This is a genomic window from Verrucomicrobiota bacterium (assembly GCA_037139415.1).
GTDB lineage: Bacteria > Verrucomicrobiota > Verrucomicrobiia > Limisphaerales > Fontisphaeraceae > JBAXGN01.
This window is the reverse complement of sequence record JBAXGN010000019.1, coordinates 1-54,916: the sequence shown is the minus strand read 5'-3', so window position 1 is coordinate 54,916 and position 54,916 is coordinate 1. Positions and strand designations below refer to the sequence as shown.

43 protein-coding genes and 1 pseudogene are annotated in these 54,916 nt (G+C 58.3%); 23 read left to right on the top strand and 21 right to left on the bottom strand.

Annotated features, from left to right (window positions below; genetic code table 11):
• Positions 1-535 precede the first annotated feature (535 nt).
• The 4 genes from WCO56_05400 to WCO56_05385 are packed head-to-tail and all read left to right on the top strand — an operon-like array spanning position 536 to position 7,158.
• Positions 536-5,131, top strand: a complete 4,596-nt coding sequence (locus WCO56_05400) for a protein kinase (GenBank protein MEI7728982.1) — start codon at positions 536-538, stop codon at positions 5,129-5,131.
• Positions 5,132-5,168: 37 nt separating this feature from the next.
• A complete protein-coding gene (gene ruvC, locus WCO56_05395) occupies positions 5,169-5,813 on the top strand; it encodes a crossover junction endodeoxyribonuclease RuvC (GenBank protein ID MEI7728981.1) in 645 nt (214 codons plus the stop codon).
• A 3-nt stretch (positions 5,814-5,816) separates the two neighbouring features.
• The gene (ruvA, locus tag WCO56_05390; GenBank protein MEI7728980.1) at positions 5,817-6,422 is read left to right on the top strand and encodes a Holliday junction branch migration protein RuvA; all 606 of its coding nucleotides are present in this window, start codon (positions 5,817-5,819) and stop codon (positions 6,420-6,422) included.
• A 22-nt stretch (positions 6,423-6,444) separates the two neighbouring features.
• On the top strand, positions 6,445-7,158 hold the full coding sequence (locus WCO56_05385; protein MEI7728979.1) for a lysophospholipid acyltransferase family protein: 714 nt from the start codon (positions 6,445-6,447) through the stop codon (positions 7,156-7,158).
• A gap of 72 nt (positions 7,159-7,230) precedes the next feature.
• Here WCO56_05385 and WCO56_05380 read toward each other — a convergent pair whose 3' ends face one another.
• From WCO56_05380 to WCO56_05330, 11 genes are all read right to left on the bottom strand, one after another.
• Positions 7,231-10,005, bottom strand: a complete 2,775-nt coding sequence (locus tag WCO56_05380) for an alpha-amylase family protein (protein ID MEI7728978.1) — start codon at positions 10,003-10,005, stop codon at positions 7,231-7,233.
• 58 nt (positions 10,006-10,063) lie between these two features.
• A complete protein-coding gene (can, locus tag WCO56_05375; protein MEI7728977.1) occupies positions 10,064-10,756 on the bottom strand; it encodes a carbonate dehydratase in 693 nt (230 codons plus the stop codon).
• Positions 10,753-10,941, bottom strand: a complete 189-nt coding sequence (locus WCO56_05370; GenBank protein ID MEI7728976.1) for a hypothetical protein — start codon at positions 10,939-10,941, stop codon at positions 10,753-10,755. The genes can and WCO56_05370 overlap by 4 nt, the downstream gene beginning before the upstream one ends.
• A gap of 420 nt (positions 10,942-11,361) precedes the next feature.
• On the bottom strand, positions 11,362-11,949 hold the full coding sequence (locus WCO56_05365) for a hypothetical protein (GenBank protein MEI7728975.1): 588 nt from the start codon (positions 11,947-11,949) through the stop codon (positions 11,362-11,364).
• A 43-nt stretch (positions 11,950-11,992) separates the two neighbouring features.
• The gene (locus tag WCO56_05360; GenBank protein ID MEI7728974.1) at positions 11,993-12,787 is read right to left on the bottom strand and encodes a substrate-binding domain-containing protein; all 795 of its coding nucleotides are present in this window, start codon (positions 12,785-12,787) and stop codon (positions 11,993-11,995) included.
• A 43-nt stretch (positions 12,788-12,830) separates the two neighbouring features.
• Entirely contained in the window at positions 12,831-13,505 is a 675-nt protein-coding gene (locus WCO56_05355; protein ID MEI7728973.1) for a family 16 glycoside hydrolase, read from the bottom strand.
• A gap of 48 nt (positions 13,506-13,553) precedes the next feature.
• Positions 13,554-14,342, bottom strand: coding sequence for a cytochrome b/b6 domain-containing protein (locus tag WCO56_05350; GenBank protein MEI7728972.1), 789 nt, complete (start codon positions 14,340-14,342; stop codon positions 13,554-13,556).
• A complete protein-coding gene (locus WCO56_05345; GenBank protein MEI7728971.1) occupies positions 14,339-16,708 on the bottom strand; it encodes a heavy metal translocating P-type ATPase in 2,370 nt (789 codons plus the stop codon). Before WCO56_05345 ends, WCO56_05350 begins: the two co-directional genes overlap by 4 nt.
• Positions 16,709-16,748: 40 nt before the next feature.
• The gene (locus WCO56_05340; GenBank protein MEI7728970.1) at positions 16,749-17,663 is read right to left on the bottom strand and encodes a M48 family metallopeptidase; all 915 of its coding nucleotides are present in this window, start codon (positions 17,661-17,663) and stop codon (positions 16,749-16,751) included.
• 112 nt (positions 17,664-17,775) lie between these two features.
• Positions 17,776-18,054, bottom strand: a complete 279-nt coding sequence (locus WCO56_05335) for a zf-TFIIB domain-containing protein (protein MEI7728969.1) — start codon at positions 18,052-18,054, stop codon at positions 17,776-17,778.
• Between the two features lie 169 nt (positions 18,055-18,223).
• Positions 18,224-18,616, bottom strand: a complete 393-nt coding sequence (locus WCO56_05330) for a hypothetical protein (GenBank protein ID MEI7728968.1) — start codon at positions 18,614-18,616, stop codon at positions 18,224-18,226.
• Between the two features lie 301 nt (positions 18,617-18,917).
• Here WCO56_05330 and WCO56_05325 point away from each other — a divergent pair, with 301 nt between their 5' ends.
• Complete coding sequence (locus tag WCO56_05325) at positions 18,918-20,435, top strand: O-antigen ligase family protein (GenBank protein ID MEI7728967.1); 1,518 nt, start codon at positions 18,918-18,920, stop codon at positions 20,433-20,435.
• A 51-nt stretch (positions 20,436-20,486) separates the two neighbouring features.
• Here WCO56_05325 and WCO56_05320 read toward each other — a convergent pair whose 3' ends face one another.
• Both WCO56_05320 and WCO56_05315 read right to left on the bottom strand, forming a co-directional pair.
• Positions 20,487-21,215, bottom strand: coding sequence for a hypothetical protein (locus tag WCO56_05320; protein MEI7728966.1), 729 nt, complete (start codon positions 21,213-21,215; stop codon positions 20,487-20,489).
• Between the two features lie 25 nt (positions 21,216-21,240).
• Positions 21,241-22,290: an SGNH/GDSL hydrolase family protein gene (locus WCO56_05315; protein ID MEI7728965.1), complete on the bottom strand. Its 1,050-nt coding sequence runs from the start codon at positions 22,288-22,290 to the stop codon at positions 21,241-21,243.
• Between the two features lie 142 nt (positions 22,291-22,432).
• Between WCO56_05315 and WCO56_05310 the strand changes: the two genes are divergently transcribed.
• The gene (locus WCO56_05310) at positions 22,433-23,773 is read left to right on the top strand and encodes a Gfo/Idh/MocA family oxidoreductase (protein ID MEI7728964.1); all 1,341 of its coding nucleotides are present in this window, start codon (positions 22,433-22,435) and stop codon (positions 23,771-23,773) included.
• Between the two features lie 85 nt (positions 23,774-23,858).
• Here the strand turns inward: WCO56_05310 and WCO56_05305 are convergent, their stop codons facing one another.
• Entirely contained in the window at positions 23,859-24,740 is an 882-nt protein-coding gene (locus WCO56_05305; GenBank protein ID MEI7728963.1) for a TIM barrel protein, read from the bottom strand.
• A 160-nt stretch (positions 24,741-24,900) separates the two neighbouring features.
• Between WCO56_05305 and phoU the strand changes: the two genes are divergently transcribed.
• From phoU to WCO56_05275, 6 genes are read left to right on the top strand one after another with little or no spacing between them, the layout of a single operon-like run.
• Positions 24,901-26,067, top strand: a complete 1,167-nt coding sequence (gene phoU / locus WCO56_05300) for a phosphate signaling complex protein PhoU (protein MEI7728962.1) — start codon at positions 24,901-24,903, stop codon at positions 26,065-26,067.
• A gap of 18 nt (positions 26,068-26,085) precedes the next feature.
• Entirely contained in the window at positions 26,086-26,985 is a 900-nt protein-coding gene (locus tag WCO56_05295) for a phosphate ABC transporter substrate-binding protein (GenBank protein ID MEI7728961.1), read from the top strand.
• 23 nt (positions 26,986-27,008) lie between these two features.
• Positions 27,009-27,959: a phosphate ABC transporter permease subunit PstC gene (gene pstC / locus WCO56_05290; protein MEI7728960.1), complete on the top strand. Its 951-nt coding sequence runs from the start codon at positions 27,009-27,011 to the stop codon at positions 27,957-27,959.
• A gap of 8 nt (positions 27,960-27,967) precedes the next feature.
• Positions 27,968-28,888, top strand: coding sequence for a phosphate ABC transporter permease PstA (gene pstA / locus WCO56_05285; GenBank protein MEI7728959.1), 921 nt, complete (start codon positions 27,968-27,970; stop codon positions 28,886-28,888).
• A 5-nt stretch (positions 28,889-28,893) separates the two neighbouring features.
• Positions 28,894-29,655, top strand: coding sequence for an ATP-binding cassette domain-containing protein (locus tag WCO56_05280; GenBank protein MEI7728958.1), 762 nt, complete (start codon positions 28,894-28,896; stop codon positions 29,653-29,655).
• On the top strand, positions 29,652-30,431 hold the full coding sequence (locus WCO56_05275; protein MEI7728957.1) for a phosphate ABC transporter ATP-binding protein: 780 nt from the start codon (positions 29,652-29,654) through the stop codon (positions 30,429-30,431). The genes WCO56_05280 and WCO56_05275 overlap by 4 nt, the downstream gene beginning before the upstream one ends.
• A gap of 306 nt (positions 30,432-30,737) precedes the next feature.
• Here the strand turns inward: WCO56_05275 and WCO56_05270 are convergent, their stop codons facing one another.
• Complete coding sequence (locus WCO56_05270) at positions 30,738-31,835, bottom strand: bifunctional methionine sulfoxide reductase B/A protein (GenBank protein MEI7728956.1); 1,098 nt, start codon at positions 31,833-31,835, stop codon at positions 30,738-30,740.
• 182 nt (positions 31,836-32,017) lie between these two features.
• Between WCO56_05270 and WCO56_05265 the strand changes: the two genes are divergently transcribed.
• The 3 genes from WCO56_05265 (at position 32,018) to WCO56_05255 (ending at position 37,428) form a co-directional block, all read left to right on the top strand.
• Complete coding sequence (locus tag WCO56_05265) at positions 32,018-34,168, top strand: TonB-dependent receptor (GenBank protein MEI7728955.1); 2,151 nt, start codon at positions 32,018-32,020, stop codon at positions 34,166-34,168.
• Positions 34,169-34,250: 82 nt separating this feature from the next.
• Positions 34,251-34,802 carry a YfiR family protein gene (locus WCO56_05260; GenBank protein ID MEI7728954.1) on the top strand — a complete coding sequence of 184 codons (552 nt, stop codon included), beginning with the start codon at positions 34,251-34,253 and terminating at the stop codon, positions 34,800-34,802.
• Positions 34,803-34,809: 7 nt separating this feature from the next.
• A complete protein-coding gene (locus tag WCO56_05255; protein MEI7728953.1) occupies positions 34,810-37,428 on the top strand; it encodes a PAS domain S-box protein in 2,619 nt (872 codons plus the stop codon).
• Here the strand turns inward: WCO56_05255 and WCO56_05250 are convergent.
• Both WCO56_05250 and WCO56_05245 read right to left on the bottom strand, forming a co-directional pair.
• Positions 37,400-38,902, bottom strand: coding sequence for a cellulase family glycosylhydrolase (locus tag WCO56_05250; GenBank protein ID MEI7728952.1), 1,503 nt, complete (start codon positions 38,900-38,902; stop codon positions 37,400-37,402). The genes WCO56_05255 and WCO56_05250 overlap by 29 nt on opposite strands.
• A gap of 50 nt (positions 38,903-38,952) precedes the next feature.
• Entirely contained in the window at positions 38,953-40,647 is a 1,695-nt protein-coding gene (locus WCO56_05245; GenBank protein MEI7728951.1) for a cation:proton antiporter, read from the bottom strand.
• A gap of 155 nt (positions 40,648-40,802) precedes the next feature.
• Between WCO56_05245 and WCO56_05240 the strand changes: the two genes are divergently transcribed.
• Positions 40,803-41,330 carry a YgjV family protein gene (locus tag WCO56_05240; GenBank protein ID MEI7728950.1) on the top strand — a complete coding sequence of 176 codons (528 nt, stop codon included), beginning with the start codon at positions 40,803-40,805 and terminating at the stop codon, positions 41,328-41,330.
• A gap of 116 nt (positions 41,331-41,446) precedes the next feature.
• Here the strand turns inward: WCO56_05240 and WCO56_05235 are convergent, their stop codons facing one another.
• Positions 41,447-43,327, bottom strand: a complete 1,881-nt coding sequence (locus tag WCO56_05235) for an SGNH/GDSL hydrolase family protein (GenBank protein ID MEI7728949.1) — start codon at positions 43,325-43,327, stop codon at positions 41,447-41,449.
• Positions 43,328-43,506: 179 nt separating this feature from the next.
• On the opposite strand from WCO56_05235, the gene WCO56_05230 reads away from it, so the two are divergent.
• Both WCO56_05230 and WCO56_05225 read left to right on the top strand, forming a co-directional pair.
• Complete coding sequence (locus tag WCO56_05230) at positions 43,507-44,481, top strand: acetyl-CoA carboxylase carboxyltransferase subunit alpha (protein ID MEI7728948.1); 975 nt, start codon at positions 43,507-43,509, stop codon at positions 44,479-44,481.
• Positions 44,482-44,536: 55 nt separating this feature from the next.
• Positions 44,537-45,508, top strand: coding sequence for a type I phosphomannose isomerase catalytic subunit (locus WCO56_05225; GenBank protein ID MEI7728947.1), 972 nt, complete (start codon positions 44,537-44,539; stop codon positions 45,506-45,508).
• 35 nt (positions 45,509-45,543) lie between these two features.
• Here WCO56_05225 and WCO56_05220 read toward each other — a convergent pair whose 3' ends face one another.
• Entirely contained in the window at positions 45,544-47,043 is a 1,500-nt protein-coding gene (locus WCO56_05220) for an arylsulfatase (GenBank protein ID MEI7728946.1), read from the bottom strand.
• A 270-nt stretch (positions 47,044-47,313) separates the two neighbouring features.
• Here WCO56_05220 and WCO56_05215 point away from each other — a divergent pair, with 270 nt between their 5' ends.
• Positions 47,314-47,490 carry a hypothetical protein gene (locus WCO56_05215; protein ID MEI7728945.1) on the top strand — a complete coding sequence of 59 codons (177 nt, stop codon included), beginning with the start codon at positions 47,314-47,316 and terminating at the stop codon, positions 47,488-47,490.
• A gap of 81 nt (positions 47,491-47,571) precedes the next feature.
• On the opposite strand, the gene WCO56_05210 is transcribed toward WCO56_05215, so the two are convergent.
• Positions 47,572-48,912 carry a TAXI family TRAP transporter solute-binding subunit gene (locus tag WCO56_05210; protein MEI7728944.1) on the bottom strand — a complete coding sequence of 447 codons (1,341 nt, stop codon included), beginning with the start codon at positions 48,910-48,912 and terminating at the stop codon, positions 47,572-47,574.
• Positions 48,913-49,002: 90 nt separating this feature from the next.
• Entirely contained in the window at positions 49,003-50,340 is a 1,338-nt protein-coding gene (locus tag WCO56_05205) for a Gfo/Idh/MocA family oxidoreductase (protein MEI7728943.1), read from the bottom strand.
• 315 nt (positions 50,341-50,655) lie between these two features.
• Here WCO56_05205 and WCO56_05200 point away from each other — a divergent pair, with 315 nt between their 5' ends.
• The 4 genes and pseudogenes from WCO56_05200 (at position 50,656) to WCO56_05185 (ending at position 54,623) form a co-directional block, all read left to right on the top strand.
• Complete coding sequence (locus WCO56_05200) at positions 50,656-52,269, top strand: fused MFS/spermidine synthase (protein MEI7728942.1); 1,614 nt, start codon at positions 50,656-50,658, stop codon at positions 52,267-52,269.
• Positions 52,270-52,281: 12 nt separating this feature from the next.
• Positions 52,282-53,142 (top strand): hypothetical protein, encoded by an 861-nt coding sequence (locus WCO56_05195; protein MEI7728941.1) that lies wholly within the window; start codon positions 52,282-52,284, stop codon positions 53,140-53,142.
• A gap of 136 nt (positions 53,143-53,278) precedes the next feature.
• Positions 53,279-53,599: pseudogene (locus tag WCO56_05190) on the top strand (sulfatase-like hydrolase/transferase).
• Between the two features lie 58 nt (positions 53,600-53,657).
• Positions 53,658-54,623, top strand: a complete 966-nt coding sequence (locus tag WCO56_05185; protein ID MEI7728940.1) for a sulfatase — start codon at positions 53,658-53,660, stop codon at positions 54,621-54,623.
• Positions 54,624-54,916: the final 293 nt, after the last annotated feature.

Genomic DNA, 54,916 nt, shown 5'->3' with positions numbered 1-54,916 from the left:
GGCGGGACTTGCACCCGCTGGCCTGTCAAAGATCGAAGGCTGCACCAAAAAAATTAGGACCAGAAGATGCCAAGTCCGAGGGCCGAAGCCAACTTTTGCAAAAATATTTTCGGGCAGAAAAATATCACTGAAGAAGACAGGAGCCTGGAGTCAGGAGTTGGAACCTCACACAGCGACACAGGCTAAAAGCGCGAACGCTGAAAGCCCCGGGGGCTGCGCGGGGCTGCATCCAGCGCGTTGGTGCGTTACGAATACTACGAGGTGGGCCAGGGTCTGTGGTTCCGTACCTCCTCACCTGTTTCCTCTCCCTCGGGGAGAGGAGTTCATTATCCGGCTGAGGGAACAGGCATAATCGCTTCACTTTCTTCCGGGTGATTCCGCTGCACTGGGAACACCCGAGCCACCGCTTCCAGCCACCGCTTCCAGCGTGAACCAAACCGAGCTTGAGGCAGCCCTGGGGACAGCGAAGTCGGCGTGAATTTTGATTGAAACTCAACCCGGCTTTTTACATTCTTTGACCGTTGAATATCCTTGGATGCAGCATTGCCTAAAATGTCAGGCGGCGATTCCGGCAAACGCCAAGTTTTGCCTGGAGTGCGGCACACGTGTCCCGGCCCGCAACGCGGGGCAGGAGGACGGGACCGCGCCGGTTCCGACCCCGGCCGCCTCATTTCTTGAAAAGCCTTCACGACCGGAGACACCCGGGCAATCCTTTATCGAGAAGTCGAGTTTGATCGCCGGCGGGGCGGAGCCGGTGGCAAGTGGAGTCGCCTTTGGCGAACGGTACGAGTTACTGGAGGAGATTGGCCGGGGCGGGTTTGCCGTGGTCCACAAGGCACGGGACAAGAAGTTGGGCCGGTTCGTGGCCATTAAGCGGCTGCACATCGGCAAAAGCGAAGGCACCCACGCCAAGCAAACCTTGGAACGGTTCGCCCGGGAAGCCCAGGCCATCGCGGGCTTAAGCCATCGAAACATCGTCACGGTGTTTGACCATGAGCAGGATGCTGAAGGCGGGTACGTGGTCATGGAATACGTGGGCGGCGGCAGTCTGCGGGAACATCTGCGCGCACGGCATGGCAAGCTGCCGGTGGACGAGGCGGTGGAATTGGTGAAAGGGGTGGCGCGCGGGCTGGCGTTCGCCCACCGCAAGAATCTGGTGCATCGCGATATCAAGCCGGGAAACATTTTATTGGCCACAGAAGAGGGCCAATTGGTGCCCAAAATTGTGGATTTCGGGCTGGCCCGCGTGGGGACCGACAGTGATTTGTCGCTGACCGGTTACGGCATGGGAACGCCATGGTACATGCCGCCGGAGCAGCGGCGCAATGCCAAGACGGTAAATCACACGGCGGATATTTATGCGCTGGGCAAGACGCTGTATGAATTGGTGACCGGCGAGCCACCGGATAATGTGGACCAGGAGGCCATCCCGGAACCCTGGCTGGCACGGGTGATTCTGCGGTGCATCAAAAACAACCCGGAAGACCGATATTTCAGCGCCGAAGATCTGATCAAGGATTTGGACGAGCGGACCATAGTGAAGCCCGCCGGCAAGAGTCCCGCGGTAGCGGATAATGAAAACCGCTGCCTCTCCTGCGGCACCATTAACGCGCTGGACGCAAAATATTGCGAGGGTTGCGGGGCAGGGTTGATGATGCCCTGCCCGGAATGCGGCAAGGAAGGGCCGCGCCGGATCAAGTTTTGCACCAGTTGCGGCACGGATGTGCAGGCGTTCGAGCGGTTGCGCAGCGCCTTGGAAGGCATGCGGCGGTACTTTGGGGAAAAGAAATGGGCGCGGGTGGAGAAGGAGTGGGAACTGACCCGCGAGTTGAAATTCCAACCCCGGGGCGAGCATGGCCGGACGCTGGTGAAGGCGGCGGCCCAACTGCAACAGGAGGCGGGCGCGGCGGAGAGCCGGAAACAGGAGTTGGGCAAGGAGGTCCGCAAGCTGGCAGATAATGGGCAGTACCCGGAGGCGATGGCCAAACTGGAGGAACTGCGGGAGTTCGCCACGAACCTGGGAGAAACCGAGGAACGCCTGCGACAACAGTTGCCGGAGAGGTGGGCGCAAACCATCGAAACCAAGGTGCATAGTTTGGTGAACCAAGGAGCCTTTGAATTGGCGCAGCAAACCTGTGAGGAAATCAACCAAGTGCCGCAGATCGCGACGGAGCGCGTCCACCTGATGCGGCAGCAGGTGCTGGATGCCTGGGCGGGACGCCATGAGTTCCAAGCCCGCCAACTGCTGGCCAAAGGTCAATTTGAAGCCGCGCAACAGCAACTCGAGGAAATCCAGAAACTGGCGGGGAAGTTGGCACCCGCACATCAGCAGTTGCACGGGGAAATCCTGGAAGCGTGGGCGCGAAAGATCGAAACCGAGGCGTTCGCCTGCGTTCGGAAAAGCGATTTGCAATTGGCAGGGGCAGCCGGCGAAGAATTCCGCCAGATACTGGCCGCCTATTTCAGCCGGGCGCTGGGAATTTGTGACCAATTGAAACAGGTCCCCGGCCTGGCGGCCACGCGCCATCGCAAACTGTGCGGAGACGTCGAATCCGCCTGGGCGTTGCGCCTGGAAGAATACGCCGCCGCCGCCCTAACCGAGACGCCGCGCCCGGGACCGAGGCTAAGTCTGTACCACGCCGTGGGCGGCCATAACCCGGAGCTGGCGATCCGTTTATTAGACGAGGCAACGCGGGTAGTCGGCGGCCAATCGCTAAGCCGCCAAGCGCTGCGGCAGAAGGCCGAGGTGGCGATGGCCAGGCGCCACGCCCGCCAATTACTCGAACAAGGCCACCACCGGGCGGCGGCGGCCAAGCTCGCTGAAATCCAAGGGATGGCCGAGACGGTGACGGACCTGCAAGAGCAGGTTTTGGAACGTTGGATGGCGCAGGTCAGCCAGCGGATACAGGAACGGCTTGGGGCGCAAAACCTGGGTGGCTTGCCGGAAGAGTTTGCCCAATTGAAAATTGATTTGCGCGCTTTTGGCAATCAATGGGAACTCGCCCTGCCACCCATCTGCGAGGCCTGGACGCAGCCCATTGAAGAAATCATCCAGCGGGAGTTTGCCGCCCAGCACTGGCAGGCGACCCAGTCGCTCATCCAGCAGACCGGGGCGGACCAGTGGGATGACGCCGTCCCGGCCGAACGCCGAGAGCGGATTTCCCAGATAACCGAAGCCTGCGCCCGGCATCTCCGTAAAACCCGGCTTCGCGTCATCGGCATGACGGCCTTGGTCGTGGTGCTTGCGGTGGTGGGTTATGGGCTGGATCAATCCCTGCAAAAAGGCAAGTTCACGGCCTTGATGGCCGAGGCGCGCAACCAGTATGAGGCCAATGACTTTGAGCGGGCGCTGGGAACGCTTGGGCGCGCGCGTGTGCTGCGCTGGCGGGACACCGCCGCCGTGACCAAATTCAAAGGGGAGATCGAGGAAATGACGCGCCGACAAAGCGCTTTCGACACCAGTCTGGCCGAAGCAAACAAACAGTTCGGGCAAACTGATTATACAAAGGCCATGGTGTCCGTGCAAAAGGCGCTGCAACTTCAATGGAAAAATCCCCAGGCGGCCCTGCAATTGAGTAACGCCATCGTTTCGAGGGATAAACAAGGCCAGTATGAGCGAACCCTGGCGGATGCCAAAACGGCATTCCAACAAGGCCGGTATCAGGCGGCGATGCAGCGGGCGCGAGCCGCGCTGGTATTGGGCGGGGAAACCGGAGCCGATGCAAAAACGGTCGTGGCCAATATCACCAGCGAATGGACCGCAAAATTTGACGCCGCGCTCGCAGATTGTCGGCAGGCGCTAAAAGCCGGCCAATTCAATGAGGCGCGCCAAGCACTTCACCGGGCAGAGACATTGCAGGCACCCCCCGGACGCGACACCGGAACCCTGGCCCAGGAGATTGAATGGACCGAAAAACAAACTACGTATTCCTCCGCAGTCAAGGCGGCGGAAGCCGCCCTGGCCCAAGGCGATTACCAAGCGGTGGGTCGGCACTTGCAAAAAGCCAGTGCGTCCGGATGGACCAACCAGACGGTCGCCGAGGACTTGGGCCGCCAGACGGCGGCGGGCGTAAAACAAGCGTTGGAGAAAGCCCTGACGGCGGCGCGATTGGCCGCGCAATCCGGTCAGTGGGCCGAGGCGTTGAAACAAATTAACGTGGTGATCGAGTTGCAGCCGGATCACGCCGAGGCCAAGAACCTGAAAGCCAGTTTTGAAAAGCGGGCATTGTTTGCCAGCACGCTGGAAAAAGCGCGGCTGGCGGCAGCCCGGAAACAATGGGCGGAGGCGTATCGCCTGGCAGAGACGGCGGCGCAAATGGACGTGGCTGATCCCATGGCCAAAGCGCTAAAAGGGGAACTGGATGCCGCGAGCCCTTTCCCCAGAGCCAACCGCTCATGGACCAACACGCTGGGCATGGCGTTCGTGCCTGTGCCGGGCACCAAGGTGATTGGTTGCATCTGGGAAACGCGGGTCATGGATTATCGCGCCTACGCCGGCGCCATGCCGGGCGTGGATGATTCCTGGCGCAAGGTGGAATTTGAAGGCACGCTGGTCAGCAACGGCACCAACCATCCGGTGACGATGGTGAGTTGGGATGATGCCAAGGCCTTCTGCCGATGGCTTACGGAAAAAGAAACGCGCGAGGGCATCCTGGAGGCCGGGCAAGAATACCGGTTGCCCACGGACGCCGAGTGGAGTTATGCCATCGGCCTTGGCGAGCGCGAACGGGGTGCCACGCCCAAGGACAAGGATGGCAAATTGAAAGATGTTTATCCGTGGGGCACTGGCTGGCCACCGCCGTATGGGGCGGGAAATTACGCAGATGTTAGCGCCAAACGTAAGTTCAGCGACTGGCCCATCATCAAAGGCTATGACGATGGGTTTGCGACCACCGCCCCGGTAGGCAGTTTCAAAACCAACCAATTCGGGTTATACGACCTCAGTGGCAACGTGTGTGAATGGTGTGAGGATTTTTTTGACGGGCAAAGCGGTTTCCGGGTCTTGCGCGGGGGTGCTTGGGACAGCGTCGTCCCCAACCACCTCCTGTCCGCCGCTCGCACGCCCGGCACGCAATCGCTGCGGGGAGCGAATGCCGGATTCCGATGCGTGCTGGTGGGAAGCCGGCCCTGATGGAGCGCGGAATTCCTTCCGTAAAAATCCTTTGCTTATGGCGGCAGTTTGGCACACTGGGGGCGTGGCCATTACCCCGAAACAATTGGCAGAACTGGAGCGGCGGGTCAGCGGCAAGCGGCGCGTGGCCGAGCCCGTGCTCGCCGCCACCCCAGCCGCCCGGATGCCCGCGCGGGCGAGCAACCAAGTGATCTTGGGCGTGGACCCGTCGTTACGCGGGACCGGCTATGGAGTCGTCCGGATGAGCCAGCCGCATCCTGTGGCCTTGGCGCACGGCACCATCACCTGCCCGAGTGACTGGCCGCATTCGCGCTGCCTACTGCAGATCATGCAACGTCTGCGCGACATCATTCAACAGCATCATCCCACGGTCTGTGCGGTGGAGGGGTTGTTTTTTGCCCAGAATTTGAAGACGGCCATCGTGATGGGAGAGGCGCGGGGGGCGGGCATGGCGGTCATGGCCGAAGCCGGGCTGGAAATCTATGAGCTGGCGACGCGCAAAGTGAAGCAGGCGATGGTCGGGCATGGCGGGGCACAGAAATTAGCCGTCGCTAAAATGGTGCAGCGGCTGCTGCGCCTGGAGGCGCTCCCGGCACCCGATGCCGCCGACGCGCTGGCGCTGGCGCTCACCTACGCGCAGGAAACCGGGCGTTTCAGCCTGAACACGCCGAAACAAATTTAAACTATGATTACCTTCCTTCACGGTAAATTGGTCGAGTCCCTGCCCACACAGGTGACTGTGGACGTCCACGGCGTGGGTTATGAGGTGCTGATCCCGCTGTCGTCATTCGACCGGCTGCCCGCGCCGGGCAGCGAGGTGAAACTGCTCACGCACCTGGTTGTGCGCGAGGATGCCCATTTGCTGTATGGCTTCATGAGCACGGCGGAACGGGATTTGTTCCGGCTGCTCATCAACACCGTCAGCGGGATAGGTCCCAAGATGGCCCTCAGCGTCCTGAGCGGCATGACGGTGACCACCTTTCGCGGCGCAGTGGCCAACAGCGATATCAAAGCGCTCTCGCAAATTTCCGGCGTGGGCAAAAAGACCGCCGAACGCATCGTGGTGGAACTGCGCGACAAAGTCGGGCCGTCCGCCGCGTGGGAGGCCAGCAGCGATCAGCGAACCCTCTCCGCCACCGATAAACATCTCTCCGACGCGGTGGCTGCGCTGGTGCAACTGGGCTACAAACAGGCCGAGGCGTTTGATACGGTGCGGGGCGTGCAGGCACTGCTGGGACCGCAAGCCCCGGTGGAAGACCTGGTGCGGGCGAGTTTGAAAAAGGGGAAATAATTTCGATTCAGCATCCGCGCTCATGGAACAACCGCCCGCCACCGAAACCAAACGTCGCCCCGCCCGCATCATCGTGCCGCAGCAAGCCAAATGGCACGGGCGGCTGGCGGCGCGGCTGATCTGGCTGGTCATCAAATGCCTGAGTTTCACCATCCGGTTCCGCATCCATGACCGCAGTCAGTGTTTTACCAATCCCGACGCGCATCCGGAGCCGCTGCTCTTTTGCATCTGGCATAACCGGCTGGGGTTATGCCTGGAACTGTACCGGATTTATGTGCAACGCCGGCAACCGGAGCGCCGCATGGCCGCACTTGTCAGCGCCTCCCGGGATGGCGGTCTGCTGGCGCGGGTGCTGGAGTTGTTCCGCGTGCAACCGGTGCGCGGGTCGAGCAGCCGACGCGGGCCGCAGGCGCTGCTGGAAATGACCTCGTATGCCAAACAGGGCCTCGATCTGGCCGTCACCCCGGACGGCCCGCGCGGGCCGTGTTATCATGTGCAGGAAGGGGTGATTGCGCTGGCGCAATTGACCGGACGGCCGATTATCCCAGTGGTCTATCACTTGAACTGGAAATGGCAGGCGAAAAGTTGGGACCGCTTCCAGATTCCATGGCCTTTTGCCTGTTGCAATATCGAGGTGGGCAAACCCATTAGTGTCCCGCGTGACCTGCCGGAAACGGAGCGCGAGGTCTGGCGTCAAAAAGTGGAAGACCACCTGCGCAGCATGACGCGCGACTGATTTCAGGCGCGGAGTTCCGCCTTCAGGCGGTTGTTCCGACTATCCATACCCGCTGTGCTCATGCACTACCCGTTACCGGCTCTGGATTTTCCCTGCTTTGGCGTCATACCACAACTCGCCTTCCGCGGTCAGCGTCCTATATCGGCCATCCACCTTGCCATCCGGGCAATTGGGTAGGCAGTGTGCCACCACCCGCGCCACCAGATCGCGCTCTCCCGCGCTGCCGGAAAGCAGAATCGTTTGGCCACTGCCCACCTTGCGCGTCAAGGCCGCCAAGCCATTCAGGTCCAGCACCTGCTTGAGCTGCGCTTTCCCCGCTGGCTGAGTTTCCGCACCCGCCCGCACCCAGGAAATCTGGCGCACTGCGATGCCGAGATCGCGATTGTCCGTGCCTTGCCCAAGCGCAGAGGGTTTCCACGTGTTCAGGCTCAACTCCAAACGGGCCAATGGTTCGGTGCCCACCACGCTCGCACCCACGGCAAACGTAAACTCTTTTTGACCCTCCTTCTCAATCTGGCCGACCAGTTGCCCGTTCACGTACACCTGCACCGGTCCCTTGGCGGTCACGTATCGCGGCACCGAGGCCGCCAGCCGCAGGGTGTAGGCAGCACCGCTCACGGTGGGCAGCAGCACGCCCGGACGCGAACCCGTCCAACGCTTGCGGGCATCCGGAATTTGCTGCCATTCGCGCCCCATTTCCTGGCCCTGCCAGTCGCCGAATAACCATTGACCATCATCGTTCCGGCCCAATTCGAGTTGCCAGTGGGCTGGCGCGGTTCCTGCGAGTGCCGGTTTCAACAAGGCCGAGCGGATCGCCGGGGCGGCGACAAATAGCTGACTGCGCCACGTTTCCAAGTCATACAGGCGCGCACCCAATTCCCCATCCCCGCTGGTGATCGCCACCAGTGTTCCTCCCTGCCGTACCCAGGCGGCGATTTTCTCCGCCACATCGGGTTCCAACACGGGGCAAGGCGGCAGGATCAGCATGCGACAGCCGCGTAAAAAGCCATCGTTCACGGTACGGCGCGTCAGGAAATCCAGGTCGGTGACATCGCGCAAGAACGGCGCGAGTTCGTAAAAGCGTTGCAGTGACACACGCTCCAGCGCCCACGATTCACGCGGCACGTAAATGGCCGTGTCCAAGCGAGGTTGCCGGAGGACGATCCAGCCGACGTTGGTGCGGAAGTTCTGCATGGCCAGCGGCGTGCTCAACACGTTGTTCTCGTAGTAGTGCAACTGGCGCGCGCCGGAGGCGGTGGCGTTGTAAATGCGGGCGACCACCCCGGTCTCGCTCACGTGCGAGGCGGGCTCAAATCCACAAAAGGTCTTGTACAGGCGCGTGGCCGTGGCCACCTCGCGCGTGATGGCAAAATTGTGCGCATAATCGCTGCCCTCGTTGGTGATGCGCACCCCCGCCTCCTCGCCGGCGATGGCGGCGGTCTGCGCGGTGAAATCCGCGCCCAAGATCGGGTCCCCATTCCCGCCGGTACACAGGTAGATTTCCGTTTTCGGGAAATATTTGCGGGTGGTTTTCACCCAGAACACGGACCACTCCGTCATGGCTGCCTGGTACCATTCCACGAAATCCGCACGCGCCCGATCCGAGGGTGCTTTGTCCGGCAGGAACGTCGCCACCTGGTCAAACGCGGGGTGACTGGTTTTCCACGCCTGGTTCAAGGCCGCGATGTTCCCATACCGTTTGCGCATGGCCTCGCGAAACGCGGCGCTGGCATGGACGTCCCCGGCCCACCAACCCTGATGATTGTGGTAATCCCCGGTCAGCCGGGCGGTCCAGCCGCCCTCCGGCCCGGCGGGGTAAATGCTTTCGCCATAAATCCCCGTGATGCCCAGCAGCAACGATTCAATCACGCCGCCATCGCGGTAGCGATCCGCCAGCGCCTTGATGAACCGTTCGACGTGCGGACGCCAACGCGAGTTGAAAATACTCTGGACCTTGCTGTCCTTGCCGTGCTCCAGGCAGCGGTAATACTGCGAGTCCGGCCCCGATTGAAACCACAGCGGTGTGGCGTATGCCGGCCCGGCGAGAATAAACGGCACCCACTTGAGCCCGGCCGCTTTCAACGTGGCCACCTGCTTGTCCCACTTGCTCCAATCCCAGGTGTTCTCGCGCGGCTCTACGCCCGCCCAATCCACATAACTCTCCACGCTGGAAACCGTCAGTGCCTTGAACAGGGCCGCCTCACCCGGGGTAGCATCATTGCCAAACGTCACCTCCATACCCGCCGGACGCTTCACCGCCAGATGCCGCAACGACTCGGGATCTATCGGCGCATCCGGGTCAAACCCGGCGGGCTTATTCGGCGATACCGCGATCCGCCGCACCGCCAGCCCCCCGGAGGATAACCGAAAATCCGCGCCGTTATTCTGCCCATGCCCCAACCGCAACGCTGGCAGGAAAAAGTAGCCCGTACGCCATTGCCCCGACCCGGTGAGGATGACGGATTGCCCGGCGCCGGTGTATTTGGTGCTGGTCGTTGGTTCCGGGGCCTCCTTGTCATACTGCAACCCGATCTTGCCCAGCGTATCATCGAAAAACTCCACCGTCACATAAGCGTCCACCGGGCCCTTGGTGTATGCGGGATGTTTGATTTTGACGTAAAGGTACAATGCGCGCCCGCCCTGGATGCGCCGCGCCGGGTGCCCTTGGATTACGATGGGTACATTCGCCCCATCGCCTTCGGACGGAACCTCAAGCCCGACGCCTTGATTGTTGGTGCCGAGTTGAATGGCCAGATCGGGCAGCGGGGCCGCTCGTAATCCGGTCGCAAGCAAGCCCGTAATCAGCAAACCGGCCACGACCCAAACGCGAAATAGATAGGATGACATGCAGCGATTATGCCTGATATTCGCAGAGGGTGACAACAAGAGAAATGACCGGCAGGAGTTACCGGCGATCGGTCAGCGCCGCTGATGCCACTGATTGGGGCGGCAGAAGCCGGTGTCCGCCAATTGCTGATTGGTAGGCGGGCATAAGCTCTTGACGGCCAGTGATGCACAGGCCGAGGTCACGCAACAGGCCATCGCTTACGGCGTAAATCCACCCGATCACGGCCAGCGGTTGCCCGCGTGCCCAGGCGTCCTGAACACTGGTAGTTGCGCATACGTTAGCCACCTGCTCAATGACATTAAGTTCGCAAAGCCGGTCAAATTGCCGCCCCGCCTCCGTCAAGGCATCCAATTGCGACGCGTGCTTTTGGCGTACGTCCGCCACGTTCTGAAGCCAGTTATCCACCAACCCAAGCCGGTCGCCATTCAACACGGCTCGCACGCCCGCGCAACCGTAGTGGCCGCACACAATGACGTGCCGTACTTGGAGTACGTCCACGGCAAATTGCAAGGCCGAAAGGCAATTGAGATCAGCCGGCGGAACCACATTGGCGACGTTGCGATGAACGAACATCTCGCCGGGCAGCAACCCGGTGATTTGGTTGGCCGGCACACGGCTGTCGCTACAGCCAATCCAAAAATACTGCGGTGCCTGCTGGCGGGACAGGTTCTGAAAGAACGCTGGATCTTCGGTTCGAATCCGGTTGGCCCAGGTGCGGTTATTATCCAGCAAATGGCGAGGGAATTTCATCGTGGCTTAGCGTGCGACAAGAATGCCAACGCGCGACGCAACCCACGTTTGAGGCGCTCCAGTTCAAGGGAGAAAATGCCCAACCCGACCGGAATCACGACCAGCACCAGAACGGCGGCGGCCGCGAACAACAGAAAGGTGGCGAGGACCTTGCCACCAACGATCATGGCGAGCAGACTCTTCATGGCGTGAGGTTGGGAGAAGTGGCCCCCATTGGTTGGACCGCATAACACATTTTAATCATTGGTTTTCCCGGTTTCATAAAAAATTTGATCCGTTATTTTTATTCGTTCGTTTATTTTCTTTTAACACACGTACCCTACCGCTCCGCGGTTTCGGCGTCCAGCCCCACTTTCCTCAGAGAAATCCGGTAATCTGTATGATAATGCCGGACACAATGCTGATCGCCAGCAGCAGCCCGATAAGGCGCAGCGTGTCTTTGAAAGACGGGTTCTCCTTGAACAGGACCGCATGCCGAGTCCACCGCCCGCGCACAAACCAGACACCAGGGCGCCAAAGCTGAGCGAGCCCTTGGCGTAGAGTTCCGCCAAAAGGACCGAGGCAAAACAGTTGGGAATACATCCCATATTGAAAATGGTCCGGGATCAGCAAACCACCGCCGGGCGGGTTTTGTTTTGCGGCCAGAGGGCGGCGGCCAGCGCCACCGCGCCCGCCGCGAACGAGATGAGGGTGATGGGAATCAGGTGCCCCGGCCACGTCGAAGGTTGAAACCAACCGGCGTAGCCAAGCAGCATGGCATGCACCCCGGAGAGGAAGGCGAGGACGCCCATTTTCATGAGTAGGCCCTTGGCTTGCTTGAGTCCGCAGGCCCGGCAAACCTGGTGCAGCCACACGGCCGCCGCCACGCCCAGCATCATGGACCACGCGCCCTGCCAGGTGAGTTTGCCGACCTGGAAATATTTCGGGTAATAGGAGGGCGTCAGGATGACGAGCGAAAGCCCTGCATGGAGCAGCATGAGCAGCCAGGCCGCAGGCAGCAATCGTTCGGCGGTTGCGTCCTGGTTGCGGCGGGCTTGGAGGGCGTAAAGCATGAGGAGCAAGAGGGCGGAGAGCGCGAACACCTTGTTCAGCACGTACACCGGCCATTCACTCCAGGCGACGCCTTTGAAGATGTTATAGCGGAGGGTGGCATAGAGCGCGGTGGTGATGAGAACGGTCAGGGTGGTTTTCATGTTTATCTTTGGTTGAAAAGGTACACTGGTGATTAAGAGAGCGTTACTCCTTTTCGCGTGTATAACCGTAACGGCGAAACGTTTCCTGAACCATGGACTGCCGGCACCAAGCGAGGAAGGCGTCGCGAAGTGCGGGATTATCACTACTCGTCAACCCAATCACGGTGACGCGGGTGGCCGGATACGTGATACCGGTCGGGACGACTTCCAGTTTGCCCGGATACAAGCCGACGACAAAGTTCCACACCACCACCGCATCCAGCGGTCCAACCACCAAACCATTGGCCACCTCGGCATGACTGCGCGCTTGAAGCATGACATTGGCCAGCACTCGGTCCTGAAGCCCCCGCGCGCGGAGCGCGTTGACGAACAATTCGCCACAGGTGGAGTAGCGCGGATCGCCGAGGCCGATTTTCAGGCCCGGTTTGGCCAGATCAGCGAGACCGCGAATGCCTTTGGGATTGCCGGGGCGAACCGCCAGCACCGGTTCAAGGTAGCCCACCACCACTGTGTTGGTCCACCGCCCCGCGGCTTTCAGTTTTTCCTCGAACGGGTCATGACAGACGAAGAGGTCGGCGCGCGTTCCCGCGAGAATTTTTGGCAACAGGGTCTCCGAACCGCCCAGGTCCAACTCGGGTTGCGCCGGATGGGCGGCGGCGAATTGCTTGACGAGTTCCTGCACGGGCGCGGCCATGGAACTGCCACAGAGCACCCGCAGCTTGGTCGCCGCTGGTGGCGGAGTCGGGCGCTTGCCGCAGCCGGCCCAACCGACGCACAGGCCGAGCATGAGGGCAAAAGCCAAAAAGGGCATTGGCTTGGTCAGGATGTTTCTTTTCATGGGGAGTGTTTTTCCATAAGCATGTGTGATCGGAAGCAACCCGTTATCGGGGAGCTTCCCCATACTGGAAATCATCAAAGAGGACAACGCTGTCGGCCTTGGTCCAGAGGCCCACCAGGCCGACGTTTGGGAAAGTGGCGTCCTCAACCGCAAAGAGTTCCTTGCCATTCAAAAGGACCGTGAAGCGGTTTCCAGCGAAATGAACGCGCAGCGTGCTCCAGGTTTGCGCTGGCACCTTTGCATTCACGCCATAGCCGCCGGTTCGGCCCACGATGTCGAGGGCCTTGCGCCGCCCCTGCGCGACTTTGTACAGCACGACATTGTCTTCCAGCGCGTTGGCACGCGCCACGTAGTAATTCTCCGCGTCCTGGCAACGCCAAACCAGCCCGGCGGCCTGGTCGTTGGTGCCGCTCACAGGCTTGAACTTCACCTCTACGAAACCGTCTTGGAGCGTGGCGTTGGTGTTGACGCAGAGCGGGAAACTGGGTTTAGGCGTCCAGCCGGATTGTTTGAGCACGTTGGGGCGGCTGGGAGCGGTGTCATCCTGCTGCACCGACCATTTCGACTCACCCGCACCGGCGAGCCAAGCCATCCAGCCGGCGGGAAATTCGCCCGGCTTTGCGTGATCGAAATTGGCGGTAGCGGCGATGCCGCTGCCGGCAGCCAAACCGATGACTACCATGAGCGGGCAGAGCAATTTTAGATGCAAGAATCGCATGAGCTAATGCTAGGATGGTGGTTCCATCCTGTGAAGCAATTAATGCGGTCAATCGTGGTCCTGCTTTCGCTCGTGCCCGCCTGGATGTTTCCCTTGCTTCCCAGTGGTTCCGCTTTCGCCAAGCTGCAGGCTGGCGCCGAAGAGCGGGAGCGTGGTGGTTTTGGTGGTTGCGTCGTAGTTTTTCACCACCCCGAACGTCCATGCGCTGAGCAACCCGAGGAATACAATAGCGACAATGGGACGGGCCGCCGCGATCCCGTGCGCGGGGTCACACACCTTCCGCCCGTTGACCATGCTCAGGGTGATGTTCTCGCGGTGGCGGATCGAGTGGAAGGCCACGCCGATCACGTGAGCCACAACGACCGCAATCATGGCGAAGGACATCACTTCGTGAGCCTCTTTGAATGCCTCGTGTCCTCGGGACAACAGGATCCCGGTGATGGAGATCCCCAGCATCAGCGCGAGCATCGCGAAGATGGCATAGGCGGAACCCGGGGTATGCCCGAGGTGCCGCAAGCCGCCACCGGTGAAGGCTTCCTTCAGGTAAACCAGGACGGCGCGCGGTCCGAAGAGAAAGGCGGTGAAGCGGGCGTACCGTGTGCCCATGAGCCCCCAGATCATGCGGAGCACCACCAACAGCGTGAGCGCAAGCCCGATAACGGCGTGGTAAGGGAACAGGCGGCTTTTTTCACCGCTCAAGAACGCCAGCAGGGCGGCGGCGATGAAGCCTGCGGTGAGCAGCCAGTGAAACAGACGGGTGGGGAGATCCCAAATGAGGAACGTGCCAGAGGCAAACCCGCCGCGGGGTGTGGATTCTTTATGGAAGGTTGTGTTCATACTTCATTTTCCGCTGGTTTGCTGGTTGTCAGCGGGGTTGTTTCCACCTTCATAAACAGCAACCGGAGACTGTTCAGGACGACGATCACCGTGCTCCCTTCATGGCCCAGCACGCCAACGGTGAGCGGGATTTTCCCAAAGATGGCGAAGCCGACGAGCACAGCCACCGTTCCGAGCGAGACGAACAGGTTTTGGCGGATGACCCGCCGGGCGTTCTGGCTCAGCCGAAACGCGGCCACGAAGTTTTCCAACCGGTCGTGCATCAGCACGATTTTCGCCTGCTCCAGGGCGGCATCCGCGCCGCGCGCCCCCATCGCCACGCCCACATGGGCAACCGCCAGACTGGGTGCGTCATTTACCCCATCGCCCACCATGGCCACCCGTTTGCCCTCGGCCATGAAACCGCGAATCGCTTCCACCTTCTGTTCCGGTTTCAGTTCGGCGCGGACATCGGACAAACCAAGCTTGCGCTGCAAGGCCTGGGCCGAGGCGGGCCGGTCGCCGGTCAAGACGACGCAATGCACGCCCAACTTTCGCAACGTTTCGAGCACCGGGCCGGACTGCGGACGGATGTCGTCACGCAGCAGCAGCCGGCCGAGCAAATCGCCATCGCCCACCCACACTTCGGAGAGGCCCGGTTGGGCGGTGGTGACGCTCTCGGTCAACACGGCCCAACGGGAATCCTGTTTCAAAACCTCCGCCAGCCACTCACGGCGCCCCAGGAAGATTTTCCGTGGGCCAAGATCGGCTTGGATGCCCAGGCCCGTCACCGACTCGAAGTGATCGAATTCAACCGGAACCAAACGCTGCTGTTTGCCATGCCGGGTAATGGCCCGGGCCAGCGGATGCGTGGAGAGGCGTTCGATGGAAAAAGCCAGCCGGGCGATTTCGGCCTCGCGTCCCGGCGGGAAACTTTCCACGGTTTCCACCTGCAGTTCGCCCGTCGTGAGTGTGCCGGTTTTATCGAGGGCCACCACGCTGACTTCGGAAAGTTTTTCCACCGCCGCGCCCCCGCGAAAGAGGATGCCGCGCTTGGCCCCCCAGGCGATGGCCGCCAGCACCGCCGAGGGTATGGAGAGCACCAGCGCACACGGCGAGGCGACGACGAGCAGGGTCATGGCGCGGTAAAACGCGCTGCGGACCGTATCCGTGGAAGTGAACGGCGGCAAATTCATCACCAGCCACCAGAAAAAGAACATTCCCAGCGCCAGCCCGAGGATGGCGTAGGTGTAACCGGTGCCGAATTTGTCCGTGAACCGCTGAGCCGGGGCTTTGAGATGCTGGGCCTCATGAATGAGCCGGATGACTTTGTGCAGCGAACTTTCCTGGGCCGGCCGGAGGACCAGGATTTCCACAACGCCCCAGAGATTGATGGTGCCCGCGAGCACGGTGTCGCCCAGCGTTTTCTCCACCGGCGTCGCTTCGCCGGTGAGATTGGATTCATCACTGGCGGTTTTACCTTTGACAATTTCAGCGTCCACCGGAAATTGCGCGCCCGGTTTGACCAACAGCCGCTGCCCGGTTCGCAGTTCGTCCACCGCGACTTCGCGCTCCTGACCCTCGGCATCCACGAGCGTGGCCACCTTGGGCGCCGTGCGAAAGAGGGAGCGGATTTCCCGCTGGGTCCGCCCCATGGCGTACTGCTCCAAGGCCCCCGAGGTTGAAAACAGGAAGAGCAGCATGGCCCCTTCTGCCCAAGCGCCCACCGCCGCGCTGCCCGCCGCCACCGCAAGCATGAGAAAGTGGACATCCAGCGTCCAAGTACGGAGCCGGGCAAAGGCTTCGCGGGCGGCGAACCAGCCACCCGCAAAAAACGCCAGCATGAACAACGGCACCGACCACCACGATGGCGGTGCGAAGTAAGCCGCCAGACCGAAGCCGGCGCATAATCCCGCCGCCACCGCCTGGGCTTTCCATTCGTCCAGCTCGGATTCTTCCTCGGGAAGACTGACTTGGCGGGGCACAATTTTTGGCAGCGGAAAGTCGCGCCAACGCCAGAGCTTCGGCGCGGTGGGACAGCGGACACGCGCCACGGTGACCGCACCGGCGGTTTCCGTTACAGCGAAGCCCTGTTGACGAATCGGCTCCATGGAATGCTCACAGGGCGCGCACCCCGGCTCTGCCTGGAGGAGCCGGCAGCGGGGCGGCGAGTGGGCATCCTGAACCCCGGCCAGCGATTGCTGGATGCGCTCGGCGACCCCGGGATCGGCCGACCGACCAAGGGTGGCGACGGAGATTTTGCCCTCCACCGCCTTGATGGCGATGGCCTCCACGGATTGATTTTTTGCCAGTTCATTGGCCGCGGCCTGGACCAGACACGGAACTTCCAATGCCGCGCTGAATTGAGTGTGGGTTGCTGATTTCATGTTTTAAATCCAAATTAAGTTTTCCACCGCCATCGGCCCATCATGGCCGCTCCAGGGTGATGCCCAGGCCGGTTTGCAGGGCCTTGAATTCCTGGGTGAAGGACCGGAACTCGCGCGGTCCCAGCGCCGCCGCCTTCTGGCGCAGCCGGTCCAGGCGTTCCTGGGGCGCTGGGTGGGTGCTCAGTAACGGGCTCGGCGGAGCGGCGACCCCTTCCCTTGCCGCGTTCAGTCCGGCAAAGAAGTCCGCCATGCCTTGGGGATTAATCCCGGTCTGTTCCAACAAAACCCAGCCCCGGTCATCGGCGGCGCGCTCATGGTCACGGCTGAACTTCAGGCCGAGCAACTGGCCGCTGTTGCGGAGGAGCGCGTCAAGCATCCCGTTCTCGCCGCCCTGAAGTTGTTGGATGACCAGGTCCAGGCCAAGGTTTTGCGCCAACTGCAACACGCCATGCCGCAACTCCACATGGGCCATTTCATGGGCCAGCACGCCTTGGATTTCCTCCGCCGTTCGCGCCCGCTCGAGCAATCCGCGATGGAATGCGATGTAGCCGCCGGGCAGCGCGAGCGCGTTGACCTCCTTCGACTCGGTGACGAACAGGGTGAACCGGTCGGCGGAGTTGGTGAGCCCGGCAAACAACGGGGCAGCAAGGCGGTTAAGGGGATCAATCACCTGCGGGTTGGTGACGAAGCGAAACTGGCCGCGCAGTTGCGCCAAGGCGGTGTCACCAAGTTTTTTTTCCCACTGGACTGGCAACCGGATGGGTGGCGCTTTCCCCACCATCCAGTCCTTCACGCGACCGGCGCCACGATAAAGGGCCCAGACGGACACGCCGCCCAGCAGCAAGGCCAGCAGTGCGGCCGCCAGGCATCCCCAGCGCAGCCCGCGTTTGTGTTTTCGGATAAACGCGCGGACGGCCTCGTCCATTTCCGGCGGAAGGTAGACATGGTGGCTCATTTAGTGAGGGTGCGTAAACCAAGTTTGGGGTTCGTCAGCTTCGTCGCGTTAGGGGACGGTTTCTTGCCGGAGTGGAAGGCGTTGCCATTTAGGGCTTCCTTGATTTATGCGGTTAATCGAATAACTCTCCCAGCCACGATTTCTTTCGGTAGTAGCCATGGTGACCGTGATGGTCGCCATGATGGACGGGCGGATATCCGGCGCCATACAGGGCGGCTGACGGCGGCACGGCCCCCGGTTGGGCCGTTTGGCTGGGCAGTGAGCGTTCGATGATCTTGTCCAATTCTCCGCGGTCCAGCCAGACGCCGCGGCATTTCGGACAGTAATCAATTTCCACCCCTTGTCGTTCGGTCATGACCAGGTCGGTATCGGTGCAGATTGGGCATTTCATAAATCGGGTTCAAAAGTTCTTGGTTAATGGGTAATCGAATCAGGTTGGTGGCCACCAAAGGCGGAAAACCAAACGGGAAATGAGACACCGGCTGAAGACCAGCCCAACTTGGGAACGGATTACACCAGGGGTAATTCGTCAGGCAAAATGGACGGGCACGCAGACGGAGCTAGGCGAGGGGGGATGGCGCGCGCGGAGCCAGCGCGGTTCGCCAGCGAAATTGCCAGTTTTGCGACCGCCAAGCAGGCGCATTCGCTGGGTTCGCCAGTTTGATGACCAGCAGCGCTGTTGGCCGCATCAAGACCGGGAAACCGGGCTCAACTAGGGTGGCTGGCAGCAACAGCGGCGGTGTTTCCCCGGGACGGGTGCCCAACTGGAGGGCGGACGCCTCATGCGAACAACCTGACTTCGCCGGTCCGTTGGAATCCGCCAGCGCACTGGGAGAGGTGCAGCAGCAGAAATCGTTGGGCAGCAGGCCCAGCGCCTCCATTGGACAATGCATCGCACCGACCAGCCACAGGGCGGCCCAGCACACCATGAACACTGGCTTCAAGCGACGCATGGGAGTAGGACACCGATTGCGGGTACAGTGTTCAAACAAAAAATGATTTAACGAACGCTTGCGCTTTGGCGTTGCCACAGTACACTTTGGGTTGTCGTTTATGATAAAGTCGAATGAGTTGCCGGGTTGCTTGGCGCAACCACCGGTGATGGGTGTTTTTATGCCCATGCTGGCCGGTGGCAAACCGTGGCGCCAAGCCATAATCCCGTTGCTGGAGCCAGCGCCGCCCCGCCCTGAAGCAGGCCGGCGGAGCGCACGGGTATTGGTATTATCCACCCGGCGGCCGGTATTTTAAGGCGTCATGCTTGCTTCGTTCACTTTGCCCAAGCGCGTGCTAATCATCCTGGTGGTGATTAGTGTGTCGCTCGTGGTCGGCTATACTTTGGCCAATCCAGACTCCTATGGCAGCATTCTGCTGCTTTCCGGGCTCGTTGGCGTAATGGCGTTGCCGGTTATGATCCGTCATTATCATCCGTTGTTGGTGGTCAGCCTCTCCACGCCCGTCGTGTTTAATTTTTTGCCCGGCCAGTTAAACCTATGGATGGTCATGGCGATCTGCGGCGTGGTGATTACGTTCTTAAATCGTTCGCTGGTCAAATTGCCCACCTCTTTGCATGTGCCGGCCATCTCCTGGGCGTTGGTCTTTTTCATCATTGTAACGATGGTTACGTCACAGTTGACTGGCGGATTGGGTTTCCGGGTGACCGGAAGCGCGGTGATGGGGGGCAAACGATATTACTACGCGTTTGCGGCCGTATTCATCTATTTTGTGCTGGCCAGCAAAGCCATCCCAAAAGACAAGGCGCTTTTGTATATGTGCCTCTGGCTGGTGCCCGCCGCCGCTTCGTTTATCGCAAATATTGCGTACCTTTTGGGACCCTCATTCTACTGGGTGTTCTCCTTTCTCTCGGCCGATTCCATTGGTTTTCAAGTGGCGGCGGAGCAAAATGTGGCAGGCGGCATTGTGCGTTGGAGCGGGATCATGGCCTTCGGGGTAAATAGTATCTTTCTGCTCCTGGTTTTCTGTGGAATTGAAGGGGTGCTGGATATCAAGAAACCCTGGCGCCTGATGTTGTTCCTCCTCGCCCTGGGGCTCTCGCTTACCGGCGGATTTCGCGGCACGCTGGTCTTTCTGACGCTGATTCTAAGCATTTTATTTTTCATTGGCGGGTTGCACCGGAAAGCTGTTTTTCCCATGTTAATTTTAACCCTGACCGTCGGGGCGATTTTTATCGTTCCCAACGCCACCAAATTGCCGCTGGCCATGCAACGAACTTTGACGGTGGTCCCGGGCTTGGAGGTGCTCCCGGAGGCGAAGTGGGACGCTGAGGATTCCAAAGACTGGCGGTTGAACATGTGGAAATTATTATGGCCACAAGTGCCGCAATACATGATCATTGGCAAAGGTTTCGGGATTGACCCAACGGAACAATACCTGATGCAAGAGTCGGCGAAACGCGGTTTTGCCAGTGGCTACGAGATTTCGCTAGTCAACGGCGATTTTCATAATGGGCCGCTGTCCGTGCTCATTCCCCTCGGAATATTTGGTGCCTTCACCTTCCTTTGGTTCAGTGGCGCCTCCCTGTGGATGCTATACCGGAACTTTAAGTATGGCGATCCGGACATCAAAAACATCAACGCGTTTTTGTTCGCCTTTTTTCTCAGCAAATTCGTCTTCTTTCTGACCATCTTTGGGTCGCTGACCGGGGATTTGATTGTGTTTGCCTCAGTGGCTGGTTTGGGCACCAGCCTGAATAGTGGCGTGGCCTCCAAACCAACTCTGCCCGCGTATAACCCTGCTCCCACCAGTTTGGTTTAACGGCTTGGCCGGCCCGCTATTTCAAGCGGGGCGGTTGGGGTTCGTTCGCCGCTATTTCCCGGTTCCCGGAGTAAAAACTGAATCGTCAAAATCGTCGGATAGTTTCAGAATTTCCATCTGGCCGGTCACCCGGGCCTGGCTGTCGCGCAACACGATTCTGGACGGATAGAGCACGTCCTTAAACCTGGTGTGCGCCACGAATTCACGACTTTCCACGCCGGCCTTCCCCAAGGTCACCTCCACGCGTTCGAGCGCGGTCTGCTGATCAAAATAATGGCGGACGACCGCGCCTTGGGCGTTATGGGATTCAAACAGGTAATGGGGACGATGGTCGTAGGCCGCCAGGCCTTGGTATTTCAACCAGTTTCTTTCGTTCAAAAAACGACGCACTAAATCCTGCTGGCCCACGCCTTCGGTTTGCAACCGGACAAGTTGTGTTTTGACGGCCTCCGGCGCGGGCTTCGCCACCCCGTTTTCCACGAGTACGGCTTGGGTGCCGTCCCAAATCTGGCTGGGGGTCGCCGGGGGATCGCTGTCCAGGCGGAGTTTGTCTTTGGTTTGGTAGCAGACCATCTGCGCCTGGTTGGTGCCACGCACCAGGCTGATGACCGTCTTTAAACGGGTGGTTTTTAGAATATTCCCCACGCCGCCATAAGCATCCAGAATGGCATCCGCCACCTTCCTGGCCTGCGGGTTTTTATAGTAATCGTTGGCGCACACCTCCGCCGCCTGGATCCCGAGTAACATCCAAGCCAATACGATGGCTGGAATCGTTTTCATGCGGCTGCCGGTGCCCATCTGCGTTTCACGGTTGGGCTTTGAATACCTCAGCACACAGGTAATCGCCGAGTTTGCGCGCGTATTCCGCTTGGGTGCGCGCGCTGGGATGATCGCTGTGCGGCACATTGCGGCTACCCGCCGCAGAAAGGTTTACGGAAATATCCACGGTGTGAATCTGGGCCATCGCACACGCCCGGAGTACCACCCCGTTGTCGTGGCCGGGCGTGATGCCCGCGACCACAAATTTGATGCCTTGTTTTTTGCATTCGGCAGCGAATTGTTTCAGCAGGGCCACGCTGACCCACTGGCTATGCACCCAGCGGTCCTCCCACTGGCAGTAACGATCTTCAAAAACGTTGATTAGCGCGGAACGCCCTTGCCCTGGCCAGGGCTGATATTCCTGCGGCGTCAGGAAAATATCCACCGCCCCCGCCTTGTTCAGCCGTGCCCATGGTTGCGTGGTTGGCCCCAGCGTGCTGTAAATCGCCACCTCCTTGCAACGCTGACGCAACAACGTATTGCATTCATCGTCGAAATAGGCGTAGTCCACCACCACGCAAGCCGGCTTGGGCATTTGCGGAAGAAATTCACGAAATTGCAGGAGCGAATGCAGCGTACCATAACCGTTGATACCAAAATTGTGGACTTCATACCCGGCCAAGCGCTGCTGTAACTGCCAGGGCATCGTCTCCGCGTCATTCAGCGACCAGCCATAGACGTACGATCCCCCCATCACCCAGATGGCCGGGCGATTCACCAATGGCCAATCCGCCGGGTGGGTGGCGCGCAGCGTATTGGTCAAATGGGTCACCGCGAAGGAATGTCCACTGGGCAAGTTGACGGTAAACTTTCCGGGTAGATGGGTATAACCAAGCTTGGGATGCGTCCGGAAAAGCTGGCTGCCGGGCTCGACGGAGATTTTAGCGGGAAAGGCCTGATATGGCTGGCGCCCCATCAACCGGGCCACCACTTCCATCGCCCCCAGAAAAACCAAGGCCAACCCAACCAATAACACCACCGTCGCCAACTGGCGTTTGCGGCGCTGGTACCGTAGGTCATTTTTTGTGTTTGCCATTATCCTCGGACAGTATGGCGGAGGGAACGGATGAAGGGAAGTTAATTTTGAACCGGCGCCAAGTGGCGCTTTGAAACACTTGACCGCTTCGGATTAACCACTAAACTCTTGGAGAACGCACACAATGAATGAACGCAAGATTATGAACGAGACCATCAATCGCCGCAGTTTTCTTAAACAAACCGCGCTGGCTGGAGTTGCGGTCAGTGCCAGCGCGCTGCTGGGCGCACCGGCCATCGTTTCCCGGCGCAACCCCAACGACCTCATTCGGGTCGCCGTTGCGGGCACCACCAGCCGGGGCTTGGCGCACCTCGAGTGCCTGACCAGCATCCCCGGCGTGGAGGTTTCCCATATCTGCGACGTGGATGAGCGGGCGATTGCCGTCGGGATCAAGACCACGTTAAAAAAGCAACGGCAGGAACCCAAAGGCGTCAAAGACATTCGCCAAGCGCTGGAAGATAAATCGCTGGACGCCATCACCATCGCCACGCCGGATCACTGGCACGCGCCGATGGCCATCATGGGTTTGGCCGCCGGCAAACATGTCTATGTGGAAAAACCGTGCGGACACAATCCGTATGAAGGGGAACTGCTCGTCCGCGCGGTGGAGAAGTATAAAGGCGTGCTGCAAATGGGCAACCAACGCCGGTCTTTCCCAAACATCCAGCAAGTGATACAGGAGATTCATAATGGACTGATTGGCAAAGCCTATTTCGCCCGGGCCTGGTACATGAACAAGCGCCCCTCCATCGGGAACGGCAAAGTGGAACCGGTGCCCGCCTGGCTGGATTATGAACTGTGGCAAGGTCCGGCCCCACGGCGTCCGTATCGCAGTAACTTGGTTCACTACAACTGGCATTGGTTTTGGCATTGGGGCACGGGGGAAGCCTTGAACAATGGCACGCACGAGGTGGATGTCTGCCGTTGGGCGTTGGGCGTGGATTGGCCCACGCGCGTCAGTTCCAACGGTGGTCGTTATCATTATCAGGATGATTGGGAAACCCCGGACACCCAAACGATTGCCTGGGATTATGCCGCCGGCAAAACCATCTCGTGGGAAGGCCGGAGTTGCAATGATTATCCCATCGAAAAACTTTCGCGCGGCGTGCTGATCTACGGCACGGAAGGCACGGCCCTGCTGGACAGCAATAATTACACGGTCTTTGACAAGAAAAAGAAGATTGTCAAAGAAGCCAAAGAGCAAGTGGCCAACGATGGCACCAACGTCCTTAGCGCCACCGGCATGGAGTTGGACAAAATGCACTTTGTCAACTTCATCGAGGCCATCCGCGATGGCAAACCACTGAATTCCCCGATTGCCGAGGCGCATAAGAGCGTGGGGATGCTGCACGTGGGCAACATGGCTTTGCGCGTTGGCCGCACGCTGAATTGTGACGCCACCAACGGCCACGTAGTCGGCGACCCCGAGGCCATGAAACTCTGGCGCCGCGAATACGAACCCGGCTGGGAACCGGTGGTGTAAACGGGGCGGGTGGCCGAACCACCACGAGAGAATACCATTCCGGGCCGGTGGTCGCCAGCCTCCGAGCGGTGTGGGGCGCGGCGGCTCAGCCGACCTTGACCTCGCCGATCAATTTTCCCAGGCGTTGGCCGTATTCCACGAAGCTGGTATAGGTGACGTCATCGGAGGCCTTGCTGTTGGCATCGTGAAATACCACAGCCAAGTGCGGCTCAATGGAGACGCCTGCCCGGTAACCGCGTTGAAACGCGTCCTTGAGAATCGGACGCACGTAACCCTGCCCTTCGCCCGGCCAATTGTAGTCGGCATCATTTTTCGCCGGGTTCCAAGTGGCATCCTTGATGTGGATATGCGCCACGTGATCGCGTACCTGGGTCCAGAATTCCCAGGCATCCTGGCGCGGCCAGGGTTGTGGCTTGACGCGGTCGGGATTGAAGACGGGGTTGGCGGTATCAAAGACCCACTTGAGCCCTGGCACCTTGTCCAGTAATTCCAGCGCGTGCCTGGCACTCATGCCACCATAATTCATGCAGTTCTCATGCACCGGTTGGAGGCCGGCATCGAGAAACATTTTAGTGACCTCGCGCACCCGGTCGAATACCACCGGCGGAATCTGCGTTTCCGTATCCTTGGGCTTGAAACTCATGATGCGCACGAATTTGGTGTTGAGGCGCTGCATGCGGGGGATGGCGCGGCGGACCTCGGCGAGGGTGACGTCGAACGGCGTTTCGACGGTTTTCGCCCAGTTCATGATGGTGGAGCCGAAACAATAGACGGAGATGCCAGCGCCTTGCAGCTTGTTGACGGTGTGATCGAAGGCCGCCTCCGGCAGGTCATGAAAGTTCGCCTTGGGAAAGCCGGGAACTTCGACGCCCCGCATTTCAATATGTTTCCAGCCCAGCGCGGTGGTGGCCTTGATTTGCAGATCGAGGTTTGCGCCCGCTTCATCGCCAATGCCCATCAGTATCATAAATATGCTCCGGTTAAATGTTGGCTGATGGTGCGCAGAAACGGGAACCAACGTCAATCACGCGATGCAATTCAATAATGTTGCACGATTGTAACAATTTCGCCATTTATTCGTCATCCGGCCTTGCAAAAATGAAATGGGTTTGAAATCATTTTGTCTAATGAATGTAACAAATGACAGGCCATTGCATGGCATGCCGGCGGGCGCCGAACTCGCCACGCCGCACTTGGAAGCCTCGCTGCAACGCGAGGTGAACCGGCTGCGTGAGCGGCTCAAGGAAATGAGCCAGCTAGGGGAACGGGCGTTGGACACCGCCGTGCAAGCCTTGGTTACACGGAACAACCAGCTCGCGTATTCAGTCATCCTGCGCGACCAGTATATTGACGAACTGGAAAAGGAGATAGACCGCCTCTGCCTGGAATTTCTGGTGCGCCAGCAACCCGTGGCCTCCCTGCTGCGATTTGCGTATGCGGCGATCAAAATCAATCTCGAACTCGAACGGGTGGGCGATTACGCGGAGAGCGTTGCCCGGCAAACGCTTAAACTGCTGGCCCTGGACATCACGGTGCCGACCGAACGGTATGTGGAGATGGGGAACTTATCCGGCAAAATGTTGCATGATTCCATCACGGCCTTTGTGGATCAGAATGCAGAGCTGGCGCGGAAAACCATGGAAACCGAGGAACTGGTGGACAAGCTTAAGAGCAGCCTGAACCGGGACCTGGTGAACCTCTATCGCGAAGGGAAGCTGCCGTTTGAAGCGCTGAATCCGCTAATGATGATTGCCCGCCGTTTGGAACGAGTATCCGACCAAGCCAACAACGTCTGCGAAGAGGTTCTTTATCTTTGCACCGGCGAATATGCCAAGCATAAGGGAACCGATCAATTCCGGGTGCTGTTCGTCGAGGAAACCAATTCGTGCTACAGCCAGATGGCCGAGGCATTGGGCAACAGTCTGGCGAATGAAAAATTCATTTTCAGCAGCGCGGGATTGAAAACTGCGGCAATAGATCCGGTCGCCATCGAGTACATGAAGGAAAAAGGTGTGGATCTTTCCCGGCAGCAATCGAAAACGCTGGAACACATCCCCAATTTGGAACACTACCAAGTCGTGGTGGTCTTTGATCGGCAACTGACCCGGTCGCTGGGCGCGGTATCCCGAAAAACCCTGGTGTTCGATTGGCAGCCAGCCACCCCGGTCGCCGGAGAAACCGAGACGATAAAACGCGCCGCCTTGGAGAACGCCTATAAATATTTGGGTGTTCATATCCGGGACTTGATGCAAGCCATTCTGGGCAGCGAAATTGAATCCTCAAAAAACAGATAAAAAAATACAATAAATACTATGAACATAAAAATGACCACCACGCTGGGCACGGCCATCCTGGCCGCCGCGATCCTCTCTACTGGATGCAAAAAGAGTGAAAACTCGCAAACGCAGGTAACCATCCAGAACAAAGGCTCGGACACGATGGTGAACGTCGCCCAAGTCTGGGCCGAGGAGTACAAAAAAGTTGCCCCCGGAGTGAATGTCGAGGTTTCCGGCGGTGGTTCCGGCGTCGGGATTGCCGCGCTCGTGAAAGGCACGGTGGATATCGCCAACGCCAGCCGCAACATGAAGAAGGAGGAAATCGAACAGGCCAAGAAGAATACCGGCAAGGAACCGAAAGAGTTCATTGTGGGATATGACGCGCTGGCCATTTATGTGCATAAAGACAACCCCCTGAATGAAATCACCCAAGAGCAACTTGCGGCCATCTACGCTGAAAGTGGCAAGGTCACCAAATGGTCCGAATTGGGCGTCACGCTGCCGGGTGTTACGGATGACACCATTGTGCGGGTAAGCCGCCAATCCAGCTCCGGCACGTACGAATTTTTTCGGGAGCATGTGTTGAGCAAAAAGGACTTCAAATTGGGCTCGCGCGACATGAACGGCTCCAAGGAAGTCGTGGAGCTGGTGGCTAATACCAAGACGGCGATTGGCTACAGTGGCATGGGTTATGCCACAGCACATGTAAAGATGTTGAAGGTGGCAGCCAAAGCCGGCGAGCCATTTTTCCCGCCCACTATTGAAAATACCCTCAGCAAGAAGTACCCCATCGCCCGCTCGCTGCAAGTGTACACCTTGGGAGAGCCCACCGGCGAAGTGAAGAAGTACATTGATTGGACCCTGTCCGACGCAGGCCAGAAAGTGGTGGAGAAAAGCGGTTATGTGCCGCTCCCGGCTGACGCGCGCAAAAAGTAAGCCATTTTTATCCGCCACCGAAAATGCCTGAGCCTGAAATATCCAAACCGGCCGGTTACAGCTTCGCGGTTCGCGCCGCGCGGCGACCGGTCTGGGCGGTGTATGGTGAAAAAGTGCTGCAAGGGTTGATTTATCTTTGCGGCATCAGCGCCATCATTTTTGTGCTCAGCATTTTCGTGTTTGTTTTCAAAGAAGCCGCTCCCATTCTGGGCAGCAAGGATTTCAGCATCACGCAATTCCTCTTCAGCGACCAGTGGTATCCCACCTCGGAGGTCAACAAGCGTTATGGTGTACTGGCGATGATTGCCGGCACCTTCAGTGTCACGGTGCTGGCCATGGTCATTGCGGTTCCTTTCGGATTGGGAGCAGCCATTTACATCTCGGAATTCTGCGGGGCCAAACTCAGGGAAACATTGAAGATCATCATCGAACTCTTGGCCGCCATCCCCAGCGTGGTGTGGGGGTTCGTGGGGCTGACGGTGATGAGCCGATTGATCACACAATACACTGGGGCACCCGTAGGCGTGAACATCCTCAACGGCGGTATCATCCTGGCACTGATGAGCGTGCCCATTATCGTTTCCATTGGCGAAGATGCCCTTAAAGCCGTGCCGGACAGCTATCGTGAAGCCGGGTTGGCGCTGGGCGCTACCCGGTGGCAACTGATTTGGCGGGTCCTGTTGCCAGCCGCCAAGAACGGGCTCCTGGCGGCCGTGTTGCTGGGCGTGGGCCGCGGCGTGGGTGAAACCATGGCGGTGCTGATGGCTACCGGCCACGCGGTACATATCCCGCATAGTGTTTTGGATTCTGTGCGCACCTTGACGGCCAACATTGCCGCCGAGCTGGGGGAGGCGCCAGCCGGCTCAGACCACTATCGGGTACTGTTCATGACCGGCGTGCTGCTGTTCATGATGACCTTTGCGGTTAACCTGACGGCGGACCTGGTGGTGCGCGGGATCCGCAAGAAAGGCTGACCTTGCCCATGAGTACTGGACCACAACCCATTGAAAGCAGGTTCCGTTTTACGGAAACCGCGTTGGTGCGCAAAAAGAAGCGCACCGAAACGGTGGCCAAGTGGATTTTTTTCTGCATGGCCGCGTCCATGATCGTGCCGTTGCTGCTCATCATCGGCTACCTGGTGGTAAAAGCCGCGCCTTCCCTGAGTATCGGTTTTCTGCTCGATGTACCCAGCCGTGGCATGACGGATGGCGGTATCTGGCCGGCTTTGGTGGGCACCATTTACCTGGTCTTCATCTCCCTGGCCATTTCCACTCCCATCGGTGTCCTGGCGGCCATTTATCTGAATGAATATGCCAAAGACAACTGGTTCAACCGGATTATTAACCTGGCGGTCATCAATCTGGCGGGCGTTCCCAGCATCGTCCATGCGTTGTTCGGGTTGGGTGCCTTTGTCTATGCCGCCCGGTTTGGCTACTCGATTATCTCGGCAGCTCTGACGCTGGCTATCATGACGCTGCCGGTCATCATCGCCAGCACCCGGGAGGCGTTGTCCAGTGTGCCACGGAATTTTCGGGAAGCTTGTTGGAACGTTGGAGCGACCCCCTGGCAAACCATCCAAGCGGTAGTGCTGCCCAACTCGATTAGCGGCATCCTGACCGGCATTATTCTGCAAGTAAGCCGGGCCGCCGGCGAAACTGCCCCCATCATGTTCACCGGTGCGGTGTTCTTCAAAGCGGTGCAAAAAGGCGACTTGTTTCCGTATTACCTCAATGAACAATGCATGGCGCTCTCGATGCATCTCTATACCATTTCTACCCAGGTGCCAGGCGTCAAAGAGTCCATCCCTTACGCCACCGCAGTTGTGCTATTGGGCTCGGTTCTATTGGTGAACGCAGCGGCGATCGGTTTGCGCGTCTATATGCGCGCGCGCAAGAAATGGTAAACATCATGGCGCTTGATCTACATGTTGAAGTTCGCGACTTACGGCTCGCCTACGGGCCCAAGGAGGTCATTCATGGCATTTCCTTTGATATTTACCGCAATGAGATACTGGGGGTGATCGGACCGGCGCAGTCCGCCAAAACCTCCCTGCTGCGCTGCATCAATCGAACGATAGATTTCACCCCGGATGCCCGGGTTTCCGGAGTGCTCAAAGTGGATGGGGAAGATGTGCGCCAGATGGCCAATGTGTTTGAGCTGCGCCGCAAAATCGGCATGGTGGCCCCCTTACCGGTGGGTTTGCCGATGAGCATTTATGACAATGTGGCGTTTGCACCCCGCTGCGCGGGCATGACCAGGAAAAGCGAGCTGAACGTTATCGTGGAGCAATGCCTGCGACAAGCCGCGCTTTGGGAGGAAGTCAAGGACCGGCTCGACAGCCTCGGCACCAAACTCTCCGGCGGCCAGCAACAGCGGCTCACGATTGCCCGGGCGCTTTCGCATCAGCCGGCGATTCTTTGCCTGGACGAATTTTCCATCGCGATTGATCCGGTGACCACCATGCGCATCGAGGATGTGCTCAAGGAACTGCGCAAGCAGATGACCATCATCCTGGTGACCAACCTGACCCAGCAGGCCCGCCGCCTGGCGGACCGCACCCTATTCCTGTGGAACGGTGAAATTGTGGAATTGGATCAGAGCGATGTCATTTTCTCGGATCACCCGAAGAACCCCAAAACGTTCGAGTACGTCAACGGAATTTTTGGATGAGCACCCCCTCGGACAATTTCAGCATCACGACGCGCAACCTGAATCTCTGGTACGCCAAGTTTCAGGCGTTGATCAACATCAACGTGGATATCAAGCAGGGCTTGATCACGGCGTTGATCGGGCCTTCCGGTTGCGGCAAAACCACCCTGCTCCGCTGCTTCAACCGGGTGAACGAGCGCTATGGTTATGTCACTACGACCGGCGAAATCAAGCTCTTGGGCAAGAATATCTATGATTCCGATGTTTCGCTGATGGAATTGCGCAAATCAGCCGGAATGGTTTTTCAACGGCCCAATCCCTTGCCGATCAGCGTGTATGAAAACGTGGTGTTCGGACTGCGCATCCACTCCGAAGGCAGCGCGCTGAAAAAGGCGGCGCTGGACGAGACGGTCGAGAAAGCGCTTACCGAAGTCGGGCTGTGGAAGGATCTGAAAGACCGCCTGAATCAGCGGGCCACGTTCCTCCAGCTCGAACAGCAGCAAAAACTTTGCATCGCGCGACTGTTGCCACTCAAACCGGAAATCATCCTCATGGATGAGCCATGCTCCGCGCTGGATGTCAACGGCACCCGGGCCATTGAGGAATTAATGTTTGAATTGAAGGGGCGTTATACCATCGTCATCGTGACCCACAACATGGCGCAGGCCCGCCGGGCGAGCGATGAATGTATTTTCATGCTGATGGGTGAATTGATCGAGCACAGCCAGACCACGGATTTGTTCATCACCCCGAAAAATCCCAAGACGGCGGACTATATTGAAGGCCGTTACGGTTGAGTCGGGACCACTGCGGAAATGAACCACAGATAAACCCAAAGGGCACAGATCAGACCAAACACTGGTTCGGCTATCCGCAATGGACTGGTTTTCATCCGTGCTATTCGTGTAATCCGTGGTTGAAAATCCGGAATTGAACCACGGATCACACTGATAACACGGATAAGACCAAAATCCGAAATCCGCATTCACAGTCCGAGAAATGAACCACAGATAAACACAGAGGGACACAGATCATACCAAATACCGGTTTGGCATTTTGCAATCGACTGGTTTGGTTCCTCGTCCCTGTTCCCTCCCTACCCCTCACTCCCTCAACACATGGCAGTTGTAGCCGTTGGGATTCTTTTGGAGGTACGCTTGGTGATTCTCCTCCGCTGGATAAAACTCCGTCGCTTGGGTGATTTCCGTGACGAGGGGTCGTTTCCACTTCCCGGATTTAGTCACCTGATTTTTAACAGTTTCCGCAGTCTGTTTTTGCGTGTCGCCATGGTAAAAGATGGCTGAGCGGTATTGCGTTCCAATATCATTATGCTGCTGGTTCAACGTGGTTGGGTCATGCATTCGGAAGTAGTATCCCAGCAGTTGTTCAAACGTGAGCTTGGCAGGATCGAATACAATTTCCACTGCTTCCGCATGGCCGGTTTTGCCGGTGCATACCAGTTTGTAATGTGGATTGGGCACCGTGCCACCCGTGTAACCCACCGTCGTTTTGATTACGCCTGGGATTTTACGCAGGATTTCCTCCATTCCCCAAAAGCACCCGCCCGCCAGCGTCGCCACTTCACGATGGGTAGGGTTACTGGTTGCCGCGGTGGCAGTTTCAGTCGGCTTGATCAGGCCCGCTTTGACAAAGGGCTCCAATAACGCGCCATAGCCTTCCGCCGCCATGGCGGCCACCGGCACAAACCGGAGCGAGGCCGAATTAATGCAATAACGCAAGCCGGTGGGCTTTGGGCCATCGGGAAAAACATGGCCCAAGTGGGAATCCCCGGTTTTCGACCGTACTTCCGTGCGCGCCATGCCATGCGACTGGTCGGTTTTTTCCACCACCTCGGTGGTTTGAATGGGCCGGACGAAACTGGGCCAGCCACTGCCGGAATCAAACTTGTCCAGCGAACTGAACAACGGCACCCCGCTGATGATATCCACATAAATGCCCGGTTTATGGTTATCCCAGTAGGCGTTCTTAAAGGGCGGCTCGGTGCCACATTGCTGCGTGACGAAATATTGCAGCGGATCCAATTTTTGTTTGAGGTCGGTTGCCGGTTGCGGCTGATGTTTGTCCATAGCTGAGGAAGTATTGGTGGCAGTGGATGGTTCCGCAGCCGCGCCAGCGCCAAAAGCCAGCCAGCTCGCAACCATCACTAGCACCGGTTGCCATCCGGATATTGCTTTGCTCATCCACTTCATGGTCATAAGTTAGCAGCATCCGGCCCGGCGGGAAATGTATTTTTTGCATTGCCTTACCGCTTGATTTGTGCGAGCCTAGCTTCGGTTCGGGAATGTCTGCGGCCTGCCACGGCAATGTGGTAAGCGCGGTTTCCGGCCAGAAACAAATAAACCCTGTGCCCTTGCTTATGAATATGAGCGACTGTGCGTGGCGGGAGGATGACATTTTGTGTCGTCCCATTCGACTACGGCTCAACCGTTGGCTGTGTTGCCTGGCTTGGCTGGCAGTCTGGCCCGCCATGGGGTGGGCGGAGGGGCCGGGCAAGGAGGTGGGCGATCTGGATATTGACCAGCTTGGCAAGGTGCGCATTGTCTCCACCCTCACGCAGACCAAGGAACGCCTCATTCCCGCCCAAAGCACCACCTTGGATGCGGACACCATTCAGAAAAGTGGCGCCCGATATTTGGATGAATTGCTGGACATTTATTATCCCTACGGCCAGCTCATCCTGCATCATTCGCATGTGGATCACTTTGGCATGCGGGGCATCATCAGTGACCGGGAGGATAAATATTTGTTACGCGTCAACGGACGCACCATGAATCATCGCATGTATGCTGGCGCGGATAGTGAACGCGACCTGCCACTCTTGGGTGATTTGCGGGAAGTCACCGTCATTGCCGGCCCGGCCTCGGCCACGTATGGGGCTGGCGCCATTGCCGGGGTGTTGAACCTGGAAACCCACAATGGCATGACGTTTAAGGGGTTGGACGCCACGTTTCGCCAGGGTTTTTGGGATTATTTTACCGCCGGGGAAGTCCGTTTGGGTCACCAGTTCAGCGATCAATCGGGCATGTTCCTGTACTACGGTGTCGCGGACCAACCGGGTGCCAGCCAGAATGATTCCCCGTATGTTTTTGGGAAAACCTTTACCACCAAAAATGGCACCGTAGTCAATGCCGGCGAACCGGTGGATATTCCCGTCAGCAACCTGCGGGCCGCCCCGTATGACCGCCTGAAACAAAAAGCCCACGCGAGTTATGTGTATGGTCCCGTGGAAGTCTGGCTGCGGTACACGGAAGGCGGTGTGAAGTCGCGCCCGCGCCGGGACACCCTGGCCACCACCACCCAACCGCTTACCGAAGACTTGGGGTACACCTCGTTTGACCGCCAGTTCACCACAGTGGTTGCCCTGAAAAAAGAGTTGTCTGATGAGTTCCAGATTGATGCCCAACTGGGCTATGACTATTTCCTGAATATCTACGATGAAAATCCCTGGCGCATGGCCCGGGGCGAGCAGGATTACACCGGACGGGTAATTGGCCGCTGGACCCCCAACGACGCACATGCCTTGGCGGTAGGCCTCAGTTATTCGCATGAAATATTTAACGGCCCGGTGGCCAAAGGCACGCCCCCGCCCACGGATCGCTGGCAGACGGAAACCGTGTCCCTTATGGCTGAACATCAATGGACCTTGAGCGAGCACTGGACCACGTTTATCAGCGGTCGGTTGGATAATCATACCTACGCGGAATGGCTTTTCTCACCACGGGTGGCGGTGGTGTGGACCCCCACCCCGCGCGACACAGTGAAACTGATCGCCGCCCGGGCGATGCGCCGCAGTGGCGACGCCGAGTTGCGCCGGGAATATCTGGTTCACGGTGACGATGGGGACGTGGAATCCCTGCAAAGTATCGAGTGGCGATATGAACGGATTTTACCGAAATCCTGGCACGCCGGGGTGGGCGTCTATGTGGAGGATTACCGGGCGATCGGTTTCGATCAAACCCTCAACCAGTCCGCTTCTTTGGGCCGGTACGCGATATTTGGGGTGGAACCGGAACTGGGCTGGCGCAGCGAGAAAACCCGGGTGACGTTGTCCCACACGTACACGCAATTGTTGGGCGCGCAAAGCACCAGCGCCGGCCAGGGGATTTCCGCCATGCCGCGCGGCTATGGCCACGATCTTGCCAGTTGGGCCAACCACGTCACTAAACTGACCCTCATCCAAGAGTTGAGTGAGAAGTGGTCGGGCAGCACTTCCTTGCGGGTGTATTGGGGATTCCCCGGGGCGCAGGATTTGGCTCAGTGGAACGCGGACAACGGCGGCACGAGCAGTCTGGCCTTGGCGAATCCGGGATACGACCAGGCCTTTGGCCCCAATGTATATTGGAACGCCGGCTTGCAATATCAGGCCACCAAGCAACTGCTGCTGCGCTTGGATGCGTACAATATGGCCGGTTGGTTCGACCAGACGCTCAATAAACGCAATTATATCTTGCGCGGCTCGGAATATTCCATCGAATCCCCGGCGCTGGCGGTCACGGTCAAGTGGACGTTCTGATATGGGCAGGCAACCGCAAAATAAGGCGCACGCCCTCGCCGCTGGGAAATTCGGAATTCGGAATTCGGAATTCGGAATTACCTTGGCGGCTGCCAAGTTGGTCGCGCTAGTACTGGTATGCTGCTGGCCGCTGCTGGGCCGCGCGGCGGTGACCACCGACAACCCCTGGCTCGTCAAAGCCGCCTATCTATTTAATTTTGCCAAATACGTGGAATGGCCAACGACCCGGTTCACCTCCACCAATGACCCGATTTGTATCGGTGTGCTGGGCGATGATCCTTTTGGCGTCGCGCTGGATAACGTGGTCAAAAATCGCACCGCCCAGCAACGTCCGGTTACCATACTTCGCGCCAAAAAAGTCGAAGAATTGCTGGCCTGCCATATTGTCTATATCGGGGCCTCGGAACAAACCCGGCTCGTTCAGATTCTCTCCCAATTGCGCAAACTTCCGGTGCTCACCGTCGGGGAACAGCGTGATTTCCTCGAGCAGGGCGGCATGGTGCGCTTGCGCACACAGCGACAAAGCGTGGTGTTTGACGTCCATCTGCCGGCGGCTGACACGGCCCAACTGAAACTCAGTGCGCGCCTGCTGGAAAACGCGCAATCAGTCATTCGCAAAGCGACCCCGGAATAACCCAGCCATGTTGCGTGATGCCTCCATTCGAAGCAAGGTGACGCTGGTCTTACTGGCCGGCTGCGGGCTGGCGATTTTCCTTTCCGGCCTGGGGTTGGCGGTGTTCGAGTGGGCCACCTTCCAGCGGCGCGCCGTCAGCGGCCTCCAATCCCATGCGGAGATGGTGGCCACCAGCGTGTATGGCGCGGTGGATTTTGGCAATAAAGAGGTGGCGACGGAAACGCTGGCCGCCTTGCGCAGTTCCAAAGACATCGTCGCCGCCCATCTGTTCACCATGGATGGCAAGCTGTTTGCCAGTTACCAGCGGGATTCCGGCTCCCCGCAACCGCCGGTCCTGCCCAAGGATGGACCCACCTTCGAGGACGGGGACCTGCTCCTGGTGCAAACTCTGTCCCGCAACAACGAACCGTTTGCCCGTTTGTGTCTGCATTCCGACCTGCAAACGCCGCGCCAACATTTTTTCAAGTCCGTTGGTATTTTGGTGAGTGTCTGTTTGTTACTGTTTCTCGCGGCCATCTGGCTATCCAATTTATTGCAGCGCGCCATCACCGGCCCTGTTTTGGCGCTCGCGTCCACCGCCCAGGCGGTGACCGAAAAAAAAGATTATGGCCTGCGCGCCCCCAAACACGGCAATGATGAGATCGGGCGCCTGGCGGACAGCTTCAACGTCATGTTGACCACTGTCCAACAACGGGATGAATCACTGCGAAAAAATGAGGCGTTCTTAAGCCGGCTCATTGAAAGCGCCGCTGACGCCATTTATCTGTGTGACTCGGCAGGGCAGATCGTCCGGGCCAACCAACAGGCCCGCCAAGGTTTGGGTTATGAGCCGGACGCCTTCGCCCGCATGAAAATCTGGGAGGTCGAAACCACCCTGGCCGGCCAGGAAGCGCTCGCCCTGCAGTTTTCGCAACTAGCCAACGGTCAAACCCTGACGCTCAGCGGCCAGCTTCGCCGCAAAGACGGTACGTTTGTCCCTGTGGAAATCCGTCTCTCCCTCATGGAGACCGCCACCGGTGTCTTTGTGCTCCGTTTTGCCCGCGATATTTCCGAGCGCCTGCGTGCCGAGACACAATTGCGCCAGCTTGCTACCGTTGTGGAACAGGCGGCGGAGGACATCGTCGTGACCGATCTCGACGGCACCATTGCCTATGTCAACCCGGCCTTTGAATCCATCACCGGTTTTACCCGCAGTGAGGTGCTTGGAAAAAATCCGCGTATTCTCAAGTCTGGACGCCAGGACACCGCGTTCTATCGGGATTTGTGGGACACTGTGCGAGCGGGCAAAACCTGGACTGGACAGTTCACCAACCGGCGCAAAGACGGTCGCACGGTAATCGAGGCAGGCACCATTTCCCCGATTGTGGACACCCACGGAAAAACCGTCGGCTATGTCTCGGTCAAACGCGACATCTCCGGGCAGGTCAAGATGGAGGAGCAGCTCCGCCATGCCCAAAAAATGGAGGCCATCGGCCAACTGGCGGGCGGCGTCGCCCATGATTTCAATAATATTTTAACCGTCATCATCGGCCAGGTGGAATTGATGCAGACCCGGGATGATCTCGCGCCCGGGCTTAATGAGTCTCTCCTGGAAGTGTCCACCGCCGCGCACCGCGCCGCTAACCTTACCCGCCAGTTGCTCGCCTACAGCCGCCGGCAAATCATGCAGATGCGCGCCCTGGACCTCAACGAAGTGGTTAATAATTTGCATAAAATGCTCGTCCGCCTGATTGGCGAGCACATCACCCTGACCTGCGTTTATGGCAGCGGGCCACTGGGCGTCCGGGCCGATGTCGGCATGTTGGAACAAATCCTGGTCAATCTGGCGGTGAACGCCCGCGATGCCATGCCCCGGGGCGGCCAGCTCAAAATCACCACGGCGGCCGCCGAGTTTGGCCCGACGGGTCTGAGCCACCCCGAGGCGCGGCCGGGAAAATTTGCCTGCCTCACCGTCGCCGATACCGGGCAGGGCATGTCGGAAGAGACACGCCAGCGGATTTTTGAGCCCTTTTTCACCACCAAGGATGTGGGCAAGGGCACCGGGCTGGGGTTGGCTACGGTGTATGGCATTGTCAAACAACATGACGGCTGGCTGGAGGTGAAAAGTACGGAGGGACGCGGCACCACGTTCAACATTTATTTTCCGCTCACCACGCGCGAGGCGCCCACCACCCCGTCCGCCTCCACCCCGCCGGTATTGCGAGCTGGCCATGAAACCGTTCTGGTGGTGGAAGACGAGCCGGGCGTGCGCACCATGGTGCGTTCCGTCCTCACCCAATACGGATACCAAGTGTTGGAGGCCGGCAATGGACAGGAGGCGCTGCAAGTGTGGTCGCAGCATGCCGCCGCCATCAACCTGTTGCTTACCGACATGGTCATGCCCGAAGGCCTCAGCGGCTTGGAACTCGCGCATCGTCTGCTGGCGGAAAAGCGCGGTTTAAAAGTGATTTGCAGCAGCGGTTACAGCATGGACCTGCAACTGGCGGATCCGCATCCCGGAATCGTCTGCCTGCCCAAACCTTACCAGCCCGCCGCACTGGTTCGGTTGGTGCGCGAGTGTCTGGACCAGCCTGGCAAAGGAACCACTGGCCCCGGCGCTATTTCTGGTACTGCTGCAACAGGGTGAGCATTTCCCGGTCGAGCTTGTGGCCGTGCCAGTCTTCGTAAACCACATCCGTCCGTCCGCTGTCCAGAATCCCGAAACTGCCGCGAAAGTTCCACAGTGCCCAACCGAACCGGGCTTCTTTCCAATTATCCAACCAGCTCTTCATCCACGCCAGCGCCACTGGGTGCGGCGTTCGGTTATGGCAGCCCCATTCTCCGACAAATACCGTTTCCCCGCGCGCGGCGATTTCCAGCCACGGTTTCAGATAATCCTTGAGCGGGGCATCCGCCGGCACCCCGGGTGGCGGTGACAGCCGTCCGTCCGCCTCAAGGCTCAACGGCACTTGCTTCTTGCCATACGACATGTCGGTTCCGTAGGTCCGCTTGGAGCCGCCCGGCAGGCGGATCGTCAACTCACTGAACTTGAGCCAGTCGCCTTCCACATTCTCTAGCGTGAATTCCCGGCAATCGGTCGGCAGACTGACGGTAAAAAACAAATCCCGGGTCGGTTGCATCAACACATAGCGCTTCTCGGTGTCCACGCGCTTCCAGTCCTCCGGGCTGGCCTTGGGGTCCACCACTTTTTCGGCCACCGTTTTTCCATCCGCCCTGGCCATCAGTTTATTTTTTTGCGAGATCTGGAAAAATTTAAGTGAAATTTCCGTGCCGGCTTTGAAAGCGCCCTGGATCGTGAGCGGTGATTTCAAATCGGGTTTCACCGGACCATAAAGGTTGCCGATTAACTTGACACTGGGCCAGACCGGCTCCGGCCACTGCTCCGATCCCTTCACCCAGCTGGCCTTATAATGCGAGATGGTTCCTGGGTGATATCCCCGGGTGGCCTGAATCACATTGTCATATTTTAAAAATTCCGGGAGTGGCTCTTTGCCCACATTCAAACCATCCACGATAATCAGCCGCCTGGGATCCTCTTTTTGAATCGCCTCAATGGTGCGGCAAAACACCTTGAGAAAATTTTCCCGCGAGGTATGCGTCGGCTCGTTGAGCAAATTAAAGCTGAGGTGTTCCGGCGGCACCTGCCGGTACCGTTTGGCAAACATCACCCAATGATCCACAAACACCGACAGCGTGTGCTCGTTGGTCCACAGGTTGCTGGGCTCCTCCGGCGGGTTGATGCAAAAGCCCGGGGCGCGATGCAGGTTCACCGTGACATGGATGTGATATTTTTTGCCCAGTTCGATGGCTTGATCCACCTCCTTCAGCGTATCCTCTTTGAACTTCAACCAGTCCCCTTTCTCGACGTAACAACGATAGTCCATCGGCAGCCGCACATAATTAAATCCCAGTTCGGCGATCCACTTGAAGTCATCCTCGTTGAATGGCGTGTTGCGGTTCATATTATACTTCTCCAGCAGGTTGAACCCCCGCCATTTGGAAGTGTCCACGGTGCCGATTATTTGGGCGTCCCCGCCCCGGGTCAGGCAGGAAACCATGAAGCCGGCCAAAATCAGTGCGGTGCGCAAGTATGTTGTCATGGCGGAAGTACACCCCAAAACCATCCGCCTGCCCAGCGTTTTTTGTGTGATTATGGGATCACCTCGCGGCGTTCTTTTAACACCGCGTCCAGCTCTTTGCGCTTGTGGTCCAACCGGCCATTGCGGGCGTCTTCCACCAAGTGGAACCATTCCACCGCCTCGATGATGCGCGCCAGGCACACATAATCCGCGCCGGCCTGATAAAGCCCAGGCACTTCCGAAAGCAATTCTGAGTGAACAATAATTTTGGCCTTGCGATTCAGCTCGCGCAACTGCCTCACCAAACGCACATTGTTGATTCCCTTGAGCACGGTGTTGGGCAGCGTGCAGAGGATGATTTGAGCCTCCTGAATACCCGCGTGCTCCAGGGTATGCCGCTGGCTGATGTCGCCATAAACCGTACTGACCTGGCGCGCGCGCAATTCCTGGTGAACCTGCGGATTGAAATCCACCACGCGCAATTCCCGTGCCAGCGTGGGGTTCTGGATGGTGATTTCCTCCAGCAACGAGCTGGCCGTCCAACTAAAACCCAGCATGAAGATGCGTGGCGTTGGCCCGGGTTCAGCGGGGGCCGCCGTTTCCTGGTCGAGGTCTTTAACCGAGAGGGATCGCAACGCCGTAATCACTTTCCGCACGATGCGATCTGAGGCCATGATCGCATACGTCGAGGCCACCGCCAGAATGACAAACGCGTATGCCAAAACCCCGCTGGAATATGCGCTCAAATGATGCGCGCTTAATCCCAGCGCCATGATCACCAGCGAAAATTCACTCACTTGTGCCAGGTTCAGCGCCGGCAAAAAGCTGGCCCGCAATCCCTGCCGCATCCAATAGAGCGGCAGAAAAACCGTCAGCAACCGGCTGGCCAGCACAAAGGCGCATAACACCACGGCACCCAGCAAATATTCCAACGTCGGGCGCGGGATCATCATGCCCAGCCCCACAAAAAATAACGTCAGGAAAAAATCGCGCAAACTGGTGATCTTGGCGATGACATCCAGGGTGTATGGAAATGTGGAAATCGCCACGCCTGCCACCAGTGCACCCATCGCGCGCGAAAGGCCGAAATGTTCGCCCAACGCGCCCACCAAAAAACACCACGCCAGCGCGCCCACCAGCACCAGCTCCGGCAACCGCGCCACCGTGCGAAAGATGGACGGCAGCGCGTATCGGCTGGCGGTGAAGGCCACCACGACCAGCAGCACCACTTTGACCAGCGAGAGTAAAATGGGGCCCACCCGCGGATCGCCCAACTGCGGTTGAATGGCCAGGAACAGGATGGCAAAAATATCCTGCAACACCAGCACCCCCAGCGTGATGCGACCCGGCAGGGTGTCCAGCTCCCGTTTGTCATAGAGCACTTTGACGACAATCACTGTGCTGCTTAACGCCGCCGCCACCGCCAGATAGACAATCTCCAAGCCCTTGATTTCCACCACCCGGCTCAGGCCCAAAAAAAAGAGCAGGCCAAATCCGAAGCAGCCAAAAATCTGGCTCGCGCCCGTGACGGTGATCCTGCGGCCGGCACTGATGATTTTCTTCAGGTCAATCTCCAGTCCAATCATGAACAACAACAGAATCAACCCCAGTTCCGAAATGGTATGGATGGACTGCGTGTTGGCGACCCATTTAAGCCCTTGCGGGCCGATGAAAAAACCGGCCAGTAAATAAGCCAGAACCAACGGTTGTTTTAGCGTATGCGCCAAGACCGCCATGCCCCAGGCCACCATGATACAGATGGCCATGTCATTAATTACCAAATGATCCACAGCGTTCGAGAATACCCGGGCGCGATTGCCGGTGCCATACAATAGTTGTTTATCCTGTTTATTCGCGACCGCTGACACGCTTTAAAATACTTGCCAACCGCATGTTCAGGGTGCAACGATTTCCCCCTCGTATGCAGGTTTTTACTCCCGCTCAGTGTATTGGCTATGTGGCGTTTGTGCTTGGGGTGGCCGCCTTTCTTCAGAAAGACGACCGCCGACTCAAGTCATTGCTGGCCAGCGAATGCCTGGTGTACACCGTTCATTTTTGGATGTTGGGCAATCTCCCTGCGGCGCTCAGCGCCTTGACTTCGAGTGTTCGCACGTTTCTGGCCATCAGAACGCGCTCACGCTGGTTGGCCGCGTTTATCATCGGCGTTAATATCACCATCGGCCTTGCTTTCGCCAAAACTCCGGCGGCTTGGTTGCCCACCCTTGGCTCCTGTCTGGGAACGATTGCCGTCTTTATGCTCCATGGCATTGCGATGCGGTTGCTGGTCCTGGTGGCCACGTTTCTCTGGCTGGCCAACAACATCCTCAGCGGTTCCATCGGCGGCACCCTGCTGGAGGCCATCATCGCCATCGTCAACATTTCAACCATCATTCGCCTCTATCGCACGCCCAAGACTGAGACCGACTCCGGCACAGTGCGGGAAGTATAGCGCCTCACGACCAGTGAGGAAAACGGGTGCTGAATGGACTTTAAACCCGAAATCCGAGGTAGCTCGCAGCGGTCTTGCTTCAGCGGAGTTCGGGTTAAAACTCAATTCCCACCCGCTTACTCTTTGAACCAGATCTCCAGCAGGCGGCCAATGATCTGGCAGCCGCGTTGGTTGGCGTGAACACCGTCGCCCATGAACCAGCCGTAAGTCTTGCCGCTGTCCTGAATATATGCCCACCAAGGACCGGTCATATCGAAGAAGGCGCATTTCTCCTCCGCCGCCACCTTCTGCATATTGAAACGGAAATTACTCGTCGTGGTGTCAATCGTGCGCGTGAACGTCTTGATGTGTTCGTCGCGCATAGAACCGAAGACCGGCGTCAGCAGTAGCACTTCGGTATCCGGCTTTTTGGCTCGCACCTGTTGAATCACTGATCGGACGGCCTCGGCGTCACCACCGTTGGAAATGCCGCCGATGACCAGTAGGTCCGGATTGTGCTTCAGCACGTAGTCCTGGACGCGATTCTCTTCCCGGTAGTATTTGCAACCGGTGGAACTGCGCAGAGAGGGAATCTTGATCAGCTTGCACTTGGGATAGTCCCGCATGAGCAGCAGCTCGAACGATGAACCGGAGGTATTGCCCATAATGCTGTCGCCCAAGAGCACCATGCGCAATTCGCCACCGTCGCGCAGTTTGCTCATCGTTTTCGGAATGTTCGCGAAGCGACCAGCCGGAGGCTGGAACACAATCGGGTCCATCGCGGCATAGATCGCGTCAATCTTTTCCAAGGTGCTCATGCTGGCGAAAGCATCGGCGATGCTGCCATTAAGCAGGAAACCACCCATGCGCGCCGTGCCGGACGAGGCAACTTTGAGAACAAGTTCATGCCCAACCTTGCGGTCCAAACCTTTGGCCAGGGAAACCGGACGCATCGTTGGGCTGGTCACATCCCTGGGTGCGGGCAGCTTGCGGAATGCCGCGCCATCCAAAGCGTATTCGTAGTCCGCACTATCCTTATCCACCACGTCAAGGATGCCGATTTCCGAGCCCTTGAATTTCAGTGTCAGTGTTGCACCAGATTCGGTTGAGGCGAGGATATGACGAAAAGGACCGATAGGGCTGGCCTGCCCCGGTTTCCAGTTGCCGGACCGCACGACTTGCTGATCCTCATAGGCGACGATGCGTCCGTTGTCGTCGGTTTCCGGGAACAACGGGGCGGGCAACTTGTATGGGGCGGGTTTATCCGGGATGGGATGGGCGGTCATCAGCGCGTCCACGAATTTCGCCACTGCGGCAGCATAGATTTTGGCACCGGCATCGGTCGGGTTGATGCCATCCGCGGAAAACGCCTCAAAAGAAATCTCACCCGCAATGATTTTTTCCGCCGCGTATTGCGCCAGATTCAGACTGGGAATGCCGTAATGCGCGGCAATCTGCTCACTGATACGAATATACTCGGGCATCTGGCCCGCCCGATAGGCCTTCAGCATTTCGGGCGTCAGGGTGTAAACCAGGATGCGGCTGTGCGTGGCGCGATACAGGGTAACCTGGCGGACCAACCCTTCGAGCGAGGTTTTGACCTGTTCGAGGTCAGCGGTGCGATCAGCAGCAGCGAAATCGAGAATGGCCAAATGTCCACTGGCGATCACCTCGCCAAAGACCGGCTGTCCCCGGCTGCAACGGTAAAGGCCAAACCAACTGCCGCCCGGCTGAATATGCCGCGTCTCGTTCATGCCCGCCTCCGGGAAATATTTCTTGAAACCCTTCACCATCTGGGCGGAGTAGCGCAAATTCGCGTCTTTCAGCCCGTTGCCGGCCAGCACCGAGTCGCCGATGAAGAACAGGTACTGGTTCCCAACGGTGTTCTGCTTGAAGAAGTATTGGCTGTTGGGAATGCCGCCGCGAATCTGGTAGTAATCCGCTGCCGGGACAGTCCAAGCCACCGAGGCGTTTAGCAGGGCGGCAAAGACCGCGCTCTTAAAAACAAGGTTTGTCATAAATGTTTCATCCACATCTTGATTCTTCTGCCATTCTACGGGATGGCCGCCTGCATTAACAAGCACTTATCGTCAGACATCCACGCAACCACTTGTCCGCAGACAGGTTATGTAATGACGATGAGCGGCAGAATTCCAGGTTGCATCCGAGCGCGGGTTTAGGCTAGTATCACTCGTCTATGAAGCATCAGCTCGATTTCGAGAAACCGATTGCTGAGTTACAACGGAAACTGGATGATTTGAAAAAACATTCGGGGTCTGAGTCATTTCAGGACGAGATTGAGCTAATCCAGAAGAAGCTGGCCGAGAGCCGCAAGCAGGTCTATTCCAATCTGACTCCTTGGCAACGGGTCCAACTCGCCCGGCATCCCAAGCGCCCATTTGCGCTGGATTACATCAACTCGATCTGTACCGATTTCTGCCCGTTGCATGGCGACCGCCTTTTTGCGGAAGATCGGGCCATGGTGGGCGGGTTTGCCCGGCTGGACGGCCAGCAGGTCATGATTATCGGCACGCAAAAAGGCCGCGACACCAAGGAAAATATCCGCCGAAATTTCGGGTCCGCCCACCCGGAAGGTTATCGCAAGGCGTTGCGCCTAATGCAGTTGGCCAACAAATTTGGGCTGCCAATCATCACCTTGATTGATACGGCAGGGGCCTATCCCGGCATCGGGGCCGAGGAACGGCACATTGCCGAAGCCATCGCGGTGAACCTGCGCGAAATGATGGTCATGGAAGTGCCCATCGTTGCCGCCGTCATCGGCGAGGGTGGATCGGGTGGCGCGTTGGGGATTGGGGTGGCGGATCGGGTGTTGATCCTCGAAAACGCCTACTATTCGGTGATCAGCCCGGAGGGGTGCGCGGCGATTTTGTGGAAAGATCGTTCCGCCGCCGCCAAGGCCGCCGAAGCACTGAAAATCACCGCCAAGGATTTGCTGGGGCTGGGGCTGGTGGATGAGATCATCCCCGAGCCTTTGGGTGGCGCGCATACAGATTCGGCAACCACTATGGCTAACCTGAAACAGCATTTGGTGAAGAACCTCAAGAGCCTGCTGAAACTGTCTGCCACGGAACGACTCAAGCGGCGTTATGATAAGTTCCGCGCGCACGGGCAGTTCATCGAGAAATTACCGCAATCCGAAGCCAAGGCCTGAGGCCGCTGCCCGGTGGGCGCAGCCATGGGAAAACCGATCACGCATCACACAGCCTATGTTTTATCCACTCACTTTCCACCCCATCTTCAAAGAGCGCGTTTGGGGCGGGCGCAAGCTGGAACAACTCTATCACAAGGCGCTGCCAAACGGGGTGCCAATCGGGGAGTCATGGGAAATCTCGGATCGCCCCGGAGATGCCAGCGTCATTGCCAACGGGCCATTCGCCGGCAAAGATTTGCGCTGGTTGATGGAACAGCATGAGCGGGCGGTGCTCGGTAAAGCCGCCTCCTATGGCGGACGGTTCCCATTGCTGATCAAAATTCTGGATGCCCAGCAGGTGCTCTCGCTCCAAGTACACCCTCCCGCCGCCCGGGCCAAGGAACTCGGTGGCGAACCCAAAACCGAGATGTGGTACTTCACCGATTGCGGCCCTGACGCCGTCATCTATGCCGGGCTAAAAACCGGGGTGACCCGCGCGGAATTCGAGCGCCGCACCAAAGACGGCACGGTGGCGGATTGTTTCCACCGGCTCCCGGTGAAACCGGGGGATACCATGTTTTTACCGAGTGGCCGCGTCCATGCGCTGGGCGCGGGGGCGGTGATGTTTGAAATCCAGCAGAACTCGGATACCACCTACCGGGTGTTTGACTGGAACCGGGTGGGGTTAGATGGCAAACCGCGCGCATTGCATATCGCGGAATCCCTCGCCAGCATTGATTTCAACGACTTCGAGCCGTCGCTGGTGAAGAGCATCTATTCCCAGAACCCCGCCATCAAAGTGCGCTTCTTGGTGGACGACCCATTATTCCGCGTCAACGCCTGCCTCGCCAAACGCGGCTCCCGTTTTCATCTGCGCGTGGAAACCGCGTTGGTGATCGGCGTGGTCAAAGGCACGCTGCACATCAGCGGCGGCGGACAGCAAGTGACCGTTGGGGCTGGTCAGTTCTGCCTGATCCCCGCCGCCCTGGAACGCGCCTCCTTCCAAGCGGAAACCCAAGTGGAGTTTCTCCAGGCTGAACCGTTGTAATCCGAGCTTTCCGTTTTCCACTTTCCACTTTCAGCTCACTTCCCCAACCGGTCCAGCGCCGCAAACGGAAATTCGGCGGACGGGGTGTGTTGCGCCCGCATGAGCGCTTCCATTTTCGCCACCATTTCCGGGTGCTGCGCGGCCACATCGTTCTTCTCGGCCAGGTCTTCTTTCAGGTTGTAGAGTTCAATCTTCAAATTCGCCGATCCTGCCTTGCCCTTGGGAACCAAGGCTTGCCGCACCCCTTTCCAATCGCCGATCCGCACACTTTGCTGTCCACCATAGCCAGGGAACTCCCGGTACAGGAACGGACGCGGCTCCTGGGCGCGACCGAGCAGCGTAGGGACAAAGGAGATGCCGTCCACCTCGCCCGGCGTCAGCTCCGGCACGCCAACGAACTCCAGCAGCGTGGGCAACCAATCTTCAAAGCCCGTGACCCGGTCACTGGCGCTGCCGGCGGCGATGCGCCCTTTCCACCGCACCAGCAGTGGCACGCGGACCCCGCCTTCATAGAGCGAACCTTTCCGGCCGTTCAAGGGACCGGCCGATTCAAAAAAATCAGCGTCCGTCCCGCCCAACTGATCGTACAGCGGGCCGTTGTCCGAGGTGAAGACGAAGAGCGTGTGGTCTTCGAGCCCGAGTTCCTTGACGAGATCCATCATCCGGCCAATCTCGCGATCCAGCCGCGTGATCATCGCCGCATAGGCGGCGCGCGGCGCGTAGTGCGGCAGGTAACCGCTGGTGCCGGTGTACGGTGTTTCGGGGAATTTCCCAAGATACTCCTGCAAGGAATCCTCCGGCACTTGCAGTGCGAGATGTGGCACCGTGGTCGTCCAATAAAGAAAGAAGGGGGTGCTCCGGTTGGCTTTGACAAACTGACGGGCTTGCTCAGCGATGAGGTCCGGCGAGTAGTCTTTGCCAAGGTATGGCTTATAATTATTGGCATCCTTCGGATCAACCCCGGCGGGCAATTTCTGGTGCGCCGCAAAAGCCGGGTTGTTCAACACCACCCGTTGGGCGTTGTCCCAAAGGCTGGTCGGGTAATAGTTATGCGCCACGCGCTGGCAGTTGTAGCCGTAGAAACGATCTAAGCCCTGTTTCAACGGTGCTCCCTCGCTGTCGGGCGCGCCCAAACCCCACTTGCCAAAAGTGCCATTGATGTACCCGGCCTTTTTCAACAACTTCGGCAGCGTCACCAGGTCCGCCGGGATCGGGAATTGCCCCTCGGGCTTCACCTCACGGTTGTTGCGGATGAACGCATGTCCCGGATGCTTCCCGGAAAGCAGCACGCACCGCGAAGGCGCGCAGACGGCATTGCCGGAATAGTGTTGCGTGAACTTCATCCCCTCCGCCGCCAGTCGGTCCAGGTTGGGCGTGTGGATTTTCTTTTGCCCAAACGCGCCGATGTCGCCGTAGCCCAAGTCATCCGCCAGGATGAAAATGATATTCGGCTTGGCCGCCGCCAGGGTGGAGAGCGCCACTGACCACAGCAGACAGGCCATCAGCCACCGTAAAACAAGACTCTGTTTCATCATACGTTCCAAGTGTGAAACCTTTTTCAACGTCTGACAACTAGGATTGCGCGGGTTTTTCATGATCCTCTTTTGGTCTTATTTTTTTTGCCATGTCCGGTGCCGAATTTTTCTGCAAAATCGGCTTCATTCCGCACTCCGCACTCCGCGTTCCGCATTTGCATATTTTTCCTCCCGGCGGCAACCGCTTTTCCCACCCTTCGGCTAGGCTGTCCCCGCAGTTAAATGAATTAACTGCATAACCATAAACAAAGAAAAGAAGAAAGGTACACCATGAACTCAGCAATCCTGACCGGGCTGGCCCGGCACTTCCTAACCTCCCTCGGCGGCATTCTCGTCGCCCGGGGCATCACCGACACTACGGCCGTTGAGGCCGCCGCCGGGGCGCTCGTGACCCTGGCCGGCTTCGCCTGGTCGGTCTTCGCCAAGACGCGCCTGCCGCGTCCCTAGTCCGCATCACCACCCGGGGTGGTTCACGCTGCCCCGGGTTTTTGTTTTCGGGATTCGCTTCTCAAAACTGGACGTCACCCGTTACTTCTTCACCCCCAGCTTGATTTCTTCAAGCCGTCCGCGGAGGTAGCGCACATGGCTGCGCAACGAATAATACTCACTGGCATACATGATGGGCACAGTGAGTTTGGCGAGTTCATCTTCGTATTCGGCCAGTTGCACGATGTCGGCATCCAAGGTTTGCGCGATGTTCCCGCTGCTGATTTTATCGTCAATCACCATGAGGGCGCGGTATTTCAGGGCGATTTTGCGGCGGATCCGCCAGCGATAGGTGGGCAGCGCCAGTTTAACCAAGGGGATGGCCAAGGTGACCAGCGGAATGGCCATGATCCACAGGCGGTTGGCCAGGTTGGCAACCCAGAACGGAAAAAACTTGTAGAAGAAGGACGGGCCTTTCTCGTGAAACTGTTTGGCTTCCGGCAGGAGCGGGAAGGTGACCCCGAGCTTCGAGGGAAACGTGCCCGGTTTTTCGAGCCAGGTGCCTTCTTCTTGAATTTCCCGGCAGGTTTGCAAAATCAACACCGCCAGGTCGCCGTTCAGGTCATCGCGGCAAATCAAGTTGGCCAGCGGAGAAAGCAGCGTGAGGGTTTTGGACGGATAATTTTTTTCCAAGTCGAGCAAACCCTCGCCGATGATGACGGTGGAAAGGTGCGGCAGGCGGCTGATGTAGGCCTGGGCGCGGCGGGCCTCGAACAGGCTCAGGGCGGGATCGGCCATCAGCCGGTACACATCGGGGTGCGGCTTGGTTTTATCCATCGGATCATTGACCGGCGCGACGAGGAAGATGGCTTGCACTTGGTTTTCCTGAAGGGCTTTGATGGCCTCCGTGGAACCAATACCCACGCGGGAAGATTCCGGGATATTGTTTTCCCGGAGTAACACCTCGGACAACATCTGGGTGCCGGAGCCTTTCTTGCCGATGGCGACCTTCAGATGCTTGAGATCGGCAATATTGGTGAAGCCGCTGTCATTGCGGTAAAAGAACCAAAGCGGCTCGTAGAACAAGCTGCCGAGGGCGCAGATGGTATCCTTGTCGCCATCATAAAACCGCTCCGCCCCCCCTTGGCCAAACGCCACGCTGACACCGGAGTTGTCATCGGAGAGCAGCTTGAGGTTTTCGATCGTGCCGGCGGAAGGGCGCAAAGTCACCGTCAACCCCTTCTTTTCGAGCGCGGCTTTTAACTGGATCCCGAAGCGATGGTACCCGCCTTTCTCGGACCCGGTGGCGATGGTGATGGCCCGGGGCGGCGGCGGCGTCACAAACTTGTACGCCACCGCAAACCCGACCAACACCAGCAGGATGGCCCACCAATTGTATCGTACCAAATCAAAGAGCCCACGAAACAGCGTGTACTTTCTCATAACAACCTAAAATCCGAAATCCGAAATTCCCAGAGTCCGTCTCCTTACCTCGACGGCTACGAACTCTGGTGTACCCAGGAAATCGCAGACTTAACCATTCAGCGTCCAGCCAGCGCGATATTTGCGCGCGAGCAGCGCATCGGCCTCCGGGGAATCCGTCTTGCCGGTGGCGCCGTCGTACTTGAATTTTTTACCGACACGATAAGCCACCAGACCCAGCAGCATCGTCTCGATCAGGTTTCCGCTGTATTCGAAATCACAGGTGGTCTTCAGATCACCCTTGGCGGCGCGAATCCATTCGCCCTGGAAATCGCCCAGCGGCGGCAGCACGGTTTCCTTGGTGCGCGGCTTGTAGTAGGTCATGTCCGCCTTATCCCCGAGGGGCAGGAGGATGCGGGAATTGAAGCCCGAAGCCAGGTATCCCTTGCTGCCATCGAACAGCGCACCGTGGTCAATCTTGTTCAGGTCCAAATATTTGCTCGGCGATTCCGGCATCGCGCCACCCTGATACCAGTGGAGCTTGATGCCCTTGCGCCAGCTATTGGCCGGCATTTCAAACTCGCTGTGCAGCAGGACCGGGGTGACCTCCGGGTTGAAGGGATCGCCCTTGGCCTCGACACTGGTGGGTAACGTGGCGTCCATGGCGTTCCATGCCAAATCCATCGTGTGACTGCCCATATCGCCGACCTGGCCGGTGCCGAAATCCCAATACATATTCCATTGCAGACAGTTCATGCCCGACCCGCCCTTGAAATACTCCGGGCTGAAAGGATGCATGGGCGATGGGCCGACCCACAGATCCCAGTTGATGTGGCTGGGCGGCTCGCCCGCACCCGCCGGATAACCGGGCCGTCCGAGCTTGCGGTTGCCCCAGGCGCTGACTTCCTTCAGGTCGCCAATCGCGCCGTCCAGCACCAATTCGCGCACGCGGTTGAAATTTTCGATGGCATGGCGCTGGGTGCCCACCTGGGTGGCGACTTTTTTCTTATTCTTCAGGTAATTGGCACGCACCACGCGGGCTTCCTCGACGCTGATGGCCAATGGTTTTTCGCAATAAATATGCAGACCGCGATTCAAGCACCAATTGGAAACAAAGGCGTGCGTATGATCCAGGCTGCAGCAGACCACCGCCTGGAGATCCTTTTGCTCCAGCATTTTCCGCCAATCGGCGTACTGCTTGGCGTTGGCGGCTGATTCACCCAGCTTCTTGGCCCCATAGGCCAGATGCTCGGCGTTGATATCGCACAAGGCCACCACGTTTTCCTTGCGGATGGCGCCGAAGTGCGCCTCGCCTCGGCCCCAAGTGCCGATCAACCCGATATTAAGTTTGTTGCTGGGTGCATCGGCCCCAAAGAGTTTGACTCGCGGGAGAATGAGTAATCCGGCTCCAGTGCCGGCCACAGTGGAAAGAAATTGGCGTCGTTTCATGGTGGTGTTGGTTGTTTTGGTTCTTATTCTATCATGGTTTCAGGATAACAGACTTGCAGTCACCTGGCCCCAGGCGACTGGCGCAACGTTGCAGCTTCGGCTAACATGCAAACAACTTATCCGAGCCCGCCAGATCGTCAAGCATGGATTCACGCTCCGAACAATGCGAACGCGCCGGCTCAATCCCAGCCCCGGGACTAAAATCGTGGCGACCAGTCCAAAACTTGGGGTGAGCCAACCCAGCTTGCAGGCTCCTCGGATCGCCATCGGTTTAAGTTTGCACCCCCAGCCTTCCCGGCTTACAACAGGGGGCACGTGAAAACTGTACCTGTAATTCAACCGCTACCAGCGGCGCCCACCCCCGCCGCGGTGCAAACGTTGCCAGCCAACCTGCGCCGTTTCCTCTACTTGACCTCCGCGCTCACCGGCGCGGCTATCCTGATCGTGGAAATTCTGGGGGCAAAAATGCTTTCGCCTTATGTCGGCACGTCGCATTTTGTCTGGACGGCCCAAATCACGGTGACGCTGGTGGCGCTGGCCACCGGTTACTACCTGGGCGGTTGGCTGGCGGATCGGTCGCCGGGCTTGGATCGCATGTATGTCTGCATTCTTGGCGGAGCGATCTATCTCTGCGCCACCGTGCCGCTATGTCGTTCCGTGGCGTATGCGTGCCTGGAATTCCGGTTGGCGGTCGGTTCGCTGCTCGCCGCTCTATTCCTGTTTTTTGTGCCGCTCACTCTGCTCGCCACAGTTGGGCCGTTCCTCGTCCGCAACTTTACCCGGTCGGTGGATTCGGTGGGCGGCATGGTTGGCCGCCTCTCGGCGATCAGCACTTTGGGGAGCGTGGGCGGCACGCTCCTGATCGGCTACGTGCTCATCCCGCACCTGCCCAATTCGATGACGATGTATCTCACGGCCATAACGCTGATGACGGTGGTAGTGCTGTATTGGTTTGGGGTTCGTCCACAGCCGGCGAAGTCCTTGGCGAAAGCGTTGGTCGTTGTCGGTTTGTTTGCCGGGTTGGCGACCGGATTCGCCGGGGTGCATCATGATGTCCGGGTGGAAATTCCCAATTTCGAGGAGCTGGAACGGCGCAATTCCAATTTTGGCGAGATGATCGTAATCCAGCATACCAATCAATTGGTCCGCTATTACCTGAATGATTTTTTGACGCAAAACACGTATGATCCGATGCGCAAGCAAAGCCTGTCCATGTTCACCTACATGTTGCACGGGTTGGCGCGCACCTACACGCCCAAGCTCGAACGGGCGCTGTGCATTGGCCTAGGGGTCGGCATTGTCCCCATGGCGCTCGCCAAAGACGGCGTGTCCGTGGATGTGGTGGAAATCAATCCCGCCATGGTGGGCGTTGCGCAGCGCCACTTCAACCTGGAACCGGACAAATTGCACATCCTGATCGAGGACGGCCGGCCGTACTTGAACCGCTGCACGAACCGTTACGATGCCGTCGTACTGGATGCCTTTCTGGGCGATTCCTCCCCCTCGCACCTCATGACCCGCGAGGCCTTTCAAGCCATGAAACAGGTGTTGAACCCGAACGGCACGCTGGTCATTAATTCCTTCGGTGACTTGACCCCCGGCAACGACTTTTTCACCGCTTCACTGGAGCGGACCCTGCAAAGCGTATTCGCCTCGGTCAAGATACACACCTCAACCCACGGCAATGTGCTGTTCGTTGCGTCGGATCGCAAGCCGTTGGAGTTTGTGCGCCAACCTGATCTAACCCAAGTGCATGATGCCGCGATCATCCAAACCGAAGCCGCCTACCGCACTGTAGCGGAGACCCAACCGGGTCACGGGCGAATATTGACCGATGATTTCAACCCGGTGGAATTCTACGACGCCAAAAACCGCGAGGATATCCGCCGCAGTCTGGCCTTTCGCATGCGGGATAAAGACAGCGACTAGGAGTCCGCTCCCATGGCTGGCGAATATAAATTCAACAAGTTGCAATTAAAAGCCCGGACGGCCGCGCCCAAGCCGCCCGAGCAAACCGCCCCAGCCGATCCACCCCCGAAACCAGGCACCCAGCCGGAACCGGCGGCCATCCCTGCCTCGCTGTATCCCGCGCCACTCGCGCCCACGACCTTGGAGTTCCGCACCAAAGTGGAGGCCGTTTTGGCCAACAAAGTGCAGGAGGAACTCCAATCCCACTGGCTGGCCACGTGGCTGTTGGGTGCCGCCGCCGTCGGCGTGGTCTTTTTCACCTTCTGGTTCATTTACCTGTTTTGGAGCGCCGCGCTCGGCACGTTCATGGAATCGCGGCATTGGTTCCGGATGGCGCTCTCTGCCGCCGCCGTGATGGCGCTGTTTTACCTGCACTTCCGCCGCCGCCGAACGTATTCCACGGAGTTGACCATCCCGCTCAAAGGCGGCACCGCCCCGCTGGATATTTATTTGCCGGTACAGTTTGGGCAGGTATTGATGAGCCCGGAATATTTTGCCCCGCCCGCCTTCATTGGCCCGCTAAAATACCTGGCCCTGGGTCTTTTCCTCGGACCGCACGTGGCGGCCACCGCCCAATACGCGCACCGCTGCCGCCCGCGCTTGCAGGCGGTGGATGTCAGCGCCTGCGCGGATATCGTGGTCCTGCTCATGGGTTTTAACAAACGGGTTCCCTTGGCGGAGATTGTGGAAGCGTTCCCGCAACTTGAACCACCGGTGATCTTGCGGCAATTGGCGCGCCTCAGTGGTATTTTATTTATCCAGGGCGAGACGCCCGCCCTCACGCTGAGCGAAGACTTGCGGCGTGAATTGCAGGCGGCCATGGGCGCAACGTAACGGAGCATAGAATCCAAAACTTGCAGTTTTCGGCCTTCGCTTTTCGGATTTGACTGGAATATTATCCTGGCCCGCCTAATCTTCACGCATGACAAATGCCTCGTTGCGCACCACGTGTCTGGCTTTGCTGTTATCGTTGCTCTCACTCAACGCAGCCAGTCGCCCTTTGAATTTCGTCTTCATCCTGGCGGATGATTTGGGGTGGACTGATCTCGCCTGCTATGGCAGCAAATTTTATGAGACGCCCAACCTGGACCGCCTGGCCTCGCAAAGCGCGAAATTCACCCAGGCTTATTCCGCCTGCACGGTTTGCTCTCCCACCCGCGCGGCGATTCTCACCGGCCGGTATCCCGCTCGCTTGCACATCACCGACTGGATCAAGGGCCACGTCTATCCCAAGGCCAAACTGCGCGTGCCGGATTGGACGATGTACCTGCCGCTGGACGAGGTCACCCTTGCGGAAGCGCTGAAGCCCGCTGGCTACGCCACTATTAGCATTGGCAAATGGCACCTGGGTGAGGAAAAATATTGGCGGCTGCGACAAAGGGCAGCCGCCCAGCTATTTTTCCCCCTACAAAATCCCCACGCTTCCCGATGGACCGGTGGGCGAGTTTCTCACCGACCGCGAATCTGCCGAGGCCTGCAAATTCATAGAGGCCAACCAAGCCCGTCCGTTTTTCCTTTATCTGCCGCATCATGCCGTACACACGCCCTTGATGGCCAAAAAAGAAGTCGTGGAAAAGTACACGGCCAAAATCCAACCTGACCAGGCCCAGTCCACTCCCAAATACGCCGGCCTGGTGGAGAGCGTGGATGACAGTGTGGGCCGCGTCTTAAAAAAACTCGCTGAATTAAACCTGGAAGACCGCACGGTTATCGTCTTCACCTCCGATAACGGCGGGTTGGTGCTGAATCGGGTCACCTCCAATGTGCCACTGCGTGCTGGGAAAGGGTCCACGTATGAAGGTGGCGTGCGGGTCGTCAGCCTGATCAAATGGCCCGGCGTCACCAAGCCCGGCTCCATCATCGAGACCCCCATCATCAGTGTGGATTATTTCCCCACCCTGCTGGAGCTGGCCGGGGTGAAGCCGCCGGCTGGGAAAATCATTGATGGCGAAAGCCTGGTTCCGTTGCTCAAAGGCACTGGCAGCTTGAAACGGGATACGCTCTATTGGCATTACCCGCACTATCATCCCGGCGGCGCCACTCCTTACAGCGCCATCCGGGAAGGCGACTGGAAGCTTATCGAGTTTTTCGAGGATAACCATGTGGAACTGTACAACCTGAAAGACGATCTCAGCGAGCAAACCGATCTGGCCGCAAAAGAAGTTACCCGCGTGGCGAAACTGAAAACAAAAATAAACGACTGGCGGCAGGCGGTCGGGGCACAACTGCCCTCGCCAAATCCGGATTACGATCCCAACTTCAAACTCAAACGCGCACAAAACCAGCGGGCCTTGGAAAAATCCAAGGGAGAATAAATATCGTGGAAGGCCATTCTTCAGCCTATGTCAAAATTTGACAATCCCCAAAGTGGCTGTATATTACCTCGACCATGTGTATTGGCGTAAAGCGCCGTTCCTTTGGCTTTGATCTTTTGGAATGAACAATTTCGGATTGGGATTGCACGCCTCAATCTGATTATCCTCGTTGTGCCACCAGTGCATTCAAATTCCCTGGGCTGCTCAGTTATCCCCTAAACTGTGCAGCTCGTATTTTTTCTAGCAGCCTGTCGGACTTAGAAAAGCAGTTTTTTTAAGAAGCCCGGACATAA

Bases quoted from the DNA above. Each gene is read 5' to 3' on its own strand.
- WCO56_05400 (MEI7728982.1), top strand. From the start codon at position 536: ATGCAGCATTGCCTAAAATGTCAGGCGGCGATTCCGGCAAACGCCAAG.
- ruvC (MEI7728981.1), top strand. From the start codon at position 5,169: ATGGCGGCAGTTTGGCACACTGGGGGCGTGGCCATTACCCCGAAACAA.
- ruvA (MEI7728980.1), top strand. From the start codon at position 5,817: ATGATTACCTTCCTTCACGGTAAATTGGTCGAGTCCCTGCCCACACAG.
- WCO56_05385 (MEI7728979.1), top strand. From the start codon at position 6,445: ATGGAACAACCGCCCGCCACCGAAACCAAACGTCGCCCCGCCCGCATC.
- WCO56_05380 (MEI7728978.1), bottom strand. From the start codon at position 10,005: ATGTCATCCTATCTATTTCGCGTTTGGGTCGTGGCCGGTTTGCTGATT.
- can (MEI7728977.1), bottom strand. From the start codon at position 10,756: ATGAAATTCCCTCGCCATTTGCTGGATAATAACCGCACCTGGGCCAAC.
- WCO56_05370 (MEI7728976.1), bottom strand. From the start codon at position 10,941: ATGAAGAGTCTGCTCGCCATGATCGTTGGTGGCAAGGTCCTCGCCACC.
- WCO56_05365 (MEI7728975.1), bottom strand. From the start codon at position 11,949: ATGAAAACCACCCTGACCGTTCTCATCACCACCGCGCTCTATGCCACC.
- WCO56_05360 (MEI7728974.1), bottom strand. From the start codon at position 12,787: ATGAAAAGAAACATCCTGACCAAGCCAATGCCCTTTTTGGCTTTTGCC.
- WCO56_05355 (MEI7728973.1), bottom strand. From the start codon at position 13,505: ATGCGATTCTTGCATCTAAAATTGCTCTGCCCGCTCATGGTAGTCATC.
- WCO56_05350 (MEI7728972.1), bottom strand. From the start codon at position 14,342: ATGAACACAACCTTCCATAAAGAATCCACACCCCGCGGCGGGTTTGCC.
- WCO56_05345 (MEI7728971.1), bottom strand. From the start codon at position 16,708: ATGAAATCAGCAACCCACACTCAATTCAGCGCGGCATTGGAAGTTCCG.
- WCO56_05340 (MEI7728970.1), bottom strand. From the start codon at position 17,663: ATGAGCCACCATGTCTACCTTCCGCCGGAAATGGACGAGGCCGTCCGC.
- WCO56_05335 (MEI7728969.1), bottom strand. From the start codon at position 18,054: ATGAAATGCCCAATCTGCACCGATACCGACCTGGTCATGACCGAACGA.
- WCO56_05330 (MEI7728968.1), bottom strand. From the start codon at position 18,616: ATGCGTCGCTTGAAGCCAGTGTTCATGGTGTGCTGGGCCGCCCTGTGG.
- WCO56_05325 (MEI7728967.1), top strand. From the start codon at position 18,918: ATGCTTGCTTCGTTCACTTTGCCCAAGCGCGTGCTAATCATCCTGGTG.
- WCO56_05320 (MEI7728966.1), bottom strand. From the start codon at position 21,215: ATGAAAACGATTCCAGCCATCGTATTGGCTTGGATGTTACTCGGGATC.
- WCO56_05315 (MEI7728965.1), bottom strand. From the start codon at position 22,290: ATGGCAAACACAAAAAATGACCTACGGTACCAGCGCCGCAAACGCCAG.
- WCO56_05310 (MEI7728964.1), top strand. From the start codon at position 22,433: ATGAACGAGACCATCAATCGCCGCAGTTTTCTTAAACAAACCGCGCTG.
- WCO56_05305 (MEI7728963.1), bottom strand. From the start codon at position 24,740: ATGATACTGATGGGCATTGGCGATGAAGCGGGCGCAAACCTCGATCTG.
- phoU (MEI7728962.1), top strand. From the start codon at position 24,901: ATGAATGTAACAAATGACAGGCCATTGCATGGCATGCCGGCGGGCGCC.
- WCO56_05295 (MEI7728961.1), top strand. From the start codon at position 26,086: ATGAACATAAAAATGACCACCACGCTGGGCACGGCCATCCTGGCCGCC.
- pstC (MEI7728960.1), top strand. From the start codon at position 27,009: ATGCCTGAGCCTGAAATATCCAAACCGGCCGGTTACAGCTTCGCGGTT.
- pstA (MEI7728959.1), top strand. From the start codon at position 27,968: ATGAGTACTGGACCACAACCCATTGAAAGCAGGTTCCGTTTTACGGAA.
- WCO56_05280 (MEI7728958.1), top strand. From the start codon at position 28,894: ATGGCGCTTGATCTACATGTTGAAGTTCGCGACTTACGGCTCGCCTAC.
- WCO56_05275 (MEI7728957.1), top strand. From the start codon at position 29,652: ATGAGCACCCCCTCGGACAATTTCAGCATCACGACGCGCAACCTGAAT.
- WCO56_05270 (MEI7728956.1), bottom strand. From the start codon at position 31,835: ATGAGCAAAGCAATATCCGGATGGCAACCGGTGCTAGTGATGGTTGCG.
- WCO56_05265 (MEI7728955.1), top strand. From the start codon at position 32,018: ATGAGCGACTGTGCGTGGCGGGAGGATGACATTTTGTGTCGTCCCATT.
- WCO56_05255 (MEI7728953.1), top strand. From the start codon at position 34,810: ATGTTGCGTGATGCCTCCATTCGAAGCAAGGTGACGCTGGTCTTACTG.
- WCO56_05250 (MEI7728952.1), bottom strand. From the start codon at position 38,902: ATGACAACATACTTGCGCACCGCACTGATTTTGGCCGGCTTCATGGTT.
- WCO56_05245 (MEI7728951.1), bottom strand. From the start codon at position 40,647: ATGGCCATCTGTATCATGGTGGCCTGGGGCATGGCGGTCTTGGCGCAT.
- WCO56_05240 (MEI7728950.1), top strand. From the start codon at position 40,803: ATGCAGGTTTTTACTCCCGCTCAGTGTATTGGCTATGTGGCGTTTGTG.
- WCO56_05235 (MEI7728949.1), bottom strand. From the start codon at position 43,327: ATGACAAACCTTGTTTTTAAGAGCGCGGTCTTTGCCGCCCTGCTAAAC.
- WCO56_05230 (MEI7728948.1), top strand. From the start codon at position 43,507: ATGAAGCATCAGCTCGATTTCGAGAAACCGATTGCTGAGTTACAACGG.
- WCO56_05225 (MEI7728947.1), top strand. From the start codon at position 44,537: ATGTTTTATCCACTCACTTTCCACCCCATCTTCAAAGAGCGCGTTTGG.
- WCO56_05220 (MEI7728946.1), bottom strand. From the start codon at position 47,043: ATGATGAAACAGAGTCTTGTTTTACGGTGGCTGATGGCCTGTCTGCTG.
- WCO56_05215 (MEI7728945.1), top strand. From the start codon at position 47,314: ATGAACTCAGCAATCCTGACCGGGCTGGCCCGGCACTTCCTAACCTCC.
- WCO56_05210 (MEI7728944.1), bottom strand. From the start codon at position 48,912: ATGAGAAAGTACACGCTGTTTCGTGGGCTCTTTGATTTGGTACGATAC.
- WCO56_05205 (MEI7728943.1), bottom strand. From the start codon at position 50,340: ATGAAACGACGCCAATTTCTTTCCACTGTGGCCGGCACTGGAGCCGGA.
- WCO56_05195 (MEI7728941.1), top strand. From the start codon at position 52,282: ATGGCTGGCGAATATAAATTCAACAAGTTGCAATTAAAAGCCCGGACG.